At 64.9% G+C, this 55,591-nt stretch carries 51 protein-coding genes and 1 tRNA gene (2 of these 52 cut by a window edge); 26 read left to right on the top strand and 26 right to left on the bottom strand.

All coding sequences use genetic code 11. The features are described from left to right. From GPJ75_RS08265 to rpiA, 4 genes are all read right to left on the bottom strand, one after another. Positions 1 to 1,215: the 5' portion of a class II 3-deoxy-7-phosphoheptulonate synthase gene (locus GPJ75_RS08265; protein WP_163267071.1), read on the bottom strand. It extends 162 nt beyond the left edge of the window; only the first 1,215 of its 1,377 coding nucleotides appear in the window; the start codon lies at positions 1,213 to 1,215; its stop codon lies off the left edge, out of view. 155 nt (positions 1,216 to 1,370) lie between these two features. After that, positions 1,371 to 2,756, bottom strand: coding sequence for a glutathione-disulfide reductase (gene gor / locus GPJ75_RS08260; protein ID WP_163266971.1), 1,386 nt, complete (start codon positions 2,754 to 2,756; stop codon positions 1,371 to 1,373). A 123-nt stretch (positions 2,757 to 2,879) separates the two neighbouring features. Further along, complete coding sequence (locus GPJ75_RS08255) at positions 2,880 to 3,419, bottom strand: DUF2059 domain-containing protein (RefSeq protein WP_163266969.1); 540 nt, start codon at positions 3,417 to 3,419, stop codon at positions 2,880 to 2,882. A gap of 28 nt (positions 3,420 to 3,447) precedes the next feature. Continuing rightward, complete coding sequence (gene rpiA / locus GPJ75_RS08250; protein ID WP_163266967.1) at positions 3,448 to 4,152, bottom strand: ribose-5-phosphate isomerase RpiA; 705 nt, start codon at positions 4,150 to 4,152, stop codon at positions 3,448 to 3,450. A 131-nt stretch (positions 4,153 to 4,283) separates the two neighbouring features. Here rpiA and GPJ75_RS08245 point away from each other — a divergent pair, with 131 nt between their 5' ends. The 3 genes from GPJ75_RS08245 to GPJ75_RS08235 all read left to right on the top strand — a co-directional run bounded on the left by GPJ75_RS08245 (position 4,284) and on the right by GPJ75_RS08235 (position 6,663). Beyond that, a complete protein-coding gene (locus GPJ75_RS08245) occupies positions 4,284 to 4,979 on the top strand; it encodes a phosphoglycolate phosphatase (protein ID WP_163266965.1) in 696 nt (231 codons plus the stop codon). Between the two features lie 55 nt (positions 4,980 to 5,034). Then, positions 5,035 to 5,109: transfer RNA gene (locus GPJ75_RS08240), tRNA-Val, on the top strand. 99 nt (positions 5,110 to 5,208) lie between these two features. After that, positions 5,209 to 6,663 (top strand): TrkH family potassium uptake protein, encoded by a 1,455-nt coding sequence (locus tag GPJ75_RS08235; RefSeq protein WP_205602493.1) that lies wholly within the window; start codon positions 5,209 to 5,211, stop codon positions 6,661 to 6,663. An 87-nt stretch (positions 6,664 to 6,750) separates the two neighbouring features. Here GPJ75_RS08235 and GPJ75_RS08230 read toward each other — a convergent pair whose 3' ends face one another. Both GPJ75_RS08230 and GPJ75_RS08225 read right to left on the bottom strand, forming a co-directional pair. Beyond that, a complete protein-coding gene (locus GPJ75_RS08230) occupies positions 6,751 to 8,616 on the bottom strand; it encodes a L,D-transpeptidase family protein (protein ID WP_163266963.1) in 1,866 nt (621 codons plus the stop codon). A gap of 205 nt (positions 8,617 to 8,821) precedes the next feature. Then, complete coding sequence (locus GPJ75_RS08225; RefSeq protein WP_246248977.1) at positions 8,822 to 9,760, bottom strand: alpha/beta hydrolase; 939 nt, start codon at positions 9,758 to 9,760, stop codon at positions 8,822 to 8,824. Between the two features lie 18 nt (positions 9,761 to 9,778). Between GPJ75_RS08225 and GPJ75_RS08220 the strand changes: the two genes are divergently transcribed. Next, positions 9,779 to 10,231 (top strand): MarR family winged helix-turn-helix transcriptional regulator, encoded by a 453-nt coding sequence (locus GPJ75_RS08220; RefSeq protein WP_163266961.1) that lies wholly within the window; start codon positions 9,779 to 9,781, stop codon positions 10,229 to 10,231. Positions 10,232 to 10,524: 293 nt separating this feature from the next. Then, positions 10,525 to 11,070 carry a hypothetical protein gene (locus GPJ75_RS08215; protein WP_246248976.1) on the top strand — a complete coding sequence of 182 codons (546 nt, stop codon included), beginning with the start codon at positions 10,525 to 10,527 and terminating at the stop codon, positions 11,068 to 11,070. A 269-nt stretch (positions 11,071 to 11,339) separates the two neighbouring features. Here GPJ75_RS08215 and GPJ75_RS08210 read toward each other — a convergent pair whose 3' ends face one another. From GPJ75_RS08210 to GPJ75_RS08200, 3 genes are all read right to left on the bottom strand, one after another. Further along, positions 11,340 to 11,957, bottom strand: coding sequence for a pyridoxamine 5'-phosphate oxidase family protein (locus tag GPJ75_RS08210; RefSeq protein ID WP_163267063.1), 618 nt, complete (start codon positions 11,955 to 11,957; stop codon positions 11,340 to 11,342). Between the two features lie 4 nt (positions 11,958 to 11,961). Further along, on the bottom strand, positions 11,962 to 12,315 hold the full coding sequence (locus GPJ75_RS08205; RefSeq protein ID WP_163266959.1) for a gamma-butyrobetaine hydroxylase family protein: 354 nt from the start codon (positions 12,313 to 12,315) through the stop codon (positions 11,962 to 11,964). Between the two features lie 121 nt (positions 12,316 to 12,436). Beyond that, positions 12,437 to 13,390: a hypothetical protein gene (locus tag GPJ75_RS08200; RefSeq protein WP_163266957.1), complete on the bottom strand. Its 954-nt coding sequence runs from the start codon at positions 13,388 to 13,390 to the stop codon at positions 12,437 to 12,439. Positions 13,391 to 13,582: 192 nt separating this feature from the next. Here GPJ75_RS08200 and moaA point away from each other — a divergent pair, with 192 nt between their 5' ends. The 8 genes from moaA to GPJ75_RS08160 all read left to right on the top strand — a co-directional run bounded on the left by moaA (position 13,583) and on the right by GPJ75_RS08160 (position 20,853). After that, positions 13,583 to 14,590 carry a GTP 3',8-cyclase MoaA gene (gene moaA, locus GPJ75_RS08195; protein ID WP_163266955.1) on the top strand — a complete coding sequence of 336 codons (1,008 nt, stop codon included), beginning with the start codon at positions 13,583 to 13,585 and terminating at the stop codon, positions 14,588 to 14,590. 85 nt (positions 14,591 to 14,675) lie between these two features. Further along, on the top strand, positions 14,676 to 15,596 hold the full coding sequence (locus GPJ75_RS08190) for a DMT family transporter (RefSeq protein ID WP_163266953.1): 921 nt from the start codon (positions 14,676 to 14,678) through the stop codon (positions 15,594 to 15,596). A gap of 64 nt (positions 15,597 to 15,660) precedes the next feature. Continuing rightward, positions 15,661 to 16,869, top strand: coding sequence for a multidrug effflux MFS transporter (locus tag GPJ75_RS08185; protein ID WP_163267061.1), 1,209 nt, complete (start codon positions 15,661 to 15,663; stop codon positions 16,867 to 16,869). 19 nt (positions 16,870 to 16,888) lie between these two features. After that, positions 16,889 to 17,395, top strand: coding sequence for a molybdopterin-guanine dinucleotide biosynthesis protein B (gene mobB / locus GPJ75_RS08180; protein WP_163266951.1), 507 nt, complete (start codon positions 16,889 to 16,891; stop codon positions 17,393 to 17,395). 103 nt (positions 17,396 to 17,498) lie between these two features. Further along, the gene (locus GPJ75_RS08175) at positions 17,499 to 18,257 is read left to right on the top strand and encodes an ABC transporter substrate-binding protein (RefSeq protein WP_163266949.1); all 759 of its coding nucleotides are present in this window, start codon (positions 17,499 to 17,501) and stop codon (positions 18,255 to 18,257) included. Between the two features lie 109 nt (positions 18,258 to 18,366). Beyond that, positions 18,367 to 19,080 carry an ABC transporter permease gene (locus GPJ75_RS08170; RefSeq protein WP_163267059.1) on the top strand — a complete coding sequence of 238 codons (714 nt, stop codon included), beginning with the start codon at positions 18,367 to 18,369 and terminating at the stop codon, positions 19,078 to 19,080. After that, the gene (locus tag GPJ75_RS08165; protein WP_163266947.1) at positions 19,077 to 19,934 is read left to right on the top strand and encodes an ABC transporter permease; all 858 of its coding nucleotides are present in this window, start codon (positions 19,077 to 19,079) and stop codon (positions 19,932 to 19,934) included. Before GPJ75_RS08170 ends, GPJ75_RS08165 begins: the two co-directional genes overlap by 4 nt. A 49-nt stretch (positions 19,935 to 19,983) precedes the next feature. Continuing rightward, complete coding sequence (locus tag GPJ75_RS08160; RefSeq protein WP_163266945.1) at positions 19,984 to 20,853, top strand: NAD(P)-dependent oxidoreductase; 870 nt, start codon at positions 19,984 to 19,986, stop codon at positions 20,851 to 20,853. Positions 20,854 to 20,886: 33 nt separating this feature from the next. On the opposite strand, the gene GPJ75_RS08155 is transcribed toward GPJ75_RS08160, so the two are convergent. Next, positions 20,887 to 21,702, bottom strand: coding sequence for a hypothetical protein (locus GPJ75_RS08155; protein ID WP_163266943.1), 816 nt, complete (start codon positions 21,700 to 21,702; stop codon positions 20,887 to 20,889). 459 nt (positions 21,703 to 22,161) lie between these two features. Here GPJ75_RS08155 and GPJ75_RS08150 point away from each other — a divergent pair, with 459 nt between their 5' ends. Next, a complete protein-coding gene (locus tag GPJ75_RS08150) occupies positions 22,162 to 22,716 on the top strand; it encodes a DUF3299 domain-containing protein (RefSeq protein ID WP_163266941.1) in 555 nt (184 codons plus the stop codon). Positions 22,717 to 22,724: 8 nt separating this feature from the next. Here the strand turns inward: GPJ75_RS08150 and GPJ75_RS08145 are convergent, their stop codons facing one another. The 4 genes from GPJ75_RS08145 to GPJ75_RS08130 form a co-directional block, all read right to left on the bottom strand. Next, positions 22,725 to 23,216 carry an Lrp/AsnC family transcriptional regulator gene (locus GPJ75_RS08145; protein ID WP_159587918.1) on the bottom strand — a complete coding sequence of 164 codons (492 nt, stop codon included), beginning with the start codon at positions 23,214 to 23,216 and terminating at the stop codon, positions 22,725 to 22,727. Positions 23,217 to 23,327: 111 nt separating this feature from the next. Then, on the bottom strand, positions 23,328 to 23,942 hold the full coding sequence (locus GPJ75_RS08140) for a uracil-DNA glycosylase family protein (protein ID WP_163266939.1): 615 nt from the start codon (positions 23,940 to 23,942) through the stop codon (positions 23,328 to 23,330). 36 nt (positions 23,943 to 23,978) lie between these two features. After that, a complete protein-coding gene (locus tag GPJ75_RS08135) occupies positions 23,979 to 24,590 on the bottom strand; it encodes a glutathione S-transferase (protein ID WP_163266937.1) in 612 nt (203 codons plus the stop codon). Positions 24,591 to 24,611: 21 nt separating this feature from the next. Then, positions 24,612 to 25,226 carry a thermonuclease family protein gene (locus tag GPJ75_RS08130; protein WP_163266935.1) on the bottom strand — a complete coding sequence of 205 codons (615 nt, stop codon included), beginning with the start codon at positions 25,224 to 25,226 and terminating at the stop codon, positions 24,612 to 24,614. 67 nt (positions 25,227 to 25,293) lie between these two features. Here GPJ75_RS08130 and GPJ75_RS08125 point away from each other — a divergent pair, with 67 nt between their 5' ends. After that, complete coding sequence (locus GPJ75_RS08125) at positions 25,294 to 26,820, top strand: sensor histidine kinase (protein ID WP_163266933.1); 1,527 nt, start codon at positions 25,294 to 25,296, stop codon at positions 26,818 to 26,820. Positions 26,821 to 26,826: 6 nt separating this feature from the next. On the opposite strand, the gene GPJ75_RS08120 is transcribed toward GPJ75_RS08125, so the two are convergent. Further along, entirely contained in the window at positions 26,827 to 27,804 is a 978-nt protein-coding gene (locus GPJ75_RS08120; protein ID WP_163266931.1) for a nicotinate-nucleotide--dimethylbenzimidazole phosphoribosyltransferase, read from the bottom strand. 133 nt (positions 27,805 to 27,937) lie between these two features. Here GPJ75_RS08120 and GPJ75_RS08115 point away from each other — a divergent pair, with 133 nt between their 5' ends. Both GPJ75_RS08115 and GPJ75_RS08110 read left to right on the top strand, forming a co-directional pair. Next, positions 27,938 to 28,165 carry a DUF1289 domain-containing protein gene (locus GPJ75_RS08115; protein ID WP_205602495.1) on the top strand — a complete coding sequence of 76 codons (228 nt, stop codon included), beginning with the start codon at positions 27,938 to 27,940 and terminating at the stop codon, positions 28,163 to 28,165. Between the two features lie 5 nt (positions 28,166 to 28,170). Then, complete coding sequence (locus GPJ75_RS08110) at positions 28,171 to 28,869, top strand: TIGR02281 family clan AA aspartic protease (RefSeq protein WP_163266927.1); 699 nt, start codon at positions 28,171 to 28,173, stop codon at positions 28,867 to 28,869. Positions 28,870 to 28,971: 102 nt separating this feature from the next. On the opposite strand, the gene GPJ75_RS08105 is transcribed toward GPJ75_RS08110, so the two are convergent. Both GPJ75_RS08105 and dusA read right to left on the bottom strand, forming a co-directional pair. Continuing rightward, positions 28,972 to 29,793 carry a sulfite exporter TauE/SafE family protein gene (locus GPJ75_RS08105; RefSeq protein ID WP_163266925.1) on the bottom strand — a complete coding sequence of 274 codons (822 nt, stop codon included), beginning with the start codon at positions 29,791 to 29,793 and terminating at the stop codon, positions 28,972 to 28,974. A gap of 81 nt (positions 29,794 to 29,874) precedes the next feature. Continuing rightward, positions 29,875 to 30,882 (bottom strand): tRNA dihydrouridine(20/20a) synthase DusA, encoded by a 1,008-nt coding sequence (gene dusA / locus GPJ75_RS08100; protein WP_163266923.1) that lies wholly within the window; start codon positions 30,880 to 30,882, stop codon positions 29,875 to 29,877. 301 nt (positions 30,883 to 31,183) lie between these two features. On the opposite strand from dusA, the gene GPJ75_RS08095 reads away from it, so the two are divergent. Beyond that, entirely contained in the window at positions 31,184 to 31,735 is a 552-nt protein-coding gene (locus GPJ75_RS08095; RefSeq protein WP_163266921.1) for a Spy/CpxP family protein refolding chaperone, read from the top strand. Positions 31,736 to 32,137: 402 nt separating this feature from the next. Here the strand turns inward: GPJ75_RS08095 and GPJ75_RS08090 are convergent, their stop codons facing one another. The 3 genes from GPJ75_RS08090 to GPJ75_RS08080 all read right to left on the bottom strand — a co-directional run bounded on the left by GPJ75_RS08090 (position 32,138) and on the right by GPJ75_RS08080 (position 42,509). After that, the gene (locus GPJ75_RS08090; protein ID WP_205602492.1) at positions 32,138 to 32,908 is read right to left on the bottom strand and encodes an SDR family oxidoreductase; all 771 of its coding nucleotides are present in this window, start codon (positions 32,906 to 32,908) and stop codon (positions 32,138 to 32,140) included. 95 nt (positions 32,909 to 33,003) lie between these two features. Beyond that, on the bottom strand, positions 33,004 to 41,349 hold the full coding sequence (locus GPJ75_RS08085) for a GH36-type glycosyl hydrolase domain-containing protein (protein WP_246248975.1): 8,346 nt from the start codon (positions 41,347 to 41,349) through the stop codon (positions 33,004 to 33,006). A gap of 122 nt (positions 41,350 to 41,471) precedes the next feature. Further along, positions 41,472 to 42,509, bottom strand: coding sequence for a universal stress protein (locus tag GPJ75_RS08080; protein ID WP_163266917.1), 1,038 nt, complete (start codon positions 42,507 to 42,509; stop codon positions 41,472 to 41,474). A 287-nt stretch (positions 42,510 to 42,796) separates the two neighbouring features. Here GPJ75_RS08080 and GPJ75_RS08075 point away from each other — a divergent pair, with 287 nt between their 5' ends. Then, complete coding sequence (locus tag GPJ75_RS08075) at positions 42,797 to 43,777, top strand: ribose-phosphate diphosphokinase (protein WP_163266915.1); 981 nt, start codon at positions 42,797 to 42,799, stop codon at positions 43,775 to 43,777. Here GPJ75_RS08075 and GPJ75_RS08070 read toward each other — a convergent pair. Both GPJ75_RS08070 and GPJ75_RS08065 read right to left on the bottom strand, forming a co-directional pair. Further along, a complete protein-coding gene (locus tag GPJ75_RS08070) occupies positions 43,722 to 44,780 on the bottom strand; it encodes a hypothetical protein (RefSeq protein ID WP_163266913.1) in 1,059 nt (352 codons plus the stop codon). The genes GPJ75_RS08075 and GPJ75_RS08070 overlap by 56 nt on opposite strands. Before the next feature lie 27 nt (positions 44,781 to 44,807). After that, positions 44,808 to 45,635 carry a universal stress protein gene (locus tag GPJ75_RS08065; protein ID WP_163266911.1) on the bottom strand — a complete coding sequence of 276 codons (828 nt, stop codon included), beginning with the start codon at positions 45,633 to 45,635 and terminating at the stop codon, positions 44,808 to 44,810. 100 nt (positions 45,636 to 45,735) lie between these two features. Here GPJ75_RS08065 and GPJ75_RS08060 point away from each other — a divergent pair, with 100 nt between their 5' ends. Continuing rightward, positions 45,736 to 46,191, top strand: coding sequence for an NUDIX hydrolase (locus GPJ75_RS08060; RefSeq protein ID WP_163266909.1), 456 nt, complete (start codon positions 45,736 to 45,738; stop codon positions 46,189 to 46,191). A gap of 279 nt (positions 46,192 to 46,470) precedes the next feature. Here the strand turns inward: GPJ75_RS08060 and GPJ75_RS08055 are convergent, their stop codons facing one another. Beyond that, positions 46,471 to 46,914, bottom strand: a complete 444-nt coding sequence (locus tag GPJ75_RS08055) for a DUF2267 domain-containing protein (protein ID WP_163266907.1) — start codon at positions 46,912 to 46,914, stop codon at positions 46,471 to 46,473. A 135-nt stretch (positions 46,915 to 47,049) separates the two neighbouring features. Between GPJ75_RS08055 and GPJ75_RS08050 the strand changes: the two genes are divergently transcribed. The 6 genes from GPJ75_RS08050 to GPJ75_RS08025 all read left to right on the top strand — a co-directional run bounded on the left by GPJ75_RS08050 (position 47,050) and on the right by GPJ75_RS08025 (position 53,062). Beyond that, positions 47,050 to 47,490, top strand: coding sequence for a DUF3775 domain-containing protein (locus GPJ75_RS08050; protein ID WP_163266905.1), 441 nt, complete (start codon positions 47,050 to 47,052; stop codon positions 47,488 to 47,490). A gap of 45 nt (positions 47,491 to 47,535) precedes the next feature. Next, complete coding sequence (locus GPJ75_RS08045) at positions 47,536 to 49,062, top strand: bifunctional aminoglycoside phosphotransferase/ATP-binding protein (RefSeq protein ID WP_246248974.1); 1,527 nt, start codon at positions 47,536 to 47,538, stop codon at positions 49,060 to 49,062. A gap of 164 nt (positions 49,063 to 49,226) precedes the next feature. Further along, positions 49,227 to 49,646: a CBS domain-containing protein gene (locus GPJ75_RS08040; RefSeq protein ID WP_163266901.1), complete on the top strand. Its 420-nt coding sequence runs from the start codon at positions 49,227 to 49,229 to the stop codon at positions 49,644 to 49,646. A 334-nt stretch (positions 49,647 to 49,980) separates the two neighbouring features. Beyond that, positions 49,981 to 51,603: a chaperonin GroEL gene (gene groL / locus GPJ75_RS08035; RefSeq protein WP_163266900.1), complete on the top strand. Its 1,623-nt coding sequence runs from the start codon at positions 49,981 to 49,983 to the stop codon at positions 51,601 to 51,603. A 52-nt stretch (positions 51,604 to 51,655) separates the two neighbouring features. Beyond that, positions 51,656 to 51,961, top strand: coding sequence for an XRE family transcriptional regulator (locus tag GPJ75_RS08030; RefSeq protein WP_163266898.1), 306 nt, complete (start codon positions 51,656 to 51,658; stop codon positions 51,959 to 51,961). 315 nt (positions 51,962 to 52,276) lie between these two features. Further along, positions 52,277 to 53,062 (top strand): LuxR C-terminal-related transcriptional regulator, encoded by a 786-nt coding sequence (locus GPJ75_RS08025; RefSeq protein ID WP_246248973.1) that lies wholly within the window; start codon positions 52,277 to 52,279, stop codon positions 53,060 to 53,062. Between the two features lie 142 nt (positions 53,063 to 53,204). Here the strand turns inward: GPJ75_RS08025 and GPJ75_RS08020 are convergent, their stop codons facing one another. From GPJ75_RS08020 to GPJ75_RS08010, 3 genes are all read right to left on the bottom strand, one after another. Further along, the gene (locus GPJ75_RS08020; RefSeq protein ID WP_163266896.1) at positions 53,205 to 53,747 is read right to left on the bottom strand and encodes a prepilin peptidase; all 543 of its coding nucleotides are present in this window, start codon (positions 53,745 to 53,747) and stop codon (positions 53,205 to 53,207) included. Between the two features lie 153 nt (positions 53,748 to 53,900). Continuing rightward, a complete protein-coding gene (locus tag GPJ75_RS08015; RefSeq protein ID WP_163266894.1) occupies positions 53,901 to 54,860 on the bottom strand; it encodes a type II secretion system F family protein in 960 nt (319 codons plus the stop codon). Positions 54,861 to 54,870: 10 nt separating this feature from the next. Further along, positions 54,871 to 55,591 carry the 3' portion of a type II secretion system F family protein gene (locus GPJ75_RS08010; protein ID WP_163267053.1) on the bottom strand. 251 nt of this gene lie beyond the right edge of the window, so only the last 721 of its 972 coding nucleotides appear in the window; its start codon lies off the right edge, out of view; the stop codon is at positions 54,871 to 54,873.

The raw sequence follows: 55,591 nt of genomic DNA, 5'->3' as shown, positions 1-55,591 counted from the left end.
GCCGGTGCACTCGGTGACGTTCTTGCCTGTCATCTCGATATGGATGCCGCCGGGATGCGTGCCTTCGGCACGGTGCACCGCAAAGAAGCCCTCGACCTCCCGCAAGATGCGGTCGAAGGGCCGCGTCTTGTAGCCGTTGAGCGAGATCGTGTTGCCGTGCATGGGATCGCACGACCAGACCACCTTGCGGCCTTCCTTCTCCACAGTGCGGATCAGCTTCGGCAGATGAGCCTCCACCTTGTCGGCGCCGAAACGGGCGATCAGCGTCAGCCGTCCGGCCTCGTTCTCGGGGTTCAGCGCATCGATCAGCCGGATAAGGCCATCGGGCTCCAGCGACGGCCCGCATTTCAGGCCCAGCGGGTTTTTCACGCCGCGGCAGTATTCCACATGCGCGTGGTCGGGCTGGCGCGTGCGGTCGCCGATCCAGATCATGTGGCCGGAGGTGGCGTACCATTCGCCGGAGGTGGAATCGACACGCGTCAACGCCTCCTCATAGCCTAGAAGCAGCGCCTCGTGGCTGGTGTAGAAATCAGTCTCACGGAGCGAGGGATGGCTCTCGGCGTTGATGCCGATGGCGCGCATGAAATCCATCGTCTCGGAGATGCGGTCGGCCAATGCCTGATAGCGCTCTCCCTGCGGGCTGTCGGCGATGAAGCCCACCATCCACTTGTGCACGTTCTCCAGGTTGGCGAAGCCGCCCTGGGCGAAGGCGCGCAGGAGGTTCAGCGTCGCCGCGGACTGGCGGTAGGCCATCTCCTGGCGCGCCGGATCGGGCGTGCGCGAGCCTTCCGTGAAGTCGATACCGTTGATGATATCGCCGCGGTAGGAGGGCAGCGACACGTCGCCCTTCACCTCGACGTCGGAGGAGCGCGGCTTGGCGAACTGGCCGGCGATGCGGCCAACCTTCACCACCGGCTGGGCGCCGCCGAAGGTCAGCACCACCGCCATCTGCAGGAAGACACGGAAGAAGTCGCGGATATTGTCGGCGCCGTGCTCGGCGAAGCTTTCGGCGCAATCGCCGCCCTGGAGGAGAAAGCCTTCGCCGTTGGCGACGGTGGCGAGCTGCCTCTTCAGCTTGCGCGCCTCACCTGCAAAAACCAGCGGCGGATAGGTCGCCATCCGCGCCTCGACCTCGGCCAGCGCGGCCTGGTCCGGATAGGCCGGGACCTGCTCGATCGGCTTGTTTCTCCACGAATTCGGCGACCATTTCGTCATGTCTACACCCATAGGCTCCACCTTCCCGCCGGCGTCTGCCGGCCGGAAAGCGGCTATTTAGCGGAAGCTTTGCCCGGATACTACCCCGCATTTGGGCGCGAGGCGATGTAAAAGGCGGCCCCGGACGAATTCGCGCTGGGCGCTTGGCACCGTTTCTACTCCACCCGCTCCCCGTTCCGCACCCGGTAGCTCGGCTGATACATCGTCACCAGCTCTTCGGCCGCCGTGGGGTGGACGGCCATGGTGCGGTCGAACGCGTCCTTCGTCAGCCCCGCCTTGATCGGGATGGCCAGCAACTGCGCCATCTCGCCGGCGTCCGGCCCCAGGACGTGGGCGCCGACGACGCGGCGCGAGGCGGCGTCGACGATGAGTTTCATGATCATCTTTTCCTGGCGCCCGGAGAGCGTGTGGCGCATGGGGCGGAAGCTGGCGCGGTAGATTTCCAGGGAATCGTAGCGTTTGGCCGCGGCCTCCTCGCTCAGGCCGACGGTGCCGATCTCCGGCTGCGAGAAGACAGCGGTGGCGATGTCCTCGTGGTCGACCTTCGTTGGATTATCCTTGAAGACGGTCTCGATGAAGCACATGGCCTCGTGGATGGCGACCGGGGTGAGTTGCACACGGTCGGTCACGTCGCCGATCGCCCAGATGTTGTCGATATTGGTGCGCGAATAGTCGTCGACCAGTATCTCGCCCTTCACGCCCGTCTCAACGCCGGCGGCATCGAGGCCCAGGCCTTCGGTATTGGGAATACGGCCGATGGCCAGCATCACCATGTCGAAGGTCATCTTGCGGCCAGACTTCAAATGCGTGTCGAGCCGGCCGTCGGCGCGCTTTTCCACCGCCTCGAAGATATCCTGGCACAGGATGCGGATACCCTTGGCTTCCATGGCTTCGTGCAAGCCGCGGCGGACATCGCTGTCGAAACGGCCGAGGATCTCCTTGCCGCGGTAGACGAGCGTCGTCTCGACGCCGAGCCCATGGAAGATATTGGCGAATTCCACCGCGATATAGCCACCGCCTTCAATGGCGATGGAGCGCGGCAGCGCTTCGAGGTGGAACGCTTCGTTGGAGAAGATGCAGTGCTCGTGGCCGGGCAGCGCCTCGTGCGGGTTCGGGCGGCCGCCGGTGGCGATGAGGATCTTCTGCGTGGTCAGCGTCTTTCTCCCGACGCGCACCGTGTGCCGGTCGAGGAGGATAGCCCGTTCATCGAAGATGCGCGCGCCGGCATTTTCCAAACCCTTGCGATAGAGCCCCTCGAGCCGGGCGATCTCGCGGTCCTTGTTGGCGACGAGCGTCGGCCAGTCGAAGCGGGCTTCGCCCAGCGTCCAGCCGTAGCCGGCCGCATCCTCGAAATGCTCCGGAAACTGCGAGGCATAGACGAACAGCTTCTTCGGCACGCAGCCGCGGATGACGCATGTGCCGCCGAAACGATACTCCTCGGCAATGGCGACGCGCTTGCCCATGGCCGCGGCAAGGCGCCCTGCCCTGACACCGCCCGAGCCGCCGCCGATGACAAAAAGATCGAGATCGAAGTCCGCCATGCTGCCCTTACCCCATGTGCTCGTGCTTTCGTGTCATCCTCAGCTATGCCGCGTGCGCTGAAAATGAAAGCCCGGCGTGAAAGCCGGGCTTTGAATTCCGTTCAACAATCCGTTTTCAGGCGTTTACTGGCCGTTATCGGCGTCATTTTCGGCGGGCGCCTGGGCGTTGGTGGCAGCCTGGAGTTGCTGGGTCACGCTGTTGGACAGGTCGCGCTCGATGCCGCGGCGCCAGACGGTGGCTGCCCTCAGCACCTCGCGGGTGACGATCGGGCCGTCGGACAGCAGCTTCTTTCCCGTGGGCGAATTGTAGAACTCGGTGATGTTGTTGAGGTCCTCCTCGCTGAACACGCGCGCATAGGCCTGCGCCGCCTCGTTTTCCAGGTCGGCGCGGCGGCTCGCCAGTTCGAGCGCCTTTTCGTCGACGGTGGCGTTGATGAGCTCCACCATGTTCGGGCTCTGCTGGATAAGTTCGGCCTTCAGTGTTTGCGCAGCCAGCGGCAGATAATTATCGAAATCGTCGGTGGCGGCGATCGCGTCGAGTGCGGTGCGCGCGGCCTTCAGATGCGATTCCGAAATTTCCTGGGCGCCGGCCGGCAGCGAAAACGCCGCAAAGGTCATCGCGGCGGTGAGCGCAAAAAGGCGGGCGCGTTTAGCCAATGTCATTTTCGATCCTACTCCGTTTTCAGGTCCGTCAGCTTTGCGCGTCGATCGTCCTCACGCCGTCTTTTCCGGCAAGTATCGCCAGGCTGGCAAGGCCGATGAACAAGCCGTGCTCCACGACACCGGGTATCGCGTTCAACTCGTCGGCAAATGCTCTTGTCGCGGGAATACGGCCAAATGATGCATCGACGATAACATGGCCGCCGTCCGTGAGGAAAGGCTGACCATCGGCCATGCGTATGGCGATTTCGCCCGTCAGGCCGAAGCGCCGGCCGGCCGCTTCGATGGCCAGTACCGTGGTGCGAAGGCCGAAGGTGTTGACCTCGATGGGCAAGGGAAAGCGGCCGAGGGTTTCGACCAGCTTGCTTTCGTCGGCGATGACGATCATGCGGCTCGATGCGGCGGCCACGATCTTCTCGCGCAACAGCGCGCCGCCGCCGCCCTTGATGAGCGCAAGGCCGGGGCCGATCTCGTCGGCACCGTCCACCGTGAGGTCGAGCTCGGGCGTCTCGTTAAGGGTGGTGAGCGGTACCTGGAGTTCCCGGCACAGCGCCTCCGTACGCTCGGAGGTCGGCACGCCGACGATATCGAGCCCGTCCGCCACCCGTGCGGCGAGCAGCCGCACGAACTCCTCGGCGGTCGAGCCCGTGCCGATGCCGAGCTTCATGCCGCTCTCGACATATCCAAGCGCCGCGCGCGCGGCCTCGACTTTCAGTGCTTTGGCGTCCGTTGCCATCTTGTCCCCAACAAGTTTGGGATGCTTCCTAACTTTTTTCGCCACGTCCGGCAAATACCTTCGTACCGTGCCGGCTTCCTTGCAGACCGCGTCGTGTCGCGGTATCCGCTCTCGGCACGAAGGGAATAACAATGACCAAGCCTATCATCGTATTCGACCTCGACGGAACGCTTGTCGACACCGCGCCGGACCTGCTCGACAGCCTCAATCACTGCTTGCGCAGCGTCGACATGCAGCCGGTCGACGAGGTGCAGATCCGCCGTTTCATCGGCGCCGGCAGCCGCGCCATGATCGAGCGTGCCTTCGCCGCCGATGGAAGGCAGCTTGCGAACGGCCAACTCGACGCGCTGCAGGCTCTCTTCATCGAGCACTACACGGCCGGAATGCCCGGTCGCTCGCAGCCTTTCCCCGGCGCGCTCGATGCCGTGGCGCGATTCCGGCAGGCGGGCTTCGTCACTGCCGTCTGCACCAACAAGCACGAACGCTTGTCGCGGCAACTGCTGGAGACGCTTGAGATCGCCGGACTGTTCGAGGCGATTTGCGGCGGCGACAGCTTCGCCCACAGAAAGCCCGACCCGCGCCACCTCACCGATACGATAGCGCGTGCCGGCGGCGACCGGGAGGGCGCCGTCATGATCGGCGATTCGCGCACCGACATCGATACCGCCAAGGCGGCCGGCATCCCCGTGGTGGCCGTCGATTTCGGCTATACGGACCAGCCGGTGCACATGTTCGAGCCAAGCCGCGTCATTTCGCATTTCGACATGCTGACGGTGGAACTCGCCGGAAAGCTCATCGCGGCAGCCGCCGGTCAGCCGGCGTCTTGACTTCACCGCCGGGCACCCCTTATATCGCCGCGCGCTCGGCATTGACCGGTCGGGCGGGCGCGTAGCTCAGCGGGAGAGCACACCCTTCACACGGGTGGGGTCGTAGGTTCAATCCCTACCGCGCCCACCATCCCGACAGAAAGGAGCGCAGCGGACTAGCGTCTGTTTCACGAGTCCAAGCTGCTGTTTCACGAGCTAATGTCGATGCTATCCTGAGAGCGATCCCAACGTGCACGCTTCCATCGTCAGGGCGGCCGCCTTCGTGGCTTCCATTTTTGCGCTCTACATCGCGGCGGCGATGCTCGTGCCGGCGGCGGTCGATCTTTACTACGGTCACAGCGACTGGCAGGTCTTCGCCATCTGCGCCTTCACGACCGCCGCCGTTGCGCTGACGGTTGCCGCCGCCACGCGGGACCGTGCACCCATCCGCTCAACGCGCCTTGCGTTCTTCGTTGTCGTCGTCCTGTGGGTGACGCTCGGCGTCATCGGCGCCTTTCCGCTCTATACGGCGTCGCTGAAGCTCGATTTCGCCGGCGCCGTGTTCGAATCCGTCTCCGCCATCACCACCACCGGCTCAACCGTCATTGCGGGCCTCGACGACCTGCCGCCCGGCATCCTTCTGTGGCGGTCGCTTCTGCAGTGGATCGGCGGCCTCGGCGTCATTGCGCTCGGCCTCTTCTTCCTGCCGCTTCTGAATGTCGGCGGCTTTTCCTATTTCCGCATCGAATCGTCGGATATCGAGGACCGGCCCTTCGAGCGCCTGTCCAGCTTTCTTCAGGCTCTCGTCGGCATCTACGTGGTGCTGACGGCGCTCTGCGCGATCTCATACGCCGCGGTCGGGATGACCACTTTCGATGCGGTCAACCACGCCATGACGACGCTCGCCACCGGTGGCTTTTCCACCCATGACGCGTCCTTCGGCTATTTCGAGGGCGATGCCGTGTTGTGGGTCAGCACGGTCTTCATGCTTCTCGGCGCCCTGCCCTTCTCGATCCTCATCCTCTTGGTCGTACGCGGCCGGTTGGACGCGATGCGAGACCCGCAGATCCGGCTTTTCCTTGCCTATGTGGTTGGCATTGTCCTGGCGCTCGCCATCCATAGGCGCATCGTGAGCGATACGACATTCGGTGAAGCGTTGACGAGTTCGGCCTTCAACCTTGTCTCGATCATCACCACCACGGGCTATGCCAGCGAAGACTACTCGTTGTGGAGCCCTTTCGCCGTCACGGTGTTTTTCTTCGCCACATTTCTCGGCGGCTGTTCCGGCTCGACGGCCGGCGGCGTGAAGTCCTACCGCTTCCTCATCCTCGCGCGCATGCTGCAGAACGGCTTGCGCACACTGGTCTATGGACGTTCGGTGCAGCCGCTGCGCTACGGCAACCGCACCGTGGACGAGGATATGCAGCGCTCGATAACGCTTTTCGTCGTCGGCTTCATCCTCGTGTGGGTGAGCGGGACGCTGGCGCTCGCGGCAGGCAACCTCGATATGGTCACCTCGATGACAGCCACCTTGACCGCGATCACGAATGTCGGCCCCGGCCTCGGGCCGGTCGTCGGTCCGGCCGGCAATTTCGCTTCGCTCAGCGACTACGCGAAGTGGATACTGTCCGCTTCCATGCTGCTCGGGCGGCTGGAAATCCTGGCCGTCCTGGTGATTCTGACGCCGACCTTCTGGCGCAACTAGATCAGTTCATCAAACTGATCTAGCGCCTTGTTTTGCCGCAATTCCGGACGGAAAACCGGTTTCCACTTTTCCTGGAATTGCTTCAAGTCAGCTGCCCGGCACGCGGATTTCCTCCACCTTGGCCAGCGCCTTCCTCAGGTTGTCGTCGCGGCCATACGTGTCGGCGTGATAGGTCACCTCGCCCGCCTCCGGCCAGGCGGTGAAATAGCCGACATAGACGGGGATCTTCTGCGGGGCGTCCCGCCGCGCATTGCGCCCCTTGCCGATCTCCTGGCCGATCTCGTCCACCGACGTGTCGAGCACGGCGGCGGCCATGGCGCGCGGGTCCTGCAGGCGCACGCAGCCGTGGCTATAAGCGCGGGTATCGCGCTTGAACAGCTCCTTCGCCGGGGTGTCGTGCATATAGATGCTGTGCTTGTTGGGGAACATGATCTTCAACTCGCCCAGCGCGTTTGCCGGACCGGGCGGCTGGCGCACGCTGAAGGGAATGTTGGCGCCGTAACGGTTCCAGTCGATGGCCGCGGAGGAGACGCGCCGGCCGCGCGAATCCGTCACCTCGTAGCCGGCCCGGTCGAGATAGCCCGGGTCGCGCCTCAGCCGCGGTAGCTGCTCGTTGACGAGGATCGAGCGCGGCACGCCCCAATAGGGGTTGAACTCCACATACTCGATCTCGTCGTGGAAAAAGCTCGTCTGGTTGGACGGCTTGCCCACCACAGCGCGCATGGAAAGCTTTTCCCGGTCGCCCTCCAGATAGGTGGCGGTGAAGGAGGCGGCGTTGATCATCACCCGCCTGTTGCCGAGATGGGAGGGATGCCAGCGCAGGCGCTCGAGCGCCAGAAGCACCTTGTCGATGCGCGCCTGTTTCGATTCGCCCGCCAGCGCCCCGACCGTACGGCGGCCGATGATGCCGTCGGGGTTGAGGTCGTGCAGCTCCTGCGCCGCCTTGACGACAGGCACCAGCTCCTGCGCGTAGGTTTCGCTGCCCGCATGGGCGACCAGCACCTCGCCGTGCTCGGCGCGGAAGGCCGCGTCGGCGTCACGCTCGATGATCTGCAGGATCTTGGGGAATTCGGGATGGCTGGAACCGGGCCGGACAAAGGTCTTGGTATCGACGACGATCTCCTTCTCCGCGCTTGCCCTCAGCGCCTTCAGTTCCCTGCGAAGCGCGGCGTAGAGCCTGTTCTGCGGGTGCAGCGACTGGAGATAGGCGGCGGGCTTCTTCGTCCGCGCCAGCACCTCCAGCACGGCCGCCTCCTCCAGCGGCTTCTTGGGGAAGTCGTGGTAGCCCGACAGCTTGTCGGGGTCGACGCGGCCAAGGTGGGCGTCGCGCGCATAGCGCAACGCACGCGCCGAAAGCGCCATCTCGAAGCGGATGAGTGCCTGCCGCCGCTCCTCGGGCGTATCGAGGACGGCGGCCGCCGCGAGCGGTACGTTGACGGCGTAGTCCGCTTCCAAAAGCCCATAAGCGGAGGCATCGTTGAGGACGCGCAGGACCGCGTCGGCCTTGTCGTTCAGCCCCTCCCCTTCGACCCAGATGAAACCGGGGTTTCGCTCGTAATGGGCGGCGAGCGACGCGGCGATCTCCTTCTCCGCGAAAAGTTCGAACCCGGCAAGGCCGGCAAGCGCCTCGACGAAGGGCGACGGCGTGGCGTCCCCTTCTCCGTCCTCCTCCCCCAACGCGGCCGCGATGGCCGAAAAATCCACCTTTACCGGCGCCTCCGGCCGATAGTTATAGAAGGAGGGCGCGGAGATTTTCGGCGCGGCCACCCGCGGCGCGGGCGTGGTCGCCGGCTGCTGGCGGGGCGGCTCGGCGACGCGCTGCCTGTTGACGCGGTTGCCGAAGAGTATGTCGAAAAGGTTCCGCTCGGCGCTCGCCGACGATGCCGTCCCCGTGAGGGCGACCGCAAGCGCCAGCACCGAAAGGCCGCCGCGTTTCGCAAACGTCATCGTCATGAAATCACCCCGCGATTATCCTGGTCTTATCGATAACGCTTTTCACCAATGGTTCGTTCGACACGCCCAACCCCCCGCGCGCCAGCCGATCGAGAATCCATCGGCCGTAAAGACTATACCCGTTTGGTGAACCAAGGGTAACCGTGGGCGTCCAGGCCCCCGGATCGCGCATCTTCACGAAATCGTGACCAGCCGCCCTCGGGCCTCACTGCGCGGCGGCAAGAAAGGCCGGCCGCACCGCGAATTCGCCCACCTGCAAGGCGGTCCGCCGGTCTGCCAGGATGCGCCGGTGCCCAGCGCCCTCCACCCAGCGGCGCTCGACATGCGGCCCCGCACGGCAAAGAGCGTCCGCATCCTCCGGCGCGACCTCCCGGTCGTCCGGCGCGTGCAGGACGAGCACGGGAACAGGCAGGCGCGCCAGCTGCGCCGCGCCTTCGAAGGCGCGAAGCGGCTGCCCCGTCACATACTCGACCTCGGCATAAAAGGCCTCGCGCGTCCTCCTCCCAAGCCCGCAATGGCGCGCGAAACCGTCGAACACATGCTGCATCGCATTGGGCGCGGCGATCGTCACCAGCCGCTCCGCGGCAACCGGGGCAATGCCCTCGATCGAGCCGACGGCCGCGTTGACGATCACCGCCCCGCCGAGGGAATGGCCGATCATGACGGAGAAGGGCCCGAGCCAGAGCTCCGCCGTCTTCACCGCCGCGACGGCCATCGCCATGTTCAGCCGCCGCCCTGCGGAGGCGCCATGGCCGGGCATGTCCAGCGCCACGACACGCATCCCCCTGCCGCGCAGTTCCTCGATGATGGCGCGCATGTGCTCGCTGCGCGAGCCCCAGCCGTGCACCACGAGCGCGGTACTCCACCCCCTGCCTCCGGCATGCGGGCGGAACTCGTGGCACACGAAATGCCCGTAGTCGCTGGTCAGCCAGTGCCGGCGCGCCTCCATCATGAAAGGCCCCGCCGCCCGCAACGCCTCCCGCGCCCTTTGCGATGCGCGCCGCGGGTTCGGCGTGCGGCAGAAGAGCGCGAACGCGGCTCTGCCCGTCAGGCGTGGCGCCACGGGCTCGGCTATGGCAAAAAGGCCTCGGACGAGCTGCAACGGGAAGGAAATCATCTTGCGCGCCTCATTCTGTTCAATCATGAACATCATAGTTCAATCATGAACAAACAGCAACGGCTCCCCTGGGAAAATCCCCGCTTTCGCAACTGGATCGCCGTAGTGCGGGCGGAAAAGGCCGTCGTGCGCGCGCTATCCCAGGCGCTCGCTCCCCTCGGCCTGAAGATCGCCCAGCTCGACGTCCTGATGAACCTCTACCGCCACCCCGGCACCTCCCAGCACGAATTGGCGCGCCGCCTGCTCGTCGGCCGCTCGAACATCACCATGCTCCTGCCGCAGCTCGAACAGCAGAACCTCCTGCGCCGCGAGGGCGACGCCAAGGACAAGCGCATCATGCGCCTCTACCTCACCGACGAGGGCGAGGCGCTGCTGATGAAGGCGCTCGATGTCTACATGGCCCTTATCGACCGCGCCATGGCGCAATCAAGCCCGGAACTCTGCGACGCCATGGGCGAACAGATGCGGCGGATCGCTGATGAGTTGGAGGGGGAGTAGAAGGGGTGGACGTGGACGCTGGTTTTGGTGGAGGCCTGAAGTTGGCAAGCGGCGTACCGAGTGCGGCGTTATTGCCGAAGGTGCCCCCTCTTTCCTGACATCAGCACCCTTCGCTGCAATCATTGCCACCGCACGGCCTCATCAATTCTACCGAGCCCGCCTACCTAGTTGGGGTAGCTGGCGGGTTATTCGGCGAGAGGTATGATGTTTTTTTGGTGCGTTGGGCCTTGGCGGCGCACCGGCATGTAGACGGCAGCGCTCGCCCCTACCAACGCTCGACGTGGGAGGATGAAATGCGCCTGTTGTCAATGTATTCCATGGCCGCCTTTGCCGGGCTTGGCCTTTCGACCGCCGTCCTGGCAGCCGACATGAGCGACGACGAACTGATCGAGAATGCTATGTCCGCGGCACCCGATGCCGTGGCGAGCGCTGCGACAATCATCGCGATTGACGAAAACGGCGAGGTACGGACGCTGCGGGAGGGCACAAACAACTTCACCTGCTTGCCCGACGATCCGGGCCCCGGCAACAATCCGATGTGCCTGGATCAGAATGCCATGGCCTGGGCGGAGGCGTGGATGAATAAGACGGAGCCACCAAAGGGCAAGGTAGGCTTCGGCTACATGCTGGCGGGCGGCGCTACCCCAAGCAATGTCGACCCCTTCGCCGAAGCACCGGAGGGCGCGGAGCTGGAGCAGGAACCGCCGCATGTCATGCTCTTCGCGTTGCCCGAGCTACCGGCTGACTATCCCCAGCCCGGAGACACCCCCGACAGGTCGCAGCCTTGGGTAATGTGGGCTGGAACGCCTTACGAGCATCTCATGATACCCGTTGAATAGGGCTTTCGTCGGCGCGAGCGCATAATCCGCCGCGCCGACCTTTCCCCCCAATCGCTTTCACCATCTCCACAGCCAGAACCTCTGGCTCCGGACCCACTCGAGGTCCTTGGCGCTCTTCAGCAATGCGGAGCAGACATGGTGATCACTGCCTCGATTGCGCCATGAGTTTGGGGTGCATCTGGTGTCGGCTTTCGGGGCTCGGGAAGGTCGCGTTTGGGCTCATCGAGTTGTTCGTCGTGCCAAGAGTTCCTCCCGAACCCACCAGCCCCCTACCACATCGTCTTCGCCGCGCGCCCCGGCCATTCTTCATCGTAGCTCTTCCCGTCGATGTCGCCACGGCTCAATTCACCTAGGATATCCCCCGGCGTCGGCAGCAAGGCCGGCTCCACCTGCGCCTCCCTCTCCCACAGCTTTGAGCGGTGGATCGCCCGCGCGCACTGGAAGTAGACGCTTTCGACGCGGATGACGATGACCGAGCGCGGCGCCTTTTCCTCGATGGCGAAGGAGGCGCAAAGCTCAAGGTCGGCGGAAAGGTGCGCCCGGCCGTTGACGCGCAGCGTGGTGCCGGAGCCGGGCACCAGGAAGAGAAGGCCGACGCGGCCGTCGCGCACGATGTTCCTTAGCGAATCGATGCGGTTGTTGCCACGCCGGTCCGGCATCATCAGCGTGCGTGGGTCGTGGATGCGCACGAAGCCGGGCTTGTCGCCGCGCGGCGAGCAATCGAGCCCTTCCGGGCCGGCGGTGGCCAGCGAAACGAAGGGCGAAGCCTCAATGAAGGCGGCATAGGCGGGAATGATGTGGTCGATCTCCTTGACGATCGAGGTTTGCCCCGGCTTCCCGTAAAGCGCTTCCAGTTCCTCGACCGTCCCGATCGCCCCGGCATCCATCGTCTCAGCGCTCACGGCTCAGCCCCTTTTCTTCCAGTTCGCGCAGATAGTCCTGCCAGCGCTCTTCGCGCTCGCGGCCGAGGGTGGCGAGATAGCTCCAGCTGTATAGTCCGGTGTCATGGCCGTCGTCGAAGACGATGCGCACGGCGTAGTTGCCCACCGGCTCCATCCGCGCGATCGCCACGTCCTTCTTGCCGCCGACCGTCACCCGCTGCTCGGGCGAGTGGCCCTGCACCTCGGCGGAGGGCGAGAGAACCCGCAGCATCTCGGCGCTGAGCGACACCGGCTCCTCGTCGGGAAAGCTCACGGTCAGGAGCTTGCGGTCTTTCGAGACGCGCAATTCTTTCGGTGCATTCATCGCCAGCCTCCGGCCTTCATCCACTTATACACTGTTGGGATGGAAGACACCGGCGATGCAAGGGCCAATTTGCCGAAGGGGCCGCACGGCAGCCCCTCACGCTAAGGCCGATGCGGCTCCTTCAAGCGAGGAAGGGAAGGCCTTCGATGTCGAGATCGAACGGATCGAGATCGCCTGGCCTCAAAACGTCGAACTCGAACCCAGGCGCGGAAGAGACGTCCTCCGCCGCGTCTGTGAACAGATCGTCGTGCGCGATCTCCTCGGAAAGCGCCGGCACCTGTTGGGGAGAATCCTGCGCCCGCTCGGCATCGGCATCCGAGGGTTGGTCTTCCCGGCTCGCCTCGAGCGCTTGCCACTGTTCCTCGATGAGTTCGCTGACCTTGCCCGGAGAGCGCGTCAGCGCCAGCATCACGTCGTCGTCGATTACGGTCGATATTTCTTCGCCATCGAGCTCGAAGTCGATCCGATAGAGGAAATCCGGCTGCTCGGCGTCGGGCAGCCACCACAGATCGCCGTCCTGCCGCACGGGAATGTCGCTCAGATCGGAGACGGTCGTCGGCTCGAAAAACGAAAGATCCCCATCGGCGCCGTATTTCGTGCCCAGCGAGACCTGGAATTCACTGACGCAAGGTGCGGGAGATTGCGCGGCATTGTCGGCACCGCTCGGCGTCTCCTCTCCCACGACCGTCGCATGACCGCTCACAGTGGAGGCGTTTTCGCGCGTTGTTTCAGCGATGACGCCCGACATTTCGGGCTGTCCCGACGGGCGCAGTTCCCCAAGATCGGAAGAAGCTTTCCAGTCGAACGAGCCTTCCGAAGATGTCGTCTCGCTCATGTGGAGGTCAATCCCGCTCTTCTTGGAGAGGTCGTTGGCCTCGGGCGGGGAAACAGTGAAATCAATATTCACAGATCCCTGCTTGGTATTATCCTGATCCGGCAGACGCTCTTCGGCGCTCTTTTCTGCTCCACTCGGATTCACCGCAACACTTGCCGTAGCACCAACGGAAGAATACCCAAACTCATCATCGTCAAAATAAGTTTTATTATTGACAGCAACTGAATTTTTATCCGCCATAACAATATATCCCATGTAGAAAATATGGAAAACCAACTACTACATGGAATGCCGCTTGTCCATGGCATACCTGCCTGCAACGGCAGCATTGCCGGAAACCGGCACGGGATGCTAGGTAGATCGGGTAGCTTGAAACTGCCGTTATCGTAGCCACATCAGTGACAGGCAAACAGTCGAAAAAGACAAGACCGCATGAACCAAGCCGGCAGCATGATCGACCCCTTCGGCCGCGCAATCACCTATCTGCGCGTATCGGTGACGGACCGCTGCGACTTCCGCTGCGTCTACTGCATGGCCGAGGACATGCATTTCCTGCCCAAGAAAGATCTTCTAAGCCTGGAAGAGCTGGAGCGGCTATGCGCCGTCTTCATCGACAAGGGCGTGCGCCGCCTCAGGCTCACCGGTGGCGAGCCGTTGGTGCGCAAGAACATCATGCACCTGGTGCGCCAGCTTTCGCGGCACCTTCAAACGGGTGCGCTGGACGAATTGACGCTGACCACCAATGGCTCTCAGCTCGCCCGCTTCGCTGCCGAGCTTGCCGATTGCGGCGTCAGGCGCATCAACGTCTCGCTCGACACGCTCGACGCTGAGAAGTTCCGCGCCATTACCCGCTGGGGCGTGTTCGACAAGGTGATGCAAGGCATTGAGGCAGCGCAGGCCGCCGGGTTGAAGATCAAGCTCAACACCGTCGCGCTCAAAGGCTTCAACGAGGACGAGATCCCGGAAATGCTGCGCTGGGCGCATGGCCGCGGCATGGACATGACGGTGATCGAGACCATGCCCATGGGCGAGATCGACGCCGACCGAACGGACCAGTATCTGCCGCTGTCGGAATTGCGTGCGCGGCTCGAGCGGCAGTTCACGCTGACCGACATCCCTTATAAGACCGGCGGCCCCGCCCGCTATGTCGAGGTGGCGGAGACCGGCGGCCGGCTCGGCTTCATCACGCCGCTCACGCATAATTTCTGCGAAAGCTGCAACCGCGTGCGGCTCACCTGCACGGGCACGCTCTATATGTGCCTCGGCCAGGAGGACGCGGCGGACCTGCGCGCCCCGCTGCGCTCCTCGGAAGGCAACGGGCTCGTCTCCAACGCCATCGACGAGGCGATCGGCCGCAAGCCCAAGGGCCACGATTTCATTATCGACCGCACGACGAAACGCCCCGCCGTCTCCCGCCACATGAGCGTCACCGGCGGCTGACAACGTTTTTTGCCCAACTGGACCGATTGCCTCGCGCTCCGTTCGATCGTAAGCCAAGCTTACGAAATTCAACGTCGGAGCCGAGGTGGCCCTTTCCCCAAACCTGCGCGGCGCGTTGTTCATCACCGTCTCCATGGCCGGCTTCAACATCAATGACGCGCTGACCAAGTCGGTCTCGGCGTCCATGAACATGGGCCAGATCATGCTCGTGCGCGGCGTCTTCGCGACGCTGCTGCTCGTTCTGCTGGCCACCTGGATGGGCGCCTTTGCGGCGCCCGGCAAGCTGATGCGGGGAAGCGTCCTCCTAAGGGTGATATGCGAGGTGGGCGCCACCGTCACCTTCCTCATGGCGCTCCTGAACCTGCCGATCGCCAATGTGAGCGCGGTTCTGCAGGCCCTGCCGCTCACCGTGACGGTGGGTGCTGCCTTCGTCTTTTCCGAGCCGGTGGGCTGGCGGCGCTGGAGTGCCATCACAGCCGGCCTTCTCGGCGTCCTCATCATCGTGCGGCCGGGGTTCGAGGGGTTTAGCGCCTGGTCGCTCTCCGCGCTTGCCTGCGTCGGCTTCTGCACGGTGCGCGACCTTGCCACGCGCCGCATTCCGCACGAGACGCCGACCGTGCTCGTATCCGCCGTCACGTCGGTGGCCGTGACCGTTTGCGGCGCAGCGCTCGTGCCCGCCTTCGGCGGGTGGTCGCCATTGGGCGCGGCGAACATCGTGTTTCTCCTCGCCGCGGCGGTGGCGCTCGTCGTCGGCTACCAGTTCATCATCACGGCCATGCGCGTCGGCGACATCTCCTTCATGGCGCCCTTCCGCTACACGGCGCTGGTGTGGGCGCTGGCGCTCGGTTATCTCGTCTTCGGCGACGTGCCCGACGGGCCGATGCTTGTCGGCGCGGCCGTCGTCGTCGCCTCCGGGCTCTACGCGCTCTACCGCGAGCAGGTGGTGGGAAGGAAAAAGCCGATCGCCGGGAGCACCGGTCCCGGCATGGCGCCCGAGGGAACATGAGGTCAAGAACGGGCGGCAACCGCCCGCCCGATGCCATTACCGAAGAAATGATATTGCGGAAATGATGATGACCGTCCGACCGTTCGACCGCACCACACCGCCCCACATCCTGACGCTCGTCACGGCGGCCGGCACGGCGGCGATCGCGATGAACCTCTTCCTGCCGTCGCTGCCCGGCATGGCCACCTATTTCCAGGCCGATTACGGCATCGTCCAGCTTGCCGTGTCGCTCTACCTGGCGGCCACCGCCATTTTGCAGCTGGGCATCGGCCCCGCCTCGGACCGTTTCGGCCGCCGGCCGGTGATGCTGTTCTCCTTCGCCGTCTTCATCCTCAGCACCTTCGCGGCCATCTACGCGCCGACCATCGAGCTTCTTCTCCTATGCCGCCTCTTCCAGGCCTTCGCCGCCGCCGGCATGGTGCTGGCGCGCGCCATCGTGCGCGATACGGTCGGCACCGACGAGGCGGCCAGCCGCATCGGCTACATCACCATGGGCATGACGGTGGCGCCGATGGTCGGGCCGATCATCGGCGGCATCCTCGACGAGCTCTACGGCTGGCAGGCCACCTTCCAGCTCATGCTCGCCATCGGCATCTTCGCCTTTATCGTCGTCTATCTCGACCTCGGCGAGACCAACGCCCACCGCTCCGCCAGCATGACGGGCCAGATCAAGACATATCCAGAGCTCTTCGGCTCGCGCCGCTTCTGGGGATACTCGTCCGCCGCCGCCTTCACCTCCGGCGCCTTCTTCGCCTTTCTCGGCGGCGGCCCGTTCGTCGCCACGCGGCTTCTCGGCCTGTCGCCCTCCGGCTACGGCCTATACTTCGCCGTCATCACGGTCGGCTATGCGCTCGGCAACTTCCTGTCCGGGCGCTATTCGCGCGCCATCGGCGTCAACCGCATGATGCTCACCGGAAACCTCATCGCCGTCGCCGGCACGGCTCTTTCCCTCGTCCTCTTCTGGCTCGGCTACTTTCATCCGCTATCGCTCTTCGGCCCCACCTTCTTCGTCGGCATGGGCAACGGCATCTCGCTGCCCAGCGCCAATGCCGGCGTCGTCAGCGTGCGGCCGCATCTGGCGGGTTCGGCCTCGGGGCTCGGCGGCGCGTTGCAGATCGGCGGCGGGGCGGCGCTCTCCGTGTTGGCCGGCGCCTTTCTGACGGCACAGTCCGGCCCCTACCCGCTGCTCTTCGTCATGTTCCTTTCCTCCCTTTGCGCGGTGGTCTCAACGCTTTATGTCATCCATGTCGCCCGTCAGGCGGGCGAGTTGTGACACTGGGGAAGGCGAAGCCATGGTACAACGCGTCTTCGGCATCACCGGCTGGAAGAACTCCGGCAAGACGACGCTGACCGTGCGGCTGACCGCTGCCCTCGCAAAGCGCGGGCTGAAGGTTGCCACGGTGAAGCACGCGCATCACAGCTTCGAGGTCGACCGGCCGGGCACCGATTCCTTCCGCCACCGCGAGGCCGGTGCCGTGGAAACCGCCATCGTCTCCAGCCGCCGCTGGGCGCTCATGCACGAGTTGCGCGGCGAGGACGAGCCATCGCTCGCCGACATCCTCGCCCGGCTTTCGCCCGCCGACCTGGTGCTGGTCGAGGGCTACAAGCGCGAATCGCACCCGAAGATCGAGTGCCGCCGCCTCGATACCTTCGACCGGACGCCGCTCGCCGGCGCGGTGCCGGGGGTCGTCGCCGTCGCCAGCGACAGCCCGGACGAGAAAGAGAGCCTGCCGCTCTTCGCCCTCGACGACGTCGAGGCCATCGCCGATTTCATCGTCCGATATCTCGGCATCGGGTAGCTTTTGCCGCTTGCAATTTTATTGCGAAGGATGGGAATATCGGCCCAAGCCCTGTGCTCTACAAGGAAAATACGGGGCAGGAACGCGACAGAGAGGAACACTTATGCGTATCACAAGGCGTATTGCACTTGGTCTTTCGGCCGCCGCGCTGGCGCTGACGATCGGCGGAGCCACGGCGCAGGAGAAGCTCCGGATCGGCACCGAAGGCGCCTATCCGCCCTTCAACAACCTCACCGCCGACGGCAAGCTCGAAGGCTTCGACGTCGATATCGCGCGTGCGCTCTGCGAGGAGATGGGTGTCGAGTGCGAGTTCGTCACCCAGGACTGGGACGGCATCATCCCAGCGCTCCAGGCGGGCAAGTTCGACGCCATCGTCGCCTCGATGTCGATCACGCCGGAGCGCGACGAGCAGGTCGACTTCACCAAGCCCTACTACACGAACTCGCTGGTGTTCGTGGCCCCGAAGGAAGCCGAGTTCGACGCGGACAATGTCGAGGGCAAGGCCATCGGCGTCCAGGCCGGCACCATTGCCGCCGAATATGTCGAGGAGAACTATCCTGATGCCGAGCTCAGGGCCTATCCTTCGCAGCTGGAAGCCTGGGCGGATCTCAGCAACGAGCGCGTCGATGCCGTGCTTGCAGACTTCGGCGTTCAGTATGAATGGGTCAACAGCGAAGGCGGCGCCTGCTGCGAGTTCAAAGGTGACGCGGTCGGCGGGGACGACGTGATCGGCATCGCCGTCCGCGAGGGCGAGACGGAACTCGTCGAGAAGTTCAACGCCGCGATCGACGCCATCCGCGAGAACGGCACCTACGCGGAAGTCAACGCGAAGTACTTCCCGTTCGACATCTACGGCGAATAGGCGTACCGGGTCGGGTGCGGGGCGAGGCTTCCGCATCCGGCTTTTCGCCGCCTGGCCGTTCCGGCCTTGGAAGGTCGGCTCCTGAGCCGCGGTCCAGACGCAGGTTCAAATCGTGGATTACACAACCCTACTCAGCTTCGGCCGTGAAGGCTGGGGAGACGACATCGCCTCCGGCGTGGCGATAACGGTGAGCCTTGCGCTGGCGACCCTGCCGCTCGGCTTGGTGCTCGGTTTCGTCGTGGCGCTCGGAAAGCGCTCCACCGAGCCGACATTGCGCTTGTCGGCCAACATCTTCACCACGATCTTTCGCGGCCTGCCCGAGCTTCTGACGCTGTTCCTGGTCTATTTCGGTGCGCAGATCGCCATCCAGCAGATCGTCCGGGCGGCAGGCGGCGAGACCTATATCGAGATCAACGCCTTCGCGGCCGGCATGTTCGCCCTCGGCGCGGTCTTCGCTGCCTATGCCAGCGAGGTCTTCGCGGCCGCCTTCAGCGCCATTCCACATGGCCAGTACGAGGGCGCCCATGCGCTCGGCCTGTCGCGCTGGCGCACCATGCGGCTCGTCATCCTGCCGCAGCTCATCCGCGTCGCCCTACCCGGCCTTTCCAATCTCTGGCTGATCCTCTTGAAGGAAACCGCGCTCGTTTCCGTCATCGGCCTTTCGGACATCCTGCGTCAGACCGGCATCGCCGCGCGCACCACGCGCGAGGCTTTCCTCTTCTACGGGACGGCGTGCCTTCTCTACCTTGTTCTCGCCCTTCTCTCCTCCATCGTGCTTTCGGCCGTGGAGCGGCGGGTTTCCGCCGGCGGAGCCGCACGATGAGCGAGCCGCCACCCGCCATCGGCGCCCCCGCCCTTTCCGCGCGCGGCAGTGACGTCGTGCCGCCGCCTCCACCCGCAAGGGGTTGGGCCCGAGCGCGGGTAACGGGAATTGCCCTTCTCGGGCTCTGGGCGCTCGTCGGTGCCGGCACGCTCCTCTTCCTTCTTTCGTCCTGGAACGCCGAGCTTTTCGCCCGCTATGCGCCGCGCTATCTGTCCGGCCTGCTGGTGACGGTGCAGCTCGTCGCCATATCCATCGTGCTCGGCGCGGTCCTCTCGGTGCCCATCGCCCTCGGGCGCCGCTCCAAAAGCCGCATCGTCGCAACCCTTTCCTATGCCTACGTCTATTTCTTCCGCGGCACGCCGCTGCTCGCGCAGACCTTCCTGGTCTATTACGGGCTCGGCTCCTTCCGGCCGGAGTTGCAGGCCGTCGGCCTGTGGGGCTTCTTCCGCGAGGCCTGGTACTGCGCCATCTTCGCCTTCTCGCTCAACACCGCGGCCTACCAGGCGGAGATCCTGCGCGGCGCGTTCGAAAGTGTGGGCCGCGGCCAGTGGGAGGCGGCCTCGGCGCTGGGCCTGTCGCGGCTGCAGACGGTCTACAAGATCATCCTGCCCCAGGCGGCCATCGTCGCCCTGCGCCCCTACGGCAACGAGATCATCCTGATGATCAAGGGCTCGGCCATCGTCGCCATCATCACCGTCTACGATCTGATGGGCGAGACGCGGCGGGCCTATTCGCGTACCTTCGACTTCCAGACCTATATCTGGGCGGCCCTCATCTATCTGAGTATTGTGGAGATGCTGCGCTTGGGCGTCGACCGCATCGAGCGGCGGTTGACACGGCATCTTCGCCGGTAAACCCTGAGATCATCAAACCCACCCCGGAAAAAGCGGAGGAACGAGCCGTATGGCGAATGTTGCATTCATCGGACTTGGCGTGATGGGCTATCCCATGGCCGCGCACCTGAAGGAGCGCGGGGGCCACGAGGTGACCGTCTACAACCGCACGGTTGCCAAGGCGGAGAAATGGGTGGCCGAGCACGGCGGAGCGATGGCCCCGACACCGGCCGAGGCCGCGCGCGACAAGGACTTCGTCTTCTCCTGCGTCGGCAACGACGAGGATCTTTGCACCGTCACGCTGGGCGAGGACGGCGCCTTCAAGGCGATGAAGGCCGGCGCCGTCTTCATCGACAACACCACCGCCTCGGCTCTCATCGCGCGGGAACTGGCAGCAGAGGCGGAAAGCCGCGGCTTCGGCTTCATCGACGCCCCGGTCTCCGGCGGGCAAGCCGGCGCGGAGAACGGCGTTCTGACGGTGATGTGCGGCGGCGATCAGGCCACCTTCGACAAGGCCAGGCCGGTGATCGAGGCCTATGCGCGCATGGTCGGGCTGATGGGTCCTGCGGGTGCCGGGCAACTCACCAAGATGGTCAACCAGATCTGCATCGCCGGCCTCGTGCAGGGGCTGGCCGAAGGCATCCACTTCGGCAAGAAGGCCGGCCTCGACATCGAGAAGGTGATCGAGGTCATCTCCAAGGGCGCGGCCGGCTCCTGGCAGATGGAAAACCGCTACAAGACCATGAACGCCGGCGAATACGGCTTCGGATTCGCCGTCGACTGGATGCGCAAGGACCTCGGCATCTGCCTCACTGAAGCCAACGACAACGGCGCCAAACTGCCGGTAACCGCGCTCGTCGACCAGTTCTACAAGGAGGTTCAGGAAATGGGCGGCAAACGCTGGGACACCTCCTCGCTGCTTGCGCGGCTGGAGAAGTAGGCATCGGGGCGGTTCGCGCTTTGCTCCGCCGCCTCACGACGTATCGGGGCTCTCCAGCGCGTAGAGGGCCAGCGAATGGGCGTGCGCGAGGATCTCGTCGACCTCGCGGATGTTGCGGGGGCGGATTTCGGACGGGTCGAAGCGGGAGAGCCGGCCGCCGGGCGGCCGCCCGCCGCGCAGCGGTGCGATGCGGCGCGTAAGCCCCAGATCGCGGCGCGCCTTCCAGCGGGCAAAGCGCCTGGCCTGTCCCGGCAGATCGTCAAGGGCGGCGAGCAGTGCCGCAAGCCGCCGGCCAAGGCGCGCGGCGCTGACGGGATCATCGCGGGAGGGCGGCCGCGGGAGGGGAGACGGCTCGATGAGGCCGGGAAACAGGATGCGCGGGACGGCGTGCGCGGGCCTATTGCCGCCGCCGCCCAGCGCCGGGGTATGCGGCAGCGGGTCGAAGAGCGGCAGGCTCACGCTTCGCGGACGGGCGGGCGCGGCGGCGCGCCTGGCTTCCGCCCTCGCTCTGCGCGCTGCGGCGGATAGGTCGGCGGGAGAGGCCATCACGGCGATGCCGAGGCTGCGCAGGAGCGGCACCGGGCTTGCGGGCCTCTGTTTGCGCGGGGGCGGCAGACAGACGGTGAGACCGCGCGCGGCGGCGATGACCAGCCGCCGCGCGGCGGCCTCAGCCGGGCGCAGCAGGCTGAGGATGGCGCGCCAGAGATGGCGGGGCAGGGTCTTTGGCGGCTCGCCTTCGGCCAGCACCTCGGGATGAGGACCCACGGCCGGCCCGGCCATGGCCACGAGGGAAGCGACGATGCGCTTCAGCGCCTCGCGATCCCGCTCGATTGCCGCAGTTCCGTCCATGGCTGCCTCCTTTCTTTAGGCGGCGGGATTATCGCACGAGTTGGGAAGGGCGTGAATGAAGATAGGAAAACATTCCTGACAAATGCTGACAGGGGTGCATTTTCCGCCGCCCCCCAACGCGCGCGTCATCCCAGAAGCCGGAGCGAAGCGGAGGCTGTCCGGGATCCATTCCGGAAGGTGGACGAGTCACGGAATGGGTCCCGGACAAGCCTTCAGCCTTCGCCCTTTGGGCTTCGGCTGACAGGTCGGCTTGTCCCTGATGACGCGCGTTTGGGGGCGGCAACCGGTCTCCCCCTTGTCGAAGGGTGAGCCTGTCGAAGGATCGAAAGATCGAAGGAGAAGCACTGACGATCACCGACCAGCGTCAGCGCCTCACCCATCTCCAGAACGGCCTTGCCTTGACCGGGTCGAACACGCAGAGTTTATTTTCTCGGTGGTTCACTGAAAGCGGCGATAACAATGCGGGTCGGGGTTCTTTTCACGGTTGCGATAGCCAGTCTTCTCCTGCCCGCGACCGCCGGGGCGGAAAGCCTGAAGATCGGCTGGCGGGACCTGCTCCCCGAGGGCCATGCGCCCCTCGCCCCGCAAAAAATCCGCCCCACGCCCTCCGCAAAGCCCCGGCAGATCGCGCTTTCCACCGCGTTCGACGGCAAGACGGTGGAGCTTTCGGGCCATCTGCTTCCCGCCGACCGCGAGGGCGAGCTGGTCTACGCCTTCATGCTGGTGCCGCGAAGCGGCGCCTGCAGCCACATGGCCCAGCCGCCGCCGTCCCAGGTCATTCGCGTCGTGCCGGAGGAGCCCTACCGGCTCAGCATGAACTACGAGCCGGTGTCGGTGACCGGCCGGCTCACGGCGGGCCTGGAAAAGACACAGCTCTTCATCCTCGACGGCGTGGCGGTCATCGAATCCGGCTACCGCATGAGCATGGCTCAGGTGACAAGTGCGGACTTCGCCGGCGGGAAGGCCCGCCCGGCAACACCGTGGGGCTTCCTTGGGAGCCCTGCGCGCGACTAGCCGGACACTCACGCCGCCGCGTGCGCGGCCTCCTTGTCGAGCACCAGATAATCGAGCGGCAACTCGGTCGTGTACTTGATCTGCTCCATGGCGAAGGAGGAGGAGACGTCGCGGATCTCGATCTTGGAGATGAGCTTCTTGTAGAAGGCGTCATAGGCGGCGATGTCGGGCACCACCACGCGCAGGAGATAATCGACCTCGCCGCTCATGCGGTAGAACTCGACCACCTCCGGAAACTCCTTGATCACCTCGGCAAAGCGGCGCAGCCACTCGTGGCTGTGGGCATTGGTGCGGATCGAAACGAAGACCGTGACGCGGGCGTTCACCTTGACCGGGTCGAGGATGGCCACCCGGCGGCGGATAACGCCCTCCTCCTCCAGCTTCTGGATGCGCCGCCAGCACGGCGTCGTCGACAGCCCCACCTTCTTGGCGATGTCGGCCACGGCAAGCGTGGAATTCTCCTGCAGGAGGCGAAGAATCTTGCGGTCGAGACGGTCCATGATGGAATCTCCGGGAGGAAATTTTTTCCAAACGTGGGGCAATCTGCGCCCGGTTTCAAGAAAAATTTTCTCAACAGAAACTGCAATTTCCTTCACGAAGGGAGGGCGCGGTCACGTCCTCGCCTTCACTTCCTCTTGAAGAACAGGCAGCAAGTCTTTCTCAAACCACGGATTTTTCTTCAGCCAGGCCGTGTTGCGCCACGAAGGGTGCGGCAGTGGCAGAAGGCGTGGGCGCTCCGATGCGGCGAAAATCGCTTTCCACTCGCCCACCGTTTCTGTCACGCCCTTGCGGCGCAGGGTGCCCAGATGCCAGGCCTGCGCGTACTGGCCGACGGTCAGGACCAATTCGATCTGCGGCATTGCGGCCATCAGGCGGGCGCGCCAGGCCGGCGCGCATTCGCGGCGCGGCGGCAGGTCGCTGCCCTTGGCATCGTAGCCGGGAAAACAGAAGCCCATGGGCGCGATGGCAAAGCGCCGCGGATCGTAGAACTCATCCCGGGTCACACCCAGCCAGTCGCGCAGGCGGTCTCCGGAGCGGTCGTCGAAGGGCAGACCGGAAGCGTGCACGCGCGTGCCCGGTGCCTGGCCGGCGATCAATATGCGGGCGGTGCGCGAGCCGGTCACCACCGGGCGCGGCTCGTGCGGCAGGGGCGCGCCGACCGGGCTCTCCCGGCACAGCCGGCAGGCGCGGATCTCCCGCAACAGGGCTTCCAGCGTGTCGGTCATGGAGGTGCCGTCCCGATGGCCGCCCTCGGGCGGCCGCTATGCCGCCGCGCTGGGTCTTGCGGCGACGTCGTCGTACCAGCGTTTCAGGTGGTGCAGGTCCGCCGGCATTTCAATGCGGGCCGGTTTCATGAACTGTATGGCGACAAGGCCCGTGATATCGGCGATGGAGAAATCGTCGCCGGCAATGAAGGGGCGGTTCGCCAACTCGCCGTCAAGGAAGCGCATGAACGCGACCGCCTTCGGCTTGTTCGCCTCGCCCCATTCGGGCACCTGCGGCACCTCCCACTCCTTCATCGCCGGGTGCAGGTGGCGGAAGGCGGCGGCGACGGACATGAAAAGGCCGAGCTCGACGCGGCGCTGCCACATCTCCACCAGGGCCCGGCCGAGCGCACCCTTGCCGAAAAGTGCCGGCTCGGGATGCAGCTCCTCGAAATAGCAGCAGATGGCGATGGTTTCGGTAAGCACCGTACCGTCGTCGAGTTCGAGCACCGGCAGGCGCCGCAGCGGGTTGAGGCTGGCGACGGTCTCGCCGCGATGCTCCATCGCGCCCATGTCCACCGGCACCAGCGGCACCTCGATCCCCTTCTCGGCGAGGAAAATCCGCACCCGCCGCGGGTTGGGCGCCCTGCCCCCGTCGAAAAGCCTCATCGCTGCCTCCTTCCTTCATCGTTACGTGGCGGCACGCTCCGCAAGGAGTTGCCGCAAGAAGTTTATCACCTGGCCGATCCAGTCGTGCGGCGCCTCCTCGATGCTTCGCCGCCCTGCACGCCAGTCTTGCGGGGTCTGGAACGTGCCGGCCCACAGGCCCCTGCGGGCGCCGCGCGCCTCCGCCTCGACGCCATGATAGTCACCGTAGGAGATTGCCCAGCCCGATTCCACCATCGCCTTACCGAGATCGCGCCCGCCTGCCGCGCAGCGCGCCAGAAGCCGGCCGTAGCGGTCGCGCTCCCAGCCTTCGCAACTGACGGCCCGCCCCCCGATCAGTTCCGCCAGCGCCTGCCGCGCCCGCCGTCCGCAGGCATAGGCATGGCCGTTGCGGCTGCATTCCTGGGAAAGTTCGGGTGCATCGATGCCGCGCAGGCGTATGCGCTCGCCGGCGAGCGTCAGGCTGTCGCCGTCGGCAAGCGTGACGGCACCCGCCACCTGCCGCGTCGCCACCCGGTCGATCCGTGCCGCCGCAAGCGCCAGGAGAGCCAGGATCGCCAGCGCCAGCGCCCAATCGCCATAGCGGCGCACGCGGCTCGTCCGTCTCCTGACGTGTCGACCGCGTCTCCATACACTCATGCGTTGAAGGGTCTCTTAATCATTCGGACATACTTTGGGCACGTAGAAGGCGGGAACAAAGCACGCGATGGCGCGCAGCAGAAGCTATACGGTCGACAAGTTCATTGTCGACCGCAGAAAGCCACATCGCAACAGCGACGTGGCACGCGCGGTGCGTCGCACGCGCGAGCGCCTGTCACAGACCGCAGGCAATCCCGCCTTCGACCGCGAGATGCTGAAAATCCACGCCTCGGCGATCGCCGGCTGCACGCCGGCGGTACTTCTGCTCGTCCTCGTCGTCGGGCTGATGGGTTTTGCCGCCGGCATGGAGCGCGGGATATTCATTTGGGGGCTGGTCACGGCGGCCGGCTATGCCGCGCTTTATCTTTTCGCCCGGCGGGTGGATGCGCTGGCGCTGGCCGGGATGGGCGAGAAGGCCCTTTCACGGCGCTTCCTGCTTCTGCACTTTACAAGCGGCATAGGCTGGGCCTATTTCGTTTCCCTCGAATGCGCGACGTGCGGGCTCGACCACATCCCGGTCGTCATGGCCATCATTCTCCTGATGACGATTGCCGCCACCGCGCTCGTCGCCGCCTCGCTGCGCGGCGCGCTGCTTTCCACCTTTGCCCTGCCCGTGGCCCTTTATGCCCTGCTCTACGTCCAACTGCCGCTCGGCGTGGAGCCGATCATGGCCGTGCTCCTGATCCTTTCCCTGCCCTTCTTCTCCTACGTCGCCCAACAGCGGAACCTGGCTTCGGTACAGCTCTTGTCCTTCCGCAGCGAAAAGGACGCGCTGATCGCCGAACTGGAGACCGCCAAGGCCATGTCGGACGAGGCGCGCCGGCGCGCCGAGGAGGCCAATCTGGCGAAATCCCGCTTCCTCGCCTCGATGAGCCACGAACTGCGCACGCCGCTCAACGCCATTCTCGGCTTCTCGGAGGTGATGGCCAAGGAGGTGCTGGGGCGGATCGACAACGACACCTATCGCGAATATGCGAAGGACGTGCACGAATCCGGCCAGCACCTGCTCGACCTCATCAACGAGATCCTCGACCTGTCGCGCATCGAGGCGGGCCGCTATCAGTTGAACGAGGAGCCGCTGGAGCTTACGGACGTGGTGCAGGAATGCTGCCGCATGATGGAGTTGAGGGCGCGCGCCAAGGACATCCGGATCGAACAGCAGGCCGAGCCGACACTGCCCCTGCTTCTGGCGGACGAGCGCGCCGTGCGCCAGATCACCCTCAATCTCCTATCCAACGCCGTCAAGTTCACCCCTTCGGGCGGAGAGATCCGCGTGCGTGTCGGCTGGACGGCGGGCGGCGGACAATATGTGGCCGTGCGGGACAACGGGCCGGGCATTCCCGAGGACGAACTGCCGGTGGTACTGGCGGCCTTCGGCCAGGGCTCCATCGCCATCAAGAGCGCCGAGCAGGGCACCGGCCTCGGCCTGCCCATCGTGCAGGGCCTGGCGAAGCTGCACGGCGGCAAGCTGGAACTGAAGTCGACGCTGCGCAAGGGAACGGAAGCGATCGTCGCCTTCCCGCCGGCGCGCGTGATGGAGGAACTGCCGGCCATCCCCACGCGGCAGCCGTTGCGAAAACGCGCGAGCGCCTGACGCGCATCAGCCCTCGCGCGCCCTCACCTCCGCCATGCCGGCGCCGAGTTCCCCCGCCGCCTTCACCAGCCCCGCGGCAAGCGCGGCACCGACGCCGTTGTGCCCATTGGTGCCGAGGGCCAGCAGCGGGAGCAAGCCGAGATGTTCCGCCGCCTTGCGGTGTTGTTCGCTTCGCGTGTCGGCAAGCAGGCAATGGTCGAGCGCGGCGGGGTTTAGCGCATGGAGGGCAGCTGCCGCGGCCGTCGCCGCAAGGCCGTCGAGGATGACCGCCACCTTCTGCGTGCGCGCGGCCAGGATGGCGCCGGCAAGTGCGGCGATCTCGCGCCCGCCGAGCCGGCGCACGGCCTCCAGCGGATCGCCGAGATGCCCCTTATGTGTGCGCAACGCCCTGTCGAGCAGCGCGACGGCCTCCTCCCCCGCCTCCGCCCATTCCTCCGCTCCGCCGTTCCGAAGCGCGCTCAGCACCGCCATGGCCGAAAGATCGGCAGCGCCACCCACCGCACCAAGGCACAGGAGATCGGCGCCGACGGCCACCGCCTCCATCCCGAAAGCCATCGTGGCGGCGGCCGCGCGCTCGTCGAGCGCGGGCGCCTCGGTGATGTCGCCCACCGGCAGGTCGAGCGCGAGGTCGAAGACGTTCAGGCCGAGGTCGCCGGCCGCGCACAGGTGGCTGACGGGGGCCGCGCCGGAGGCGATGGCCTCCACCTTGCCGCGCGCCTCTTCCACAGGGTCGCCCGTGCCCAGACGGTGCGCCACCTCGTGCGAGGCGGCAAAGAGCGCCACCACGGGCCTTGCCACCCGCGCCGGCGCGCGGCCCGTCACAGCCGCCAGCCAGGTTGCGAGCGTCTCCAGCCGGCCGAGCCCGTGTTCCCCGCCCTCTCCCGACAAATGCCCGCGCACCCGCCCTGCCGCTGCCTCGTCCAGGCTGGGCAACTGGTTGGCAAGGTTGCGGATGTCGTCGAAAGGAAGGCCGCTTGTCGTCATGTTCGCTTTCTCCTGCAGTCGGCCGTGGCATAGAGCGGAGGGAAGCTGCTGGCAATGGCGGTCCGAAGCGGGCTTGCGTTCTCTGCCGGCGGCCCCCATGTGGAACCAACGACAGGAAGGCGACATGGACGCGATCGAATCCCCCTGCATTCTCGTCTGCTCGATCGACGAGATGACCGGCTATTGCTTCGGCTGCGGGCGGACGCGCGCCGAGATCGGCGCCTGGCTCGCCATGACGCCGTCCGAGCGGCGAGCGGTCATGGAAGCATTGCCGGCGCGGCTTGACTCCATCGAACGCAAGCCTCGGCGCGAGACGCGGCGGGCGCGGTTGGCGCGCGAGCGCGCCGGAAAAGCGGGATAGAGCACATGCGGCTTTTCTGGATCATCATCGCCGTCATGGCCGCGGGCCTCGTCCTTCTGGTCGCCAACCATGAGAACGGTCAGGTCTTCGGCATCGAAAACAATGCCTTCGCCTCGGTGCTCTATCTCAGCCTTTGGGCGGCCGTCCTCATCGTCGGCATTGCCGGCTCGCGAATGCGCTTCTCCGCCGTCGCACGCGATCTTGCTTACTGGCTTCTCATTCTTCTGGTCCTGACGACGGGCTACCAGTACCGCTACGAACTGCAGGATGTGGCGAGCCGGCTGACAGCCGGCCTCGTTCCCGGCAGCCCAATGTCGCTTGCCGGTTCCGAGGGGCATGCGGTGATGCTGGACAAGTCTTCCAACGGCCATTTCGAGGTGCGCATGCTGGCGAACGGCGCGACCGTGCGGGCGCTGGTCGATACCGGCGCCTCGGCAACGGTGCTGACGGCGGCGGACGCCGAGCGGGTCGGCATTGCCGCGCAGGATCTTCGTTTCACCACTCCCGTCATGACGGCCAACGGCCGCGCGCTTGCCGCACGCGCCAGCCTCGACACGCTGCGCATCGGCCCCATCGAACGCACGAAGATGCCGATCCTGGTGGCCGAACCAGGCCGGCTGGAACAGAGCCTGCTCGGCATGCAGTTCCTGAGCAGCCTGTCGGGCTTCGAGATGCGCGGCGACCGCCTGATCCTGCGCGATTAGCTAGAGCAATTCCAAGAAAAGTGGAAACCGGTTTTCCGTCCGGAATTGCGACAAAACAAGGAGTTAGACCAAATCATCGATTCCATGAAACGATGAATTGGTCTAAACAAGGCTCCAGGCGAAGCGGGCCGACACGAACAGCGCGAAGAGACCGAACGCGATCTCCAGATGCCGCTTGTCGAGGGCGTGGGCAATGCGCACCCCGAGCGGGGCGAGGAGGAGCGTGACGGGGATGACGAGCAGGACGGCGATCCAGTTGACGTAGCCGGTCGAGGCGACAGGCAATTGCGGCAAGCCCCAGCCGGCCCAGATATAGCCGAGGAACCCGGGAACGGAGATCAGCACGCCGACGCCCGAGGAGGTGGCCACCGCCTGGTGGATGGGGCGGCCGAAGAGCGTCATGAAAGTGTTGTTGAGAATACCGCCGCCGATACCCATCAGCGTCGACAGATAGCCGATGAGGAAGCCGACGAGGGAGCGTACGGGATTGCCGGGAACGGCCTCACCGATATGCCAGCCCCGGCGGTTGAACAGGAGCTTGAGGCCGACCAGGAACAGGATCGCCGCGAAGATGGCGCGCAAGCCCGCGCTGGAGATGAAGGCGGCCGTCAGCGAGGCGGCGACGACACCCGCCGGCACGGCGACGATAAAACTGCGCAGCAGCTTCATATCCACCGCGCCGCGCAGGAAATGGGCGCGGCAGGAGCGCAGCGACGTGGGCACGATGATGGCGAGCGAGGAGCCGACGGAGAGGTGCATGCGCACCAGATCGTCGACGCCCAGGAGCCCGAACACCTGATAAAAGACAGGGACGAGGATGGCGCCTCCGCCGATGCCGAAGATACCGGCCATAAGTCCCGCCACCACGCCGGACGCCGTGACGGCCAGCGCAAAGGCAGCAACCTCACCTGCCGGCAGATCCATCCCCGCCCTCTCCTTTCCCTTGTGCCGGAGGCACTGGCTAGCCTCCGCGTGGAGGAAAGTAAATCGTGGAGGACAGCGCCTTTACGCCGCCTCGGCGCGCGCGGAACGGTCGACCGCAGAGAAGGCCTTCAGCAGCACCTCAGGACCGGCATCGACGCTGGTGGCATCAGTAGAGAGGATCTGCCGATAGCGCCGCGCCCCCGGCAGCCCGTGGAACAGGCCCACCATGTGGCGCGTGACGTGGGATAGACGGCCGCCCGTGGCGATGTGGCGCGCGGCATAGGCCGCCATTGCCTCGACGACCCCTGCAAGGTCCACGGGCCCTTCCTGTGCGCCGTAAACGCGGCCATCGACGGCGGCGAGCATGGCGGGCGTATGGTAGGCGGCGCGGCCCACCATCGCCCCGTCGGCCCGCTTCATGTGGGCCGCTGCCTCATCCAGGGACTGAATGCCGCCGTTCACGCCGATGAATTGCTTTGGATATTTTTCCTTCAGGCGATAGACGCGGTCATAATCGAGCGGGGGAATGTCGCGATTCTCGCGCGGGCTCAGGCCTTCAAGCCAGGCCTTGCGCGCATGCACCCAAAGCGCGTCGGCGCCGGCCGCGAAAACGTGCTCCGCCAGCCGGTCGAGCGCTTCTTCCGGATCCTGATCATCGACGCCGATGCGGCACTTTACCGTGACCGGCACCGACACCCTGCCCTTCATCGCCGCCACGCATTCGCCGACCAGCTCCGGCGCCTTCATCAGACAGGCGCCAAAGGTGCCCGATTGCACCCGGTCGGACGGGCAGCCGACATTGAGGTTAACTTCGTCGTAGCCGAAATCGGCACCGATGCGCGCCGCCTCCGCCAGCTTCCCCGGTTCACTGCCGCCAAGCTGCAGGGCGACGGGGTGTTCTACGGCATCGAAGCCCATCAGCCGGCCCCGGTCGCCATGGATCACCGCATCGGCGACGACCATCTCGGTATAAAGCAATGTCCGCCGGGTAAGCTGGCGGTGGAAGAAACGGCAGTGACGGTCCGTCCAATCCATCATCGGGGCGACGGCGAAGATTTTTTCTTGGTTTTCCAACGATTTATGATGCATATCAACCAGATCAGCCAGTAACCCGTGCACTCAAATAGGACCAAATTGCACGGATTTGTACCTCTTTTGTCGCGAACGTTCAGCCTCAAAACGCTGGCCAACGAATGGGTCGTTGAAATTGAGCGGTTGATCGACCTCGGCGGAGAGCCCGGCGGTCGTTCGTCTGATGAAGACCTAAGATCGGCCGCAGCTTGACGCTGATCAATGATGCGCCGTCAAAGGCGTGCTTAGCTTTCAAAATCAGGAATGGGAACGCGTGCAGCTTTTCAGGCATGCCGCGTCGTTCAATCAGGAGGCAGGTATGTCGAGATATTGGATTGGCATCGCGTTGGCAGCGGCAGCGGCCACATCGTCATTGGTGAGCGTACCGGCGGCGGCAGACGACGAGCGCGGTTGGGGACCGCGCTGGGGCTGGAGCATGGAGCGCATGATGGGCGGCGGGGGGCCCGGCATGATGGGGTGGTGGCTGCCCGACGGCATGCTCGACCGCGTGGACGGCCGGTTGGCTTACATGAAGACGGAACTCAAGATCACGCCCGATCAGACCGCTGCGTGGGATGCCTTCGCCGCCATCGTGAAAACATCGACCGAAGCGCACAACGACATGATGCGCTCCATGGCTGAGCAGTACGACGATGGAAAGATGTTCGACAAACCGCTGCCCGAGCGGCTTGCCTGGCAGATTTCACAGATGGAAACGCGGCTTGAGCAGATGAAATCGGTCAAGACCGCCACGGATGATCTCTATACCGTCCTCGCCGACGAGCAGAAGGCTGTGGCCGACGACATCGTTCTGCCCATGATGGGAATGGGAATAGGCCGCAGCCAAGGTCGGCACATGATGCGTTGGTGACAACGGGCCGCCAGGGGAGAAAGGATCATGGTGGGTAATCCGGACCAACGTCGCGGTCGGATTGCGGGCGACAGGATGGGACCGCGGCCCGACGTGGCTATCGCCGTGCTCGCCGATCTCGGCCTTTCCGATGAGAGGATCGGCCGATATTTCGGCGTTTGCCCGACCCGAATTGCGGCCATCCGACGGTACAATTCCCCGCCCAGACAAAAAGTCGACCGAAGCGCGCTCCGGTAAACGGCACTCGATCCAGCTCTGAGCGAAGCCGAGGCAGCGGCGCGGCTAGCCCGCCTCGGCCCCAGCCGGAGCCAGGTTCGCTGAAGCCCACGCGGAGGAGATCTTTCTTCCGCATCATTATCGACCGGATGTCCGGGCGCGAAGGCAGCCTGTAGGACGTCGCCCCTACTGGGCGACAAACCCACCATCGATCGGGATATTCGCTCCTGTTATGAAGGAGGCGCGATCGGAGCACAGCCAAATGATCAGTTCCGCAACCTCCTCCGGTTCGCCGATGCGGCCGATAGGATGAAACGGGTCCATCATTTCCCGCGTGCTCATTTCCCCATCCGTCGACTGCTCGGCCAGCGAATCCAGCATGCGCGTGTCGATGCCGCCGGGACAGATGGAGTTCACCCGGATCCCCTGCTTGCCGTATTCCAGCGCGGCATTCTTGGTGAGCCCGTTGACCCCGTGCTTGGAGGCGACATAGGGCGCAAGGCCGGGAAAGCCGATGAGGCCCGCAACCGAGGCGAGGTTGACGATCGCACCACCGCCGTTCTTCAGCATCTGCCTGATTTCGGCCTGCAGGCACAGGAAGGTGCCGCGCAGGTTCACGGCGATGATGCGGTCGAAATTGTCGAGCGGCTGCTCGATGAAGGGTACGATCTTCCCCTCGATGCCGGCATTGTTGCAGGCGCAGTCGATCCGGCCAAAGCTCTCCACAGCCTTGGCGATCAGCGCATCGACCTCGTCCGGCGCTGACACATCAGCCCTGATGAATACCGCCTCGCCGCCCGCTTTCTCGATCATGACAACCGTTTCTTCGCCGCCCTCGACATTGACGTCGGATACGACGACCTTCGCGCCCTCGGCGGCAAACTTCAAAGCTGCCGCACGTCCGATACCCGCGCTGGAACCTGTGACCAGTGCGGTCTTGCCAGACACCATACCCATTTTGCCCATCTCCATCGTTTCATTGGCCGGGAGAAAGCTACCAAAGCCTCTCGGTGCCCGACTTGACCGATGTCAACGGGCCTGTGCCCTGCGGCTCAGATTTGTTCAGCCACTTTTGAGCGCCGCACGGGAAACGGCTTCAGGCGCACCTGGACCCGGTGCGTCTTCCCGTCCGCAGGCAAGGCGATGGCTCCCTCGTGCACCTTGCCGTCGACCTTGATTTCAACGCGGCCATGGCCGACCCTCTCCGGGTCGTTGACCTCGACTTCCAGCGTGCCGCCCGGCACTGTGATTTCCGCCTTGAAGCCACCCCAGCCCTTCGGCAGCGCAGGGTCGATCATCAGCCTTCCCCGCTCAAGCTTGAGACCCAGGATCGCCTCGATGCCGAGCCGCCAGGTCCAGGCGGCCGCGCCCGTGTACCATGTCCAACCGCCCTGGCCGGTGTGCGGATCGACGCCTGCGATATCGGCAGCCACCACGTAAGGCTCGACACGGTAATGCTCCGCGTCAGCTTGCGTCACCGCATGGGTGAGCGGATTGAGGAAGTGGAACATTCCAGCCGCCCTGTCGCCGTCGCCGAGCCGGGCAAAGGCATGGCCGAGCCAGGCCGCCGCATGCGAGTATTGCCCGCCATTCTCGCGTATTCCGGGGGGATAGGCCTTGATGTAGCCGGGGTCGAGCGGCGTCTTGTCGAAAGGCGGCCATAGCAGGCGGGCGATCCGCGCCTCCTGCGACACAAGCTCGCCCTCGGCATTCTTCAACGCCGTCCGCGCCCGGCGCGACGGCACTCCACGTGCCAGCACCGCCCAGGATTGTGCGATGGAATCGATGCGGCATTCTTCCGCCCCTGCCGTTCCCAGGGGATTGCCGTCGTCGTCGATCGCGCGCAGATACCAGTCGCCATCCCAGGCGGCGGCCTCGACCGCCTCCTCCATCTCGCGCGCGCGGCTTTCCCACCGCTCAGCGAGATCGGCCCGCTTCACGATGCGGGCGAGGCTGCCGAAGCGCCTCATCGTGGCCGTAGCGAACCAGGCGAGCCAGACGCTCTCGCCGCGCCCCTTACGGCCGACCCGGTCCATGCCGTCGTTCCAGTCGCCGCTGCCGATCAGCGGCAGGCCATGTGCGCCGCTGGTGATGCCGCGCTCCAGGGCGCGCTCGCAGTGCTCGAACAGGCTGCGCGGCTCGCTCAGCATGTCATAGCGCGCGTAACGGTCATCCTCGTGTTCCGTCAGTGGAGGGGCCTGCAGGAACGGCACCTGTTCCTCCAGGATCGCCTCGTCGCCCGTCGCCTCGACATAGGCTGCCGCGACATAAGGCAGCCACAGAAGGTCGTCGGAACAGCGTGTGCGCACGCCCCGGCCATTGGGCGGATGCCACCAGTGCAGCACGTCGCCCTCTTCGAACTGATGCGCGGCGGCCTTCAGGATATGCGCCCGCGCCCGTTCCGGCTCGCTCCACAAAAGCGCAAGCACGTCCTGCAACTGGTCGCGGAAGCCGTAGGCGCCGCCCGCCTGGTAGAAGCCGGCACGCGCCAGGAGCCGTGAGGAATAGACCTGATAGAGGAGCCAGCGATTGAGCATCAGGTCCGTGGCAAGATCGGGCGTCGAGACCTTCACGGCGCCGAGCCGGCGGTCCCACAACCGTGCGAGGTCATGAAAGGCAGAGTCGCAGCGTGACGGGTCCTGCCAACGCTGGGCGAGATCGGCCGCCTCGGCAAAATCGCTCCCCTGCCCCAGGATGAAGATGGCCTCGGCCTTGCCGTTCGCCTCGATGTCGAGATGCACCTGGAAGGCCGCGCAAGGATCAGCGCCCGGCCGCACGCGCTGTCCCAGGTCCCAGCGGGTCAGGCCCGCCGGCAGCGCCGCCTCGCCTTCCCGGCCCAGGAAATCCTCCCGGTCGGTGGTGAAGCTATGCGGCGGCAGGCTCGACGTCAGGAACGCCACCCGGTCGGCGAAGTCCGGGTTCCACGGGTTGCGCGCGTGAAGCATGTGGCAGGACGGATCGTAGCCGCACACCACAAAGGGCCGCGCCATCCGCGGCAGGCTGCCCAACAGCCATTCGGCGTAGTAGGTGGCGATCACCCTACGGGGCCTCGGCTGCGGATTGTCGAGTTCAAGCCGGACGATCTTCACCGGGTCGTCCGGCGGCACGAAGACGGTCAGCCTCTGCTTGAGTCCGTGAGCGGCGTTGCGCCACACGGTGTAGCCGGCGCCGTGGCGGATTTCGTGCGCCCGTCCGCCGCCCGCTGGCCGCGGGGTGGGCGTCCAGACTTCGGCGGTCTCCTCGTCGCGAAGATAAAGCGCCTCAGGGCCGGGATCCGCGACGGGATCGTTGGTCCAGGGCGTCAGCCGGTTCTCGCCGCTGTTCACCGCCCAGGTGAAGCCGCCGCCGGCCTCGGTGACGAGCGTGCCGAAGATATCGTTGGCCAGCACGTTGCACCACGGCGCCGGCGTTGCCTCCCCCGGCTTCAGGTGGATCACATATTCGCGGCCATCCGCGCTGAAGCCGCCATAGCCGTTGTCGAACAAAAGGCCCTCCGGCCGTGCGATGTCCGGAGTTTCGGCGGATCGAGACGCCAGGGTCGCCTCGAAATGCGGCGCCTGGGGCCGCATCTCGGCCACCGCGGCGAGTTGTTCTGTCAGCGTGCCCCGTGCCGTGTCGAGCACGGCGACGGCGCAGGCTTCGAGCAGGCGCCGCTCCTCCTCCCCCACCTGATCACCGAGGATCAGATGCACGCCGCCTGCGCGCCCCAGAAGCTCCTGCGCCTCCATGTCCTGCAAAAGCGACAGAAGCTTTTCGCGCAACGGCTCGACATAGCCCGACATGCCCGGCCGCATGACGATGAGATCGGCCAGGATGCCGCGCCGGCGCCATATCTTCAGGCCCGCGATCAGGACATGCAGAAGATCGATGTTCTCCGGATCGCCCGCCTTCACAAGCAGGATCGGATGATCGCCGGAGATGCCGAAGCTCCAGAGCCTGGGCTGCCCCAGCCGATTGGCCGCGACGACCTCGGGTGCGGCGCGCAGGGCCGGGTGGCGGCAGGTCAGTAGCGACGACAGCGCCTGCAATTCGGGCAATCGCGCCGGCTCGAGGCTGAGCTGCCGCGCCTCCCGCGCCGCCTCCATCGCCGCGTCGTCGAGCGCCCAGTCGAGCGCTGCCGGCGTGGCGTAGCGGTCGGCAAGGCGCAGAACGGCCTCGCGCGATTCCGCGGCCATGGTGACCAGCGAGAACTGCCGGCGCTCGCCCGGCGCGAGCGTCATATGCAGGTCGTACGCCATGACGGAATCGAGTGTCCACCCGGTAGAGCCGGTCAGCACCTCGCGCAGAGCCTGCGGCGCGCGGAGAGTGCCGTTGCGCCCGATGAAGCTGCGCCGATCCGTCTCGAAACCCGCAATCTCCACCTCGGGGTCGTCGCATATGATGCGGTGAAGGAGGGCCGGCGGCTTTTCCTCCGCTCTGCGCGGGCGGCGTGTGAAGACAAGCGCCTTGAGGCTGGGCAGGTATTCACTGCCCACGAAGAGCTTGCTGAAGGCCGGGTGGCGCTCGTCCTCCAGCGCCGGCGCGAGCACGACTTCGCCGTAGGAGACGAGGCGCAGGCGGCGTTCGGCATCGCTTTCGTTGACTATGCTGATGCGCCTGATCTCCACGTCGTCGTCGTGGGCGACACCTACCTCCATGCGCGTGCCGATACCGCGGTCGCGGCGATGGAACTCCGCCATGTGGGGGTGGAAGACAATACGACCCTCTTCGGGCGCAATCCCGGTGGGCTGCCGGCCGATCGACCACAAAGCGCCATTCTCCTCGTCGCGGACGTAGAGCCACAGTCCCGCATCGTCCCGCGTCGGGTCCGGTTGCCAGCGGGTCAACGCATGGCCGCGCCAGGCAAGCCCGCCGCCCCCGCCGGTGCTGACATGGCTCGAGAGGCTGCCATTGCCGAGCGCGTGGATTTGCGGCAGAGGGCTCTCCGCCGGCGGCTGCCAGGGGTGCGGGGCCGGCAGCGCGGGCTTCTTCCGCCCCTCCTCCGGCTCGGCCAGTTCCGACGCCTGGAACTCCGGCGGCAGCTCCCATGGGATGCGTTCCTGCACCAGAAGCGCGATGGCGCGCACGTTGGCGTGGGCATTGAAGCGCCGCACCAGCGCGCCGGTGCAAAGCGCGTTGTCGAGGGCGGCGAGGATCATGCCCTGGTGGTGCGCCATGTAGCTGCGCACGGGCACAAAACGCCGGCCGGCCGGCCGGCGCTCGGGCGTGAAGTCGGCGGCCTCGAACAGGCCGTAGAGCCCGCCGAGGCCGATCTCTTCCAGCGCCCTCAAGTTCTCGACGGCCAGATTCGTGCGCACGGGCAAGGCGAGCGCTGCCGCATAGGGTGCGACGACCAGGTCCTGGGCGAGATCGCGGCGCAGGCCCAGCTCCGATACGCCGAAGCCGCGGTAGCGGTAGTTGTGGTCGGCATCGCGCGAAGCGAAGGAGGATTCGGATATCCCCCAGGGCACGCCGCGCCTTTCGGCATAGCGGCGCTGGAGATCCACGGCGGTGCGCTCGCTTTGTCCCAGCAGGGTCTCTGGCGCGCTTCTCAGGAGCAGCGGCGGCATCAGATATTCGAACATGGAGCCGCTCCAGGAGATCAGCGCCATACCGCCCTTTTCCCGCGCGAGCGGACGCCCGAGGTGGAACCAATGCTCGAACGCGACATCGCCCTTGGCGATAGCGAAGAAGCTGGCAAGCCGCGCCTCGCTGGCAAGTAGGTCGTAATGGGAGGGATCCAGCCGGTCGGCGCTGACATTGTAGCCGATGTGGAAAAGCCGCGCCTCGCGGTCATAGAGCGGACGGAAATCCATGGCGAAGGCCAGCCTTTCGCTGGTCGCCGCCAGTTCCCTCAACTCGTCGCGCAGCGCGCTCTGACGCGCACAGCCTGCCTCGATCGCTGCCTCCAGGTCGTGCAGCCAGGCGGCCGCACTGCCTTGCGCGGTGTTGGCCGCCTGCGCGATCAGCGAACAGGCGTGCGAACAGCGATCCTCGATCACTGTCGGCGAGATCGGCGCGCACAGCACCTGCTTCAGTTCCAGCGCAAACTTTTCCATGCCGCCCGCCGGCGCTTCCAGCAACGGCAGCCAGGGGGAAAGCTCCTGCAGGTCGCGCTGCATGCGCGTGAGATGATGCCGTGCCCGCTCGAGCCAGACATGGATATTGCGCAGCCGTTCCGTCTCCCGCTCGTGGTGAGCCGAAATCAACTTTGCAATAGCCTTTTCGAAGCGCGGAAACGCTTCTGCCACGATCTCGGACAACACCGGCCACGACACCGTCACGTCGTCGCGTGCGCGGGATATGAACGCTGCCAGGGCGGAACGATGGGGCGCGAGCGTGTCCGTGCCGTCATGCGCCGGGTGGTCCGTCGCCTCGGCAAGCACGTCCAGCGTGTCGGCAAGCCCGTCCCACAGCTGCGCCCTCAGAAGCGGCTCGGTCGCCGCCTCCTCGCATCCCGCCTTCAGCGCGAGGAGGCAGACGGCAAGATTGCCGCTGTCGACGGTCGAGACATAGCGCGGCTCCAATGGCTCCAGCGTACGCGTGTCGTACCAGTTGAGCAGGTGGCCCCGGTGCCGGGCGAGCCGGCCGAGCGTGTCGAAGGTGTTGCGCAGGCGGGCCGTGAATTCGCGCGAATCCACATAGCCGAGGTCCCAGGCGGCGAGCGCGGACAAGAACATCATGCCGATATTGGTCGGCGAGGTGCGGTGCGCGATTGCCGAATGCGGCTCCTCCTGGAAATTGTCGGGCGGCAGCCAGTTGTCCGTGGGGCCGACGAAAGTTTCGAAGTAAAGCCACGTGCGCCGCGCCAGCCGACGCAGGAAGGCGCGGTCCTTTCGCTGGACTTCCTCCACCGCCGGCTTCCTGCGCCGGCTGATCAGCACCGCGATTTCGGGGGAGATCAGCCACACGGCCAGCAATGGAGCGGCGGGGATGAGAGCCGGCGGATTTACGAACAGGATTGCCGCGGCTGCCAGAACGGAGAATACCGGCGTAAGCCACATATAGCGCCACGCCGCTATACGGGGACCGGCGCCGTCGACGGCGGCCGCCGTATGGGCGGCGGACGTCCATTCGAGCAGATGCCGGCGCGAGATGCATAGCCGCCAGCATGTTCGCGCGATCGCATCGACGGCGACGGCTGCGTCGTGGACGAGGAAGACAATGGCAAGTGCCCAACGCCCGGAATGGTCCGCCAGGTTGTGAAGCAACCCCTGCATGGCGCCGCGCCGGGGGCCGCGGGCGAGCCCCGTGACAAGGTCGGTGAACAGGTAGGCGCCGGGCGCGGCGACCGTGAGCAGGGTCCACGCCAAGGCGCTGCCCGGCAGGACCAGCCAGCCGGCCAGCACCAGCACAAGAAGCGAGAGCGGAATGAGGCTGCGGCGGAAATTGTCCAGGATCTTCCAGCGGTCGAGCGTCGAGAGTTCGTTGACGAAACGCTCTCCGCCCTGCCCCGGCACGTGCCGCATCAGCCACGGCAGGAGCTGCCAATCACCCCGCACCCAGCGGTGCCAGCGGCGCGCATATTCGACATAGCCAGCCGGGAAATCCTCGTAGAGCACGATGTCGCTGGCAAGGGCCGCGCGGCCATGCACACCTTCGAAAAGGTCATGGCTGACGAGCGCGTTTTCCGGCACACGGCCTTCGAGGCTTTTGTGGAAGGAGGCGACCTCGTAGATGCCTTTGCCGACATAGATCCCCTCCCCGAAGAGGTCCTGATAGACGTCGGAGACGGCGCGCGAATAGATGTCGATTGCCGTGTTGCCGGCATAAAGGCGCGCGAAGGGCGAGCGATTGCCGCTGAGCGGCGATATCTCCACCCGCGGCTGCAGGATGGTGTAGCCAGAGTGCACACGGTGCGACCGTGCGTCGAAGCGCGCCTCGTTGAGCGGATGCGCCAATGTGCCGGCGAGCCGACCCACCGCGCCCGGCGGCAGCACAGTATCCGCATCGACGGTGACCACGAAGCGGACGCGGCGAAGAAGCTCGGTATCGCCCTCGAACAGGCTGAAGCGCGATCTGTCGCCTTCGAGCACAAGCCGGTTGAACTCCTCGAGCTTGCCGCGCTTGCGCTCCCAGCCCATCCAAGAGCCTTCGCAGGGGTTTTGCCGCCGCGGCCGGTGCAAGAGGTGAAAGGGCCTGCTTTCGCCCGAGCCGTAGCGCTGGTTGAGCCGGCGGATGCCGGCCAGCAATTCCTGTTCGATCGCCTCGTCGCCCGGCGCATGCTCCTGCGGCGCGTCGGCGAAATCGCTGAGCAGCACGAAACGCAGCGACGGGTCCGGATTGGCAAGCCGGTGCGCCTCGAGCCGCTCCATCAGCCGCCGGATTTCATCGGCCTTGCGAATGATGACGGGTATGGCCACCACCGTCGGGCAGTCTTCGGGAATGCCTTTCTCGAAATCCAGCTTGGGCAGGACGCGCGGCGGGATCGTGCGCGTGATGAGCCAATGGACGAAGGTGACGCCCAGCACCGAGGCCGGCAGCGCCGTCAGCGCGGCCCCCAGCACCAGCATGACCGGTCCCGCCCCTGCAATCGCGAGATAGGCGACGGGCAGAACCAGGGCAGCCGTCGAGGCGATAAAGAGTGCAGTGACATAAAGCAGACCGGGATGGCGGCGAAGCCAGCGGCTACACGCGGTCCAGAACGGAACGCCGTAGCCCAGAAGCCGCTCGAAGGGATATCGGCCGCCGCCGACGAGCCAGTGGCCGACATGATCGCAAGGCTCTTCCGGCACGCCTCCCGCCTCGGAAACCGCTTCTTCGGCAACCTTCAGCTCGGCGATCCCGGCGCCCGCCGCCAGTTCCTCGACCGCCTTGCGGTAGCGGTCGCGCGTCTCGAAATCCATGCGCGGATAGACCCCCGCCGGGTCTTTCCTGAGCGTGGCCTCGACCAGGCTCGTGCGGTCGAAGAAGTCTTTCCACGGGACGGATGTGATGCCGATCACGTTTGTGAGCGCGCGGGCTACACGATCCGTATCGTCGAATGTGCCGAACATGCCCACATAGCGCGTCGGCACGAAAGGCGGCCGCACCGCGGGGAACAGCCGGCCGCAGGCGTCAGTGAGAATCTCCAGGCACGCAAGCCGCAGCATGGTCGGAAACGCCCACAGCTCTCCGATCGTCAGCGGTGCGCTTTCCTGATAGACGCGGACGAACTGCACGGCAGCGCCCAGCGAAAGCTGAAGATGCGAGGCGTGCAGATATCCATAGGCCAACGCCAGGACGCGCGGGTTTCCTTCGTCCTCGTCGTTTCCCAGGGCCGGGAGCCGGTGGTAGAAATCCTCCGGCATGTCGCGGGCAACCTGCCGGATGGCACGCCGTATCTGGTAATCGTTATCAAGCAGCCACTCGGCGGCCTTGGAGGCATGCGGCTCGGGATCGGCGGCAGCCGCCTTGAGGGGCCGGAGCCATTCCGTCATTCGTTCGAGTTTCACCCAAGAGGCGACATGGCGCGGCCTCAGATCCGATGGGCGATGACTTTCGGCAAGCGCCCGCGCCGCTGCCGCAAGCGGATCGCCTTCCGTTCCCGGTGCCGCCAGCATTACGAGACGGGGCCGCGCGGCGGCCGGCCGTTTCCCTGGCTACCCGCGGCGTGATTGCCATGGTTGGCATTCGCCCCCATGACCACGAGAAGCGGCGTGCGTGCGTGGGTTATCATGTAGCCGGCAACACTGCCGCAGGCCACGTCGGGCCGGCTGCTGCGGCCGTGGGCCGACATGACCGTGAGATCGATGCGCTCATCCTCGACGAGGCGAGCCAGATCGCTGCGCACGTCGCCATCACGGACGACCAGGCTGCGCACTGCAAGCCCCGAACACGCAAGGCGCCGGCGAATCCGCTCGACATATCCGCGCGCCACCTGCTCGTTGCGCTCGCCCACCTGCTGCCGCAGCTTGTGATCGTTCGCCTCGAGGGGGCCTGTTTCGGTCAACTCCGGCGTCGGGATGACATGGGCAAGAAGCAGTTCCGCACCGGTCGCGCGGGCAAGGCGTGCAGCCAAGGGCAACACGCTCTCGGCCATGCGCGAGCCGTCAAGCGGCACGAGCAGGCGCCGGTAGCGCACCTCGGTTACCGCCTCGGCCGACGGCGGCACCAGAAGCAGCGCACCGCAGGAGCGGTCGATAAGCTTGCGGGCGGTTTCGCCCAGCTCCCAGTCGGCGGCGTTCTCGTCGGCCTTCGTAGCGACCACCGTAACGCAGGCCTCCAGTTCACGCACGCAGCGGCGAATCTGGTCGACGGGCCGGCCCTCGGTGACCCTGACATCCAGCTTCGACAGACGTGGCTGTCCCTCCCCTATCGCCCGCCGGACACGGCTGTGGGCTTCCTGCCGGCGAATGCTCCACTCCACCGGATCGGCGGGCTCGTCCGGTCGCACAGGCAGGTCCAGCACGTGGAGAAGCGTGAGCGGCGCGCTCAGCGCTTCGGCCATCGCCATGGCATGCGGGATGAGCCTGCGCGCGGCGGATGCGGAGGCTTCCACGTAAGCCAGGACCGGCGAGGATGTGGAGGAGAATGAGCGTTCGGAAAACTCTGCCTCGCAATTGTGAGCCTGGTTCGGTGCAGAAGAGGATGCCAGCATGCTTGCCTCCGGTTCGGCGCTCGCGCGGAGGACGGCGGTTTCGGCTGCGCGTGGTAAAATTTGCCGGATTTTCGCAGTCCGGCACCTCACGTCTGTTTCCCGTCGTCGCGGAGCAGATCTGTCGCGTGTCGGTGAACGCCGGAACCGTGCACCCATCAGGCTGTTCCGTTCATTGATCCTCGTCAAAGGAAGCCTCAAATAGGAGGTTCCGCTGGGCCGCCGATTGACACGGATCAAGGCAATGGACGGCCGCGGCAGCAGACTGGCCGTACGATGGAGAAGGAACCATGCGCCTTTTCGCGCTGAAGGGCTCGGAAGATCTCGGCGCCGCCGTCGCGGTGGCCCTCGGCACCGCCCTCGATCCGCACGAGGAGCGGGACTTCAAGGACGGTGAGCACAAGGCGCGCCCGCTTGTCGGCGTGCGCGGCGAGGATGTCTATGCGCTGCACAGCCTCGCGGGAAGCGACGACGCTTCCGCCAACGACCGGCTCCTGAAACTGCTCTTCTTCCTGGCGACATGCCGCGAGCATGGCGCCGAGCGGGTGACGGCGGTCGCGCCCTATCTCGCCTATGCGCGCAAGGACAGGCAGACCAAGGCGCGTGATCCGGTGGCCACGCGCTATGTCGCGCAGCTCTTGGAGGCGGTCGGGACGGATCGGGTCGTCACGCTCGACGTGCACAACATCGCGGCCTTTCAGAATGCGTTCCGCTGCGAGACCGTGCATCTCGACACACGCCGGCTTTTCCTTCCGGTGATCGAACGGCTGGCGGGCGCCCTCCCCGTCACCATCCTTTCGCCCGACGGCGGCGGCGTGAAGCGCGCGCAACTGCTCAAGGAATGCCTGGAAGCGGAGACCGATCTGCAGGCAGGCTTCGGCTTCCTGGAGAAGCGCCGCAGCCGAGGCGTCGTATCCGGCGATCTCTTCGCAGGCGATGTGAATGGCACCGCCGTCTTCATCCTCGACGACATGATCAGCACGGGCGGCACCATGCTGCGCGCGGCCGACGCCTGCCGCGCGCGCGGCGCGAAGGCGGTTCATGCGCTGGCGACCCACGGGCTGTTCGGCCCGGGTGCCGGGGCCTTGTTCGGGAGCGATGCCGTCGACCGCATCGTCGTGACCGACAGCGTGGCGAGCGCCATGCGCGCCAAGGTGGAATATCCCGCGGCGCGGCTGGAGATCGCCTCCGTCGCTCCCCTGATCGGCGAGGCGATCAGACGCCTTCGCGACGGCGGGTCGATTTCCGATCTTCTGGGGACCGAGAGCTGAGCTCGTGTTCCGCCTGCTCGATGTAGCGGACGGCCAAGGGACGCCACTTCTCGGGATGGCGCACGGGCTTCTCCATCAGATGGACGATGCACAGGCGGGCCCTGAGCAGGGCCCGGAAAGCGCCGTAGAGCGCCAGAAGATCGGCCGAGGGATAATATCCATGCCGCTTCCCCAGCGCTGCGCTGAGCATCGGCCGGATCCAGGGTGCGCCGAGCATCTCGGATTCCATGCCGAGATAGTTGACCTCGTCGTAAGGATCGATGATGCGCATGGCGCGGTTGAACTCCAGGCAGTCGATGATCTGCGGCGGGTGGGACAGGCAGACATGCTCGGGCCTGAGGTCGCCGTGTCCTTCGACAACGACATCCGCGGCAATGCGCTCGAAGATTTCGGGTCTCAGCCGCGCAAGCAGCCTTTCGACGGCGTCGAGCGGGCCGGCGGCCATCTCCGCCAGGGCCGGATCGCTGCGCGCAAGGATGGAACGGTTGAGGCGATGCTCCTCGACCAGATGGCGCAAATATGCACCTGCACACGCACGCTCGGGCTCGCGACACGCGTAGAACCCGGCAAGCAGCCGGGCAATGCGTTCGACGTCCCCGCGCCCGACCCGCCCATCCGGTATGCGCTCATCCAGCATGTCCGCTTGCGGCAGCCGCCTCATCTCCACCAGCCAGTCAACGATGCGGCCGCCACTTGCGAGCGAGAACGTGCCGGAGGACGACCGGTACAGTGGAACCGCCTGCAGGTAGGTTTCGGGTGCTAGACGACGGTTCAGCCGCAGTTCCTCCTCACAGAAGAACTTGCGCCTTGCGACCGTGCTGAAATCCAGGAACGTCCGCTTGACCGGCTTCTTGAGCTTGTAGACGCGCTCGTCGGTGAGAAAGACCCACGACATATGGGTCTCGCGCGCCTCCACGTGCTTTGGCGCTATCGGGTAGGCTTGCGGATCGCTGAGGAACCGCACCTTGGCTGCCAGGTCGTCGCTTTGCCGCCGTCTTGTCATCGAAAGAGACAATGCCGACGGCCCGCTTCAGTTCGAAAACAGACGGTTGAGCGATCCGTCGGCGAGGAGCGAGCGTGTCATGCCGCCAAAGACCCATTCGCGAAGCCGGCTGTGGCCGTAGCCGCCGGCCACGATCAGGTCGGCCCCTGTCTCCCGGGCTATTTCCGCGATCGCCACTTCGTGGTTCGCCCCGCCGACGCCCAGGACGTCGGAGCCAGCCTTCACGCCATGCCGCATCAGGAACCGGACCACGTCGCCGGCACTCTCCCGGGGTGTCTTCTGGTCACCCTCGGCGATGGTGATGACGCTGACCTCCTGCGCATCCGTGAGGAACGGCATGGCATCGGCGACCGCACGCCTTGCTTCGCGCGTGTCCTTCCAGGCGATCACGACCCTGCGTGCAAGCACGGGCGCAAGGTCGTCCGAAGCAAAGAGCACGGGACGCCCGGCCGAAAGGATCAACGTGCCCGGATCCACCGTCCGTCCGCCATCGCCGGCGACATCGGGTGCGGGAGTGCCGGTGACGAGGAGATCGGCCGCGCGCGCATGGATGGCGAGAAACTGTGTCGGATCGCCCAATTCGCCGCGCCAGGAGACGTGCTCGCCGTCGCCGGCCACGCTCAGGAACTCTTCCTTCAAGGCCTTGAGCTTTTCCCGGATATCGTCGGTCCGCTGACGCATCATCTCCGCCGTGACTATTCCGCTATCGTCTGGAGGGACGAACATATGGGCTTGCGCCGCGGCAAAGCCGATCAGATCGGCCTCGAAACGTCTGGCCAAATTCATCGCAAATGTAAGCCGTGGGGTCGCGGCAGTGTCCACGTCGAGCTGGACCATGATCGTATTGTAGGCCATGTTGAGTGCTCCTTCATGTCGCGGAAACTGAGCACGGCCAGCGGACTTACTCCTTGATGCGCGTCAAAGGTGGCCGCCAAAGGATCGCGAAGATCTGGCAATGACCCGCAAAAGCGCCGGCATAGTGCCTTTCAAACGGTGGTCAGGTGGGATGGAGGTCCTCCTCGTGCATCCCGGCGGTCCGTTCTGGCGCAAGCGGGACACAGGTGCCTGGTCCATCGCAAAGGGAGAATACTCGCAGGACGAGCAACCCGAGGCAGCCGCCCGCCGCGAATTCGCGGAAGAGACCGGGTGGGAAGCGGAGGGCGACCTGACGCCGCTCGGAGAAATCCGGCAAGCCGGCGGAAAATGCGTCACAGCCTTCGCCCTGGAGGCCGACTTCGACCCGCGGACCCTGCGTAGCAACCGCTTCGAGATGGAGTGGCCGCCGCGAAGCGGCCGCATGCAATCCTTTCCGGAAGTCGACCGCGCGGAATGGTTCGGCCTCAACGAGGCGCGCGAAAAGCTGGTTGCGAGGCAGCGGGCCTTCATCGACCGGCTGGAGGAGGTTTTATAAGGACTGCCTCAAATCTTCGCATCGGTTTTGACACGGATCAATATGGAACGTGGGAAACCGGTTTAGAAACGGGGCACGTCACGCCGAGGCAGATTGGCGAAGTACAGTGGTGAACCGCCTACGGACGCGAATCCACTTACGCGATGAACCAGTCGTCCGTTGACGTGTGGCGGACGGACCCGCGGCACCAGGCCGAGCGCCCCAGGAGAGATCCCAGGGTGGAAGGTGCTGGGCCGCGGGTCTCGCTTTTTTGGCATTCTTGGTCTGCACCCGCGCCCATCAGCTCCGACGCGCGGCTTCCGGCCACAATGCGCGAAGGGGAACCGGGAACGTATCGATGAGCTTGGCGGTTTCACCCGGATCGAGCTCCTGCCAGAGCAGGTCGAACACGGCCTTGGTCGTGCCGACGGGATCGCGCGGGAACTGCGGAGGCAGGCCTTCCGCGACATGGGCGGCGAATTCGTCCACCTGGCGGTCGGGCGCGGGCTTGGCGCCGATATGCCAGCCTTCGTAATAGATGCCGCGCACGAGGATCGGAAGCTGCGCCCCGAGATGGACGGCCTGCTCGACGGTCAATCGGTCGCGCAGGGCATGAAGCACGGCCCTCAAGGCGCTGTAGGCCTGATGCCGGTCACGGAAGTGATGATCGTTCATCAGTCTCTTCAGCCAGAGATTCGTCTGCTGGATGGTGTGGTCCAGCGCCGGTAGCTGCGTGTCGCTCATCGCCGTTATCCTTCTTCATTGCTGACCTAGCGCATCGCGGCGACCTGCGAATTGACCCCGATCAATGGCTTTGCGCCCGGGACGCTTACAATTTACCCCGAAAGCCACAGAGTGGCACTTCCGAGGCGAACGGCGATGACCCGATTTTCTAAACAGACCGCGGAACCCGATATCGAACTGTCGATCCCGCTCGAAAAAGTCTGCTTCATCATCATGAAGGCGCGTGAATTCGATGCCAAGGATGTCGAGACCGACACGGACCCGGGATCAAACCCGTCGGACGACCGGGAGATAGACGTCCTCGAAGACCGCGCCGACGATCCCGCGCTGGAAGAGTTGGCGGCGCTGATCTCCGATCTCTCGATCGACGAGCAGATCGACCTCGTGGCGCTGGCATGGCTGGGCCGCGAAGAATATCCCGACGATTGGGAGAGCGTGCGCGCCGAGGCGGCAAGAGCCCACAACGAGCACACCGCTGCCTATCTCACCGGCAGCCCGCTTCTGGCCGACCATCTTTCGGACGGTCTTTCGATCCTGGGGCTGAGCTGCAGTGACTACGAGCTTCAACATTTGTAGTTGCTCGACGACCGCTGCAGCGTCATGGCAGCGGAGAAAAACCCGATGATCGTTGAAGACCAAGCCGCTTCGACCGCGCTCCTCACCGACCCTGCATTTCATGGGGCCCACGGACGGGTGGAGGTCATCGAGACCCATATCTCCCGCGTCTTCCTGGCGGGGGATCGGGCGTGGAAGATGAAGCGCGCGGTGAAGCTGCCCTATGTCGACTTCTCCACGCCCGAACTACGCCTTGCGGCCTGTGACAAGGAAATGGAGCTGAACGCGAGAACCACGCCGGAACTGTATGTCGCCTCCCACCGGATAACCCGGGAAACCGATGGCCGGCTTGCCCTCGACGGTTCGGGACATCTGGTCGATGGAGTGGTGGAGATGAAGCGCTTTCGCCAGTCGAGCCTGCTCGACCGGATGGCGCTTGCGGGCAAGCTCACCCCCGCCTTGATGAGCGAGACGGCGCACATGGTCGCACGGTTTCATCGCGATGCGCCCATAGACCGGATGCGCGGCGGCAGCGCCACTATGGTGGGTGTGCTCGACATCAACGAGGCGGGATTCGCGACCAGCCACGTCTTCAGCGAAGCGGAGATGGCCCCCTTCAACCGTGCTTTCCGTTCCGCACTGGCGCGTCATTCGAACCTCCTCGACCGGCGGTCGGCGGCTGGCAGGATTCGCCGCTGCCACGGCGATCTCCACCTCAGGAACATCTGCCTCATCGCCGGCGCGCCGCGGCTCTTCGACTGTATCGAGTTCAGCGAGGAGCTCGCCACTATCGACGTCCTCTATGACCTGGCGTTCCTCCTGATGGACCTCTGGCACCGCGGCTTCGCGGCGTTCGCCACCCTCGTCATGAACCGCTATCTCGACGAGGCGGACGACGATGACGGCTTCCTATTCCTCCCCTTCTTCATGGCCGTGAGGGCCTCCGTGCGGGCGCATGTCACCGCGACGCAAGTCGAAGAGGGAGGAGAGGCGGCCGGGCTTGCCGACGAGGCCCGATCCTATTTCGAACTGGCCCGCACGCTGCTTGAGGCGCATCCGCCGCGTCTCGTGGCGATCGCGGGCCTGAGCGGTTCCGGCAAGACGACCGTGGCGGAGATGCTTGCCGCAAAAATCGGCGCGCCGCCGGGCGCCCGCATCGTGGAGAGCGACCGCATCCGCAAGGCAATCCACGGCGTGCCGCCGGAGACGCGCCTTCCGGCCGACGCATATCGGCCGGAGATGTCGGAGACGGTTTATCGGGAGATGGCCGCGCGTGCCGGCTTCATCCTGCGTCAAGGCGGCACGGCGGTGGCCGACGCCGTCTTCGAGCGGCCGTCCGACCGCCGTGGGATCGAGGCGCAAGCCCGGGAAAGCGGAGTACCCTTCCTCGGCTTCTGGCTGGATGCCGATGCGGCGACCCTCCGGCAGCGTGTCGCGGCGCGCCGGGGCGGACCTTCGGACGCCACCGTCGAAATCGTTCAGCGTCAGTTGGAGCGAGACACCGACTATTCCGGCTGGGTCAGGATCGATGCCGGGCGCGGACCGCACGCCGTCGTCGCTGATATGCTGGCGCATGTCGAAAGTCATGAGTGAAACCCGGCCCGCGCCCTTGCCGCTTTCGCGTCCAGGGATATCTGCATGTAGACGGGCCATTGGAGGAAAAATAGCGCGCAAGCCCGGCTTGCCTTGATTGGCATCAAAACCGGCGCGCTGGAGGAGCGGTATCCTTCATTGTTTTCCGCAAGAGGAGAAAGGCCATGAGAGTCTCGGAAGCCATGCACAAGAATGCCACCTGGGTGCCGCCGACGATGCCCCTTCCCGAGATCGCCAAGATCATGAAGGATCAGGATATCGGCGCCGTGCCCATCGGCGAAAACGACCGCCTGATCGGCATGGTGACTGATCGCGATATCGTCACCCGCGCCTTGCCGAACGGGCATGACGCGTCCACCATGACCGCACGCGACGTCATGTCGCCGGGCATCACCTATTGCCGCTCGGAGGACACACTCGAAGAGGCGATCCAACTGATGGAAGCCAAGAAGATCCGCCGGCTTCCGGTCATCGACGCTGACAAGCGCATGGTCGGAATACTGAGCATCGGCGACCTGTCGCATTGCTGCGACGAGGATTTGACTGGTGAACTGATGCAGGCAGTGAGCGAACACCACGCTTGAGAGCGACTTAGAGCGGCGGGCGCCATCCTTCCCTCAGGCCCTCCCCTCAGTCAGGCTGATAGGGAAGCACGGCCTGAGGTAACCCGGGCCTCACCCGCGGTGCAATGAAGCCGGCATGGGCAGCCTCACGATAGATATCCTGGGCATGCTCCGGCAGGGACCGCCTCACGGGTGGTGGAAGGTCGGCATTCGCCCTTAAGGCATCATTCCACCTTGACGACGGGCATCATTGACGGGGGGCAACCTCCAACGGCCATAGCATTTGACGGGAATCAATGTCGCCTCCTGCGCGTCGGAGTAAGCGAATATCAAAGAAGCTTCGAGGAACCCGTCGATGGTACACAAGCAGGTTCTCTTCCGCTCCGCCGCACGCGAAAAGATCCTTCGCGGTGCCACGGAACTGGCCGATGCGGTGCGCGTCACACTCGGCCCGCGATCGAAGTCGGTGCTCATCGAGAGGAAATGGGGGGCGCCGATCGTCTGCAACGACGGTGTGACCATCGCCAAGGAATTCGATCTCAAGGATCCGGAAGAAAATCTTGGCGCGCGCATGCTGCGACAGGCAGCCGAGAAAACCGGCGACATGGTGGGCGACGGTACCAGCACGTCGACCATCCTCGCGCACGCGATCCTTGCAGACGGGGTACGCAACGTGGTCGCCGGCGCCAGCGCCATCGACATCAAACGCGGCCTGGACCGCGCGACACGGCGGGCGGTGGAGGCCCTGAAGCAGATGTCGCGGCCGGTGAAGACCCGTCGCGAGAAGGAGCAGATCGCCACGATCTCGGCCCACAACGACCCGACGATCGGAGAGCTCGTCGGCGAGGCCATGGAAAAGGTCGGCGGCGAAGGCGTGATCACGGTCGAGGAATCGAAGACCACGGAGACCGCACTCGAGATCGTCGAAGGCATGCAGTTCGACCGCGGTTTCATCTCCCCCTATTTCGTCACCGACACGGAGAAGATGGAAGCAGTGCTCGAAGACGCGGTCATGCTCATCGTCGACCGCAAGGTCTCCTCGCTGCACGACCTTATCAAGCTTCTCGAGGAGGTCGCCAAGTCCGGTGCGCCCCTCCTGGTCATCGCCGAGGACATCGAGGGCGAGGCGCTTGCCACGCTCGTCGTCAACCAGATCCGCGGCGTCTTTCGCAACTGCGCCGTCAAGGCCCCGGGCTTCGGCGACCGCCGCAAGGCGATGCTGCAGGACATTGCCGTATTGACGGGTGGACAGGTCATCTCCGAGGAGGTGGGCTTCAAGCTCGAAAATGTCGGCATTGCGCAGTTGGGACGCGCAAAGCGCATCGTTATCGACAAGGACACGACGACGATCATCGGCGGAGCGGGCGAGCCGCAGGCCATCAAGGCGCGCATCGAGCAGATCCGGCGCGAGATCGACAAGACGACCAGCGACTACGACCGCGAGAAGCTGCAGGAGCGGCTTGCCAAGCTTGCCGGCGGTGTCGCCGTCATCAAGGTCGGCGCGCCGACCGAAGCGGAGATGAAATCCAGGAAGGAAGCCCTGGACGACGCCATCAGCGCGACAAAGGCCGCGGTGGCGGAAGGAATCGTGCCGGGCGGCGGGCTGGCCTTGCTGCGGTGCACGACCGCTGTCGCCGAAGAGGAGAAGCTTTGCGAGGGAGACGAGCGTACGGGTATCCAGATCCTGAAACGGGCGCTGGAAGTGCCGGTCCGGCAGATCGCCGAGAATTCCGCTGCCGACGGAGGCGTCGTGGTCGCGAGAATGCTAGAGGGAACCGGAAATTACGGGTTCGATGCGGGACGCAAGGAGTATGTCGACCTCGTCGAGGCGGGCATCATAGACCCGACCAAGGTCGTGCGTATCGCACTCGAAAACGCGGTTTCCGTCGCCAGCGTCCTGCTTCTGACCGAGGCGACGATGACCGAAATCCCCGAGCCGCCGAAGGAACGGCCCCTTGAGCCGGAGATGGCGCTGTAAGACAACCGGCTCGCGGGCTTCTTCAATCGGGGTCGATGGCGAGGAAGAGCGCATGACGATCACCTCCGAACAGTGCCTTGCGGCAAGAATTCTAACCCGCGTGGACAGGCCGTTGCTTTCATCCGCTTCCGGCGTTCCAATTGCGGTCATCGCTCAGTTCGAGAAGTTCGGCGCCCTCCCCTCTGCCGAGGATCTCGAGCGTCTCAAGCGGGAGCTTGAAAATCTGGGTGCGAACTTCATCCCCGAGGATGCTGCCGGCGGACTCGGCGTGCGGCGCCGGTTCGGTGCCGATCTGTCTCGCCACATCTCGGTGTGGGAGTCTGAAGGAGGCCTGGCCGCAGAGGATGACGTGCCTTGAGGCGCAGGCGTCACAAGTTCGCCTACGTGGCCGACACCATCAAGAAGGTTCGAAGGCCGCAATCGCCGCGCTCCACGCCCTCGGCATCCGCACAGTGATGATCACCGGCGACAACTCTAGCAGGGAACTCCGCGCTCATCTGCTTCGTGCGTGGCCGATGATCTACCACAATTTCTATCGCGCTATATTACGACGAAATATGTATCGTGTGAAAAGTTACCGGATGCGAGGATAACGACGCGAGTGCCCTTATCGGCTACAAAAGGAGTGACGGTTGGGAATCCTTTCAACAAGAAAAGCAAGAAGGGGGAAACCATGACATTTCACGCGGAAACCAGCGAATTTCGACTGGGCGTGAACGAGGGCTGGTCTGCAACAAGCGCCACTATCCTTAGAACCCCACCAGACTTTCCTACCCTCCAGATGGCCCAGGATTGGAGCCGATCGTTGGTGATACTCGACCCACGCACGCTGGGCCGTGAATGTCTGGCCCGGGCCTTTGCGACGCGTCGCGTTCGAATGGAGGTGGCGGCATTTGCGTCGATGCAGGAGTGGAAGAGCGTAAAGGACCTCCACTCGCCGCTGGGCGCAATCCTGTTCAACCTGAGTGGTCGCAGCTTTGCCGACCCTGAGGTCGTCAGCGAGATAACCCAGTTGGTCTCCGATTTCCACCCTGTGCCGGTGGTGGTCCTGGCGGACGAGGGGGACGTCACGGAAATATTCACGGCGCTCGAATGCGGCGTTCGCGGCTATATCCCTGCCACGGTCGGCATCGATGCATGCATCGAAGCAATTAACCTGGCGATTGCCGGCGGCGTCTTCGTGCCGGCGAGCAGTCTCTTCGCGCTGCGGCAGGCTCTCGACCCCAGTTTTCGGGAGGCCAAGCCGATTTCGTCGGTGTTCACGCCGCGGGAGGCGGCGGTGGTTGAGGCGTTGCGGCGGGGGAAAGCAAACAAGATAATCGCTTATGAGCTCGACATGTGCGAAAGCACGGTTAAGGTTCATATCCGGCATATCATGAAAAAGATGAAGGCCACGAATAGAACTGAAGTTGCATATAAGATCAATAGCCTCTTTAATTCAGAAGAAGCAGCTTCTTAGCATTTCAGCAAAAATGACCACGCCCCGTCGGCTTCTGCTGCCGACGGGGTGAATTTCGTTTGTGTGTTCTGAAGTGACTCAACCGAATGAATAGCAAGTGCGCCATCTCGAATGGCTTTTTGCGGAGTGCGGATCGGCATGTTCAGCTGACGATGCGATAGGCGCCCGCGAGAACGACACCGATCAGACCAGCGGCTATGGGCACCCCGAAAGGTACGACCCCCTTGCGGTCGAGGTGCTCGACATAGTGCCGGAAGGCGGGAGCCGGCAGCAGCATGGGATTCTTCACCACGAAGGCGGTCAACGCCGTAAAGGCCAGAAGCAGCAATGAAAAGAGTATGAGGTCCTCGCCGCCGGAGATCAGCGGTGCGACGCCCATCAGCTTGACGTCGCCGGCGCCGACTTTTCGCAACAGCCAAAAAGGAAACAGGAGCAGGAAAAGCAGCCCCCCGGCCATCACGGCGATCGCCGCGTTTTCCCAGCCGCCGGTGGCGTTCAGCTGATCCAGGACACCGCCCCCCTGGCCGACAAGGTTCGCCTGAAGCAGGAGGCTGCCCAGCCCGAGAATGGCAAGGGTCAGAACATCGTTATTTGCGATCTTCTGCGTCTTGAAATCGACCAGTGCGATCTTCACGAGAAGCCCGATCGCGATCGCAGCGATCAATAGTTCCGTGGCTGTGTGCATGATCATCTTCCTATGTTGTTCACGCTGGAGGTGAGAAACTCCAGATTGTTCATGATCGTCGGGGTCATTGGGGCCAGTTCGTCGGCCTTCAGGAAATTCCGCCGGGCTTCACTGCTGCTTTCCAATTCCCCACAAAACAGATCATTCCCCCTTCTAGAAAAAGATCCCCTTCATCCTGATGATCACCGGAAGCATGACGATCATCATCACGACCGGGAAAATACATAGCCCCAAAGGGATCATCATCTTGACGGGCAAGGAATTTGCCTTTTCCTCGGCATGCAGGATGCGCTGGGTTCGCATCTCGTCGCTGTAGACGCGCAGCGCCTCGGTCAGGCTGGTGCCGAGTTCCTCCGACTGCCGGAAAAGCACCGCCAGCGAACGCGCCTCATCGATGCCGATGCGGTCGGCGAGGTCTCTGAGGGCATCGCGCAAGGGTTTGCCGGCGCGCATCTGCAGGTTCATGATTGCAAGCTGAATGCCGAGCGACCTGTGCGTTCCCGCAAGCTCGTTACTGACCCGCTCGACGGCGGCTTCAAGGCTCATGCCGGCATCGGCGCAAGTGATCATCATGTCCATGAAGTCCGGAAAGCCGCGCCGATATTTTTGTTTCTCGGCTTTCTCGAAACGGTCCAGCGCGGTGCTTGGGATGACAATGCAGGCAAGGCCGAACAGTGCGCCCCCGACAAAGGCCAGGAAACCGGGAAGCTGCGATGGCAGAACGGCCGTGAGGCCCATATAGGCGCCGAGGAAGCCGGCGACCACGAAGCCGATCCGAGACAGCGTATAGAGGAAGGGAGCGCCCGTCTGGTGGAAGCCGGCGCGGAAGAGCTTCGCCTCCAATGCATTGGGCTCGCCGCGCTCCTTTTCCGCGGCGCGGAAGTAGGCTTCCACCGGCCGCCGCGCGGAGAGCTTTATGAGCTCGGTCTGCGCCTCGAGCGAGCGCCGGTTGACCTTTCCATCCTGGAGCAGGCTCTCGGTCAACCGGCGACGCGTTTCCAGAGCAGGCCTGAGCACGAGAGCCGCGAACAGGAACATCGTGACAGCCGAGAGGAATACCGCGCCCGAGAGGAGCAATCCGGAATTCTGGAGGCTAGCGAAAAGGTTTGTCATCTTTCCAGCCTCAGAAGTCGAAATTGACCATACGGTACATAATGACGTCGCCAATCAGCGCCCAAGTACCGAAGATTACGAAAACCGGCGTGATCATCGGGCTATCCCAGACATCGCCGTAATAGCTCGGCGTGAGAAGCCAGAGGACGCCGAACATGACGAACGGAAAGGCCGATATGAGGATGGCGGACCACCGGCCCTCCGCCGAAAGGGCGCGGATCTTCAGCCTTAGCTTCTGGCGCTCGCGCAGGACCTTGGAAAGGTTGGACAGGATCTCGGTCAGATTGCCGCCCGTCTTGGCCTGGATCGACAGCGAAACCGAAAGGAGGTTCAATCCCTCGAAGCCGACCCGCTCGGACAGTTTGCGCACGGCCTGTTCGAGGCTGAGGCCGAAGGTGATCTCGTCGGAAACGATGCCAAATTCGGTGCCGAGCGGATCCTGCATCTCGCGCGCGACCAGCCCGATTGCGACCGATGTCGGATGGCCCGCGCGCAGCGAGCGCACGATCATGTCCAGCGTATCGGGAAGCTGTGCCGCGAACTTGGCAATGCGTTTCTTGCGGGCGCGGCGCAGCACGATAAGCGGCAGCGCGAAGGCGACGAGAAGGAATGCCGCAATGGCAACGACGGCGGCAAAGCCGAAAACCATTCGCATGAGAAATGCTGTCACCATACCCGCCGCGATGAACATTGCTGCAAAAGCAAGCGGATTGCCGGTGATGCCGGACTGT

Origin of the sequence: Chelativorans alearensis (assembly GCF_010993735.1) — a bacterium.
In the GTDB taxonomy this organism is placed as follows: domain Bacteria; phylum Pseudomonadota; class Alphaproteobacteria; order Rhizobiales; family Rhizobiaceae; genus Chelativorans; species Chelativorans alearense.
The sequence above is the reverse complement of the archived record's forward strand: the minus strand, read 5'-3'. Positions and strand labels throughout refer to the sequence as shown.

What these genes read in the sequence shown, in the direction of transcription:
- GPJ75_RS08040 (WP_163266901.1), top strand. Translation starts at nt 49,227, where the DNA reads ATGAGAGTCTCGGAAGCCATGCACAAGAATGCCACCTGGGTGCCGCCG.
- GPJ75_RS08210 (WP_163267063.1), bottom strand. Translation starts at nt 11,957, where the DNA reads ATGGATGCCGGGGCGATCGGGACGGTCGAGGAACTGGAAGCGCTTTAC.
- GPJ75_RS08075 (WP_163266915.1), top strand. Translation starts at nt 42,797, where the DNA reads ATGCGCCTTTTCGCGCTGAAGGGCTCGGAAGATCTCGGCGCCGCCGTC.
- moaA (WP_163266955.1), top strand. Translation starts at nt 13,583, where the DNA reads ATGAACCAAGCCGGCAGCATGATCGACCCCTTCGGCCGCGCAATCACC.
- rpiA (WP_163266967.1), bottom strand. Translation starts at nt 4,152, where the DNA reads ATGGCAACGGACGCCAAAGCACTGAAAGTCGAGGCCGCGCGCGCGGCG.
- GPJ75_RS08125 (WP_163266933.1), top strand. Translation starts at nt 25,294, where the DNA reads ATGGCGCGCAGCAGAAGCTATACGGTCGACAAGTTCATTGTCGACCGC.
- GPJ75_RS08060 (WP_163266909.1), top strand. Translation starts at nt 45,736, where the DNA reads ATGACCCGCAAAAGCGCCGGCATAGTGCCTTTCAAACGGTGGTCAGGT.
- GPJ75_RS08150 (WP_163266941.1), top strand. Translation starts at nt 22,162, where the DNA reads ATGCGGGTCGGGGTTCTTTTCACGGTTGCGATAGCCAGTCTTCTCCTG.
- GPJ75_RS08020 (WP_163266896.1), bottom strand. Translation starts at nt 53,747, where the DNA reads ATGCACACAGCCACGGAACTATTGATCGCTGCGATCGCGATCGGGCTT.
- dusA (WP_163266923.1), bottom strand. Translation starts at nt 30,882, where the DNA reads ATGCATCATAAATCGTTGGAAAACCAAGAAAAAATCTTCGCCGTCGCC.
- GPJ75_RS08085 (WP_246248975.1), bottom strand. Translation starts at nt 41,349, where the DNA reads ATGACGGAATGGCTCCGGCCCCTCAAGGCGGCTGCCGCCGATCCCGAG.
- gor (WP_163266971.1), bottom strand. Translation starts at nt 2,756, where the DNA reads ATGGCGGACTTCGATCTCGATCTTTTTGTCATCGGCGGCGGCTCGGGC.
- GPJ75_RS08160 (WP_163266945.1), top strand. Translation starts at nt 19,984, where the DNA reads ATGGCGAATGTTGCATTCATCGGACTTGGCGTGATGGGCTATCCCATG.
- GPJ75_RS08050 (WP_163266905.1), top strand. Translation starts at nt 47,050, where the DNA reads ATGACCCGATTTTCTAAACAGACCGCGGAACCCGATATCGAACTGTCG.
- GPJ75_RS08200 (WP_163266957.1), bottom strand. Translation starts at nt 13,390, where the DNA reads ATGGCGGATAAAAATTCAGTTGCTGTCAATAATAAAACTTATTTTGAC.
- GPJ75_RS08215 (WP_246248976.1), top strand. Translation starts at nt 10,525, where the DNA reads ATGCGCCTGTTGTCAATGTATTCCATGGCCGCCTTTGCCGGGCTTGGC.
- GPJ75_RS08225 (WP_246248977.1), bottom strand. Translation starts at nt 9,760, where the DNA reads ATGATTGAACAGAATGAGGCGCGCAAGATGATTTCCTTCCCGTTGCAG.
- GPJ75_RS08175 (WP_163266949.1), top strand. Translation starts at nt 17,499, where the DNA reads ATGCGTATCACAAGGCGTATTGCACTTGGTCTTTCGGCCGCCGCGCTG.
- GPJ75_RS08130 (WP_163266935.1), bottom strand. Translation starts at nt 25,226, where the DNA reads ATGAGTGTATGGAGACGCGGTCGACACGTCAGGAGACGGACGAGCCGC.
- GPJ75_RS08205 (WP_163266959.1), bottom strand. Translation starts at nt 12,315, where the DNA reads ATGAATGCACCGAAAGAATTGCGCGTCTCGAAAGACCGCAAGCTCCTG.
- GPJ75_RS08140 (WP_163266939.1), bottom strand. Translation starts at nt 23,942, where the DNA reads ATGACCGACACGCTGGAAGCCCTGTTGCGGGAGATCCGCGCCTGCCGG.
- GPJ75_RS08255 (WP_163266969.1), bottom strand. Translation starts at nt 3,419, where the DNA reads ATGACATTGGCTAAACGCGCCCGCCTTTTTGCGCTCACCGCCGCGATG.
- GPJ75_RS08090 (WP_205602492.1), bottom strand. Translation starts at nt 32,908, where the DNA reads ATGGGTATGGTGTCTGGCAAGACCGCACTGGTCACAGGTTCCAGCGCG.
- GPJ75_RS08220 (WP_163266961.1), top strand. Translation starts at nt 9,779, where the DNA reads ATGAACAAACAGCAACGGCTCCCCTGGGAAAATCCCCGCTTTCGCAAC.
- GPJ75_RS08080 (WP_163266917.1), bottom strand. Translation starts at nt 42,509, where the DNA reads ATGCTGGCATCCTCTTCTGCACCGAACCAGGCTCACAATTGCGAGGCA.
- GPJ75_RS08105 (WP_163266925.1), bottom strand. Translation starts at nt 29,793, where the DNA reads ATGGATCTGCCGGCAGGTGAGGTTGCTGCCTTTGCGCTGGCCGTCACG.
- groL (WP_163266900.1), top strand. Translation starts at nt 49,981, where the DNA reads ATGGTACACAAGCAGGTTCTCTTCCGCTCCGCCGCACGCGAAAAGATC.
- GPJ75_RS08070 (WP_163266913.1), bottom strand. Translation starts at nt 44,780, where the DNA reads ATGACAAGACGGCGGCAAAGCGACGACCTGGCAGCCAAGGTGCGGTTC.
- GPJ75_RS08055 (WP_163266907.1), bottom strand. Translation starts at nt 46,914, where the DNA reads ATGAGCGACACGCAGCTACCGGCGCTGGACCACACCATCCAGCAGACG.
- GPJ75_RS08045 (WP_246248974.1), top strand. Translation starts at nt 47,536, where the DNA reads ATGATCGTTGAAGACCAAGCCGCTTCGACCGCGCTCCTCACCGACCCT.
- GPJ75_RS08135 (WP_163266937.1), bottom strand. Translation starts at nt 24,590, where the DNA reads ATGAGGCTTTTCGACGGGGGCAGGGCGCCCAACCCGCGGCGGGTGCGG.
- GPJ75_RS08095 (WP_163266921.1), top strand. Translation starts at nt 31,184, where the DNA reads ATGTCGAGATATTGGATTGGCATCGCGTTGGCAGCGGCAGCGGCCACA.
- GPJ75_RS08185 (WP_163267061.1), top strand. Translation starts at nt 15,661, where the DNA reads ATGATGACCGTCCGACCGTTCGACCGCACCACACCGCCCCACATCCTG.
- GPJ75_RS08245 (WP_163266965.1), top strand. Translation starts at nt 4,284, where the DNA reads ATGACCAAGCCTATCATCGTATTCGACCTCGACGGAACGCTTGTCGAC.
- GPJ75_RS08110 (WP_163266927.1), top strand. Translation starts at nt 28,171, where the DNA reads ATGCGGCTTTTCTGGATCATCATCGCCGTCATGGCCGCGGGCCTCGTC.
- GPJ75_RS08165 (WP_163266947.1), top strand. Translation starts at nt 19,077, where the DNA reads ATGAGCGAGCCGCCACCCGCCATCGGCGCCCCCGCCCTTTCCGCGCGC.
- GPJ75_RS08065 (WP_163266911.1), bottom strand. Translation starts at nt 45,635, where the DNA reads ATGGCCTACAATACGATCATGGTCCAGCTCGACGTGGACACTGCCGCG.
- GPJ75_RS08155 (WP_163266943.1), bottom strand. Translation starts at nt 21,702, where the DNA reads ATGGACGGAACTGCGGCAATCGAGCGGGATCGCGAGGCGCTGAAGCGC.
- GPJ75_RS08145 (WP_159587918.1), bottom strand. Translation starts at nt 23,216, where the DNA reads ATGGACCGTCTCGACCGCAAGATTCTTCGCCTCCTGCAGGAGAATTCC.
- GPJ75_RS08120 (WP_163266931.1), bottom strand. Translation starts at nt 27,804, where the DNA reads ATGACGACAAGCGGCCTTCCTTTCGACGACATCCGCAACCTTGCCAAC.
- GPJ75_RS08030 (WP_163266898.1), top strand. Translation starts at nt 51,656, where the DNA reads ATGACGATCACCTCCGAACAGTGCCTTGCGGCAAGAATTCTAACCCGC.
- GPJ75_RS08015 (WP_163266894.1), bottom strand. Translation starts at nt 54,860, where the DNA reads ATGACAAACCTTTTCGCTAGCCTCCAGAATTCCGGATTGCTCCTCTCG.
- mobB (WP_163266951.1), top strand. Translation starts at nt 16,889, where the DNA reads ATGGTACAACGCGTCTTCGGCATCACCGGCTGGAAGAACTCCGGCAAG.
- GPJ75_RS08230 (WP_163266963.1), bottom strand. Translation starts at nt 8,616, where the DNA reads ATGACGATGACGTTTGCGAAACGCGGCGGCCTTTCGGTGCTGGCGCTT.
- GPJ75_RS08025 (WP_246248973.1), top strand. Translation starts at nt 52,277, where the DNA reads ATGACATTTCACGCGGAAACCAGCGAATTTCGACTGGGCGTGAACGAG.